The sequence below is a fragment of the Massilia sp. Root335 genome, assembly GCF_001425685.1.
GTDB classification, from domain to species: domain Bacteria; phylum Pseudomonadota; class Gammaproteobacteria; order Burkholderiales; family Burkholderiaceae_D; genus Telluria; species Telluria luteola.
The window spans coordinates 113,605-169,891 of record NZ_LMCY01000044.1 but is presented as its reverse complement, the minus strand read 5'-3'; the positions used below and the strand labels follow the sequence as shown (position 1 = coordinate 169,891).

At 65.9% G+C, this 56,287-nt stretch carries 52 protein-coding genes (2 of these 52 running past the window's edge); 32 read left to right on the top strand and 20 right to left on the bottom strand.

Translation table 11 applies throughout. The features are described from left to right. The 6 genes from ASC93_RS23200 to ASC93_RS23175 form a co-directional block, all read left to right on the top strand. Positions 1–211 carry the 3' portion of a hypothetical protein gene (locus ASC93_RS23200; protein WP_056448056.1) on the top strand. 194 nt of this gene lie to the left of the window's left edge, so only the last 211 of its 405 coding nucleotides appear in the window; its start codon lies beyond the left edge, outside the window; its stop codon occupies positions 209–211. A gap of 168 nt (positions 212–379) precedes the next feature. Next, the gene (locus ASC93_RS23195; RefSeq protein WP_036235350.1) at positions 380–637 is read left to right on the top strand and encodes a DUF3567 domain-containing protein; all 258 of its coding nucleotides are present in this window, start codon (positions 380–382) and stop codon (positions 635–637) included. 151 nt (positions 638–788) lie between these two features. Then, positions 789–1,556: a class II glutamine amidotransferase gene (locus ASC93_RS23190; protein ID WP_056448053.1), complete on the top strand. Its 768-nt coding sequence runs from the start codon at positions 789–791 to the stop codon at positions 1,554–1,556. 98 nt (positions 1,557–1,654) lie between these two features. Then, the gene (locus ASC93_RS23185) at positions 1,655–2,935 is read left to right on the top strand and encodes an EAL and HDOD domain-containing protein (RefSeq protein WP_056448048.1); all 1,281 of its coding nucleotides are present in this window, start codon (positions 1,655–1,657) and stop codon (positions 2,933–2,935) included. Positions 2,936–2,996: 61 nt separating this feature from the next. Further along, entirely contained in the window at positions 2,997–3,938 is a 942-nt protein-coding gene (locus tag ASC93_RS23180) for an ABC transporter ATP-binding protein (protein WP_056448045.1), read from the top strand. Positions 3,939–3,949: 11 nt separating this feature from the next. Beyond that, complete coding sequence (locus ASC93_RS23175; protein WP_056448042.1) at positions 3,950–5,230, top strand: ABC transporter permease; 1,281 nt, start codon at positions 3,950–3,952, stop codon at positions 5,228–5,230. 94 nt (positions 5,231–5,324) lie between these two features. On the opposite strand, the gene metH is transcribed toward ASC93_RS23175, so the two are convergent. Continuing rightward, positions 5,325–9,101 carry a methionine synthase gene (gene metH / locus ASC93_RS23170; RefSeq protein WP_056448039.1) on the bottom strand — a complete coding sequence of 1,259 codons (3,777 nt, stop codon included), beginning with the start codon at positions 9,099–9,101 and terminating at the stop codon, positions 5,325–5,327. 312 nt (positions 9,102–9,413) lie between these two features. Between metH and ASC93_RS23165 the strand changes: the two genes are divergently transcribed. Beyond that, entirely contained in the window at positions 9,414–9,662 is a 249-nt protein-coding gene (locus ASC93_RS23165) for a BrnA antitoxin family protein (RefSeq protein WP_368854545.1), read from the top strand. Positions 9,663–9,867: 205 nt separating this feature from the next. On the opposite strand, the gene fmt is transcribed toward ASC93_RS23165, so the two are convergent. Both fmt and def read right to left on the bottom strand, forming a co-directional pair. Then, positions 9,868–10,815, bottom strand: coding sequence for a methionyl-tRNA formyltransferase (fmt, locus tag ASC93_RS23160; RefSeq protein ID WP_056448268.1), 948 nt, complete (start codon positions 10,813–10,815; stop codon positions 9,868–9,870). Between the two features lie 5 nt (positions 10,816–10,820). Beyond that, positions 10,821–11,348, bottom strand: a complete 528-nt coding sequence (def, locus tag ASC93_RS23155; protein WP_056448033.1) for a peptide deformylase — start codon at positions 11,346–11,348, stop codon at positions 10,821–10,823. A 273-nt stretch (positions 11,349–11,621) separates the two neighbouring features. On the opposite strand from def, the gene ASC93_RS23150 reads away from it, so the two are divergent. The 4 genes from ASC93_RS23150 to ASC93_RS23135 all read left to right on the top strand — a co-directional run bounded on the left by ASC93_RS23150 (position 11,622) and on the right by ASC93_RS23135 (position 17,501). After that, positions 11,622–12,737 (top strand): LysM peptidoglycan-binding domain-containing protein, encoded by a 1,116-nt coding sequence (locus tag ASC93_RS23150; protein ID WP_056448031.1) that lies wholly within the window; start codon positions 11,622–11,624, stop codon positions 12,735–12,737. Between the two features lie 7 nt (positions 12,738–12,744). After that, on the top strand, positions 12,745–13,950 hold the full coding sequence (gene dprA, locus ASC93_RS23145) for a DNA-processing protein DprA (protein WP_056448029.1): 1,206 nt from the start codon (positions 12,745–12,747) through the stop codon (positions 13,948–13,950). A gap of 122 nt (positions 13,951–14,072) precedes the next feature. Further along, on the top strand, positions 14,073–14,537 hold the full coding sequence (locus ASC93_RS23140; protein WP_056448026.1) for a DUF494 family protein: 465 nt from the start codon (positions 14,073–14,075) through the stop codon (positions 14,535–14,537). A gap of 288 nt (positions 14,538–14,825) precedes the next feature. After that, positions 14,826–17,501 carry a DNA topoisomerase III gene (locus tag ASC93_RS23135; RefSeq protein WP_056448023.1) on the top strand — a complete coding sequence of 892 codons (2,676 nt, stop codon included), beginning with the start codon at positions 14,826–14,828 and terminating at the stop codon, positions 17,499–17,501. A 172-nt stretch (positions 17,502–17,673) separates the two neighbouring features. On the opposite strand, the gene ASC93_RS23130 is transcribed toward ASC93_RS23135, so the two are convergent. Genes ASC93_RS23130 through ASC93_RS23120 form a run of 3 tightly spaced genes read right to left on the bottom strand, consistent with a single transcriptional unit; the run spans position 17,674 to position 22,412 of the window. Continuing rightward, entirely contained in the window at positions 17,674–17,886 is a 213-nt protein-coding gene (locus ASC93_RS23130; protein ID WP_056448020.1) for an addiction module protein, read from the bottom strand. A 46-nt stretch (positions 17,887–17,932) separates the two neighbouring features. Beyond that, positions 17,933–21,514: a M1 family aminopeptidase gene (locus ASC93_RS23125; protein ID WP_056448017.1), complete on the bottom strand. Its 3,582-nt coding sequence runs from the start codon at positions 21,512–21,514 to the stop codon at positions 17,933–17,935. A 4-nt stretch (positions 21,515–21,518) separates the two neighbouring features. After that, positions 21,519–22,412, bottom strand: coding sequence for an ABC transporter ATP-binding protein (locus ASC93_RS23120; protein ID WP_056448014.1), 894 nt, complete (start codon positions 22,410–22,412; stop codon positions 21,519–21,521). Positions 22,413–22,630: 218 nt separating this feature from the next. Here ASC93_RS23120 and ASC93_RS23115 point away from each other — a divergent pair, with 218 nt between their 5' ends. Together ASC93_RS23115 and coq7 are read left to right on the top strand one after the other, a co-directional pair. Beyond that, on the top strand, positions 22,631–23,083 hold the full coding sequence (locus ASC93_RS23115) for a hypothetical protein (RefSeq protein WP_056448011.1): 453 nt from the start codon (positions 22,631–22,633) through the stop codon (positions 23,081–23,083). A 37-nt stretch (positions 23,084–23,120) separates the two neighbouring features. Further along, on the top strand, positions 23,121–23,768 hold the full coding sequence (gene coq7, locus ASC93_RS23110; protein ID WP_056448008.1) for a 2-polyprenyl-3-methyl-6-methoxy-1,4-benzoquinone monooxygenase: 648 nt from the start codon (positions 23,121–23,123) through the stop codon (positions 23,766–23,768). Positions 23,769–23,771: 3 nt separating this feature from the next. On the opposite strand, the gene ASC93_RS23105 is transcribed toward coq7, so the two are convergent. From ASC93_RS23105 to ASC93_RS23090, 4 genes are all read right to left on the bottom strand, one after another. Further along, positions 23,772–24,194: an OsmC family protein gene (locus ASC93_RS23105; RefSeq protein ID WP_056448005.1), complete on the bottom strand. Its 423-nt coding sequence runs from the start codon at positions 24,192–24,194 to the stop codon at positions 23,772–23,774. An 87-nt stretch (positions 24,195–24,281) separates the two neighbouring features. Beyond that, entirely contained in the window at positions 24,282–25,463 is a 1,182-nt protein-coding gene (locus tag ASC93_RS23100; RefSeq protein ID WP_056448002.1) for an ABC transporter permease, read from the bottom strand. Further along, the gene (locus ASC93_RS23095) at positions 25,460–26,194 is read right to left on the bottom strand and encodes an ATP-binding cassette domain-containing protein (protein WP_056447999.1); all 735 of its coding nucleotides are present in this window, start codon (positions 26,192–26,194) and stop codon (positions 25,460–25,462) included. The genes ASC93_RS23100 and ASC93_RS23095 overlap by 4 nt, the downstream gene beginning before the upstream one ends. A gap of 14 nt (positions 26,195–26,208) precedes the next feature. Next, on the bottom strand, positions 26,209–27,633 hold the full coding sequence (locus ASC93_RS23090; RefSeq protein ID WP_056447996.1) for an alpha/beta hydrolase: 1,425 nt from the start codon (positions 27,631–27,633) through the stop codon (positions 26,209–26,211). Positions 27,634–27,926: 293 nt separating this feature from the next. On the opposite strand from ASC93_RS23090, the gene rplM reads away from it, so the two are divergent. Both rplM and rpsI read left to right on the top strand, forming a co-directional pair. Beyond that, positions 27,927–28,355 carry a 50S ribosomal protein L13 gene (gene rplM, locus ASC93_RS23085; RefSeq protein ID WP_036235400.1) on the top strand — a complete coding sequence of 143 codons (429 nt, stop codon included), beginning with the start codon at positions 27,927–27,929 and terminating at the stop codon, positions 28,353–28,355. A gap of 13 nt (positions 28,356–28,368) precedes the next feature. Continuing rightward, positions 28,369–28,761 carry a 30S ribosomal protein S9 gene (gene rpsI / locus ASC93_RS23080; protein ID WP_028102305.1) on the top strand — a complete coding sequence of 131 codons (393 nt, stop codon included), beginning with the start codon at positions 28,369–28,371 and terminating at the stop codon, positions 28,759–28,761. A gap of 150 nt (positions 28,762–28,911) precedes the next feature. On the opposite strand, the gene ASC93_RS23075 is transcribed toward rpsI, so the two are convergent. Then, complete coding sequence (locus ASC93_RS23075) at positions 28,912–29,097, bottom strand: hypothetical protein (RefSeq protein WP_056447993.1); 186 nt, start codon at positions 29,095–29,097, stop codon at positions 28,912–28,914. Between the two features lie 165 nt (positions 29,098–29,262). Between ASC93_RS23075 and argC the strand changes: the two genes are divergently transcribed. The 5 genes from argC to ASC93_RS23050 all read left to right on the top strand — a co-directional run bounded on the left by argC (position 29,263) and on the right by ASC93_RS23050 (position 35,175). Next, positions 29,263–30,300: an N-acetyl-gamma-glutamyl-phosphate reductase gene (argC, locus tag ASC93_RS23070; RefSeq protein WP_056447990.1), complete on the top strand. Its 1,038-nt coding sequence runs from the start codon at positions 29,263–29,265 to the stop codon at positions 30,298–30,300. A 118-nt stretch (positions 30,301–30,418) separates the two neighbouring features. Continuing rightward, the gene (locus tag ASC93_RS23065) at positions 30,419–30,832 is read left to right on the top strand and encodes a polymer-forming cytoskeletal protein (RefSeq protein ID WP_056447987.1); all 414 of its coding nucleotides are present in this window, start codon (positions 30,419–30,421) and stop codon (positions 30,830–30,832) included. Between the two features lie 54 nt (positions 30,833–30,886). After that, positions 30,887–31,258, top strand: a complete 372-nt coding sequence (gene erpA / locus ASC93_RS23060; protein WP_056447984.1) for an iron-sulfur cluster insertion protein ErpA — start codon at positions 30,887–30,889, stop codon at positions 31,256–31,258. 210 nt (positions 31,259–31,468) lie between these two features. After that, complete coding sequence (locus ASC93_RS23055) at positions 31,469–32,920, top strand: glycosyl hydrolase family 8 (protein WP_056447981.1); 1,452 nt, start codon at positions 31,469–31,471, stop codon at positions 32,918–32,920. A 23-nt stretch (positions 32,921–32,943) separates the two neighbouring features. After that, the gene (locus tag ASC93_RS23050) at positions 32,944–35,175 is read left to right on the top strand and encodes a glycoside hydrolase family 3 C-terminal domain-containing protein (RefSeq protein WP_056447978.1); all 2,232 of its coding nucleotides are present in this window, start codon (positions 32,944–32,946) and stop codon (positions 35,173–35,175) included. 12 nt (positions 35,176–35,187) lie between these two features. Here the strand turns inward: ASC93_RS23050 and ASC93_RS23045 are convergent, their stop codons facing one another. The 4 genes from ASC93_RS23045 to ASC93_RS23030 all read right to left on the bottom strand — a co-directional run bounded on the left by ASC93_RS23045 (position 35,188) and on the right by ASC93_RS23030 (position 39,326). Then, positions 35,188–36,114, bottom strand: a complete 927-nt coding sequence (locus tag ASC93_RS23045) for a DUF2145 domain-containing protein (protein ID WP_056447975.1) — start codon at positions 36,112–36,114, stop codon at positions 35,188–35,190. Beyond that, entirely contained in the window at positions 36,114–36,581 is a 468-nt protein-coding gene (locus ASC93_RS23040; protein ID WP_056447972.1) for a hypothetical protein, read from the bottom strand. Before ASC93_RS23040 ends, ASC93_RS23045 begins: the two co-directional genes overlap by 1 nt. Before the next feature lie 224 nt (positions 36,582–36,805). Then, positions 36,806–37,897, bottom strand: coding sequence for an anhydro-N-acetylmuramic acid kinase (locus ASC93_RS23035; RefSeq protein WP_056447969.1), 1,092 nt, complete (start codon positions 37,895–37,897; stop codon positions 36,806–36,808). Positions 37,898–37,967: 70 nt separating this feature from the next. Then, on the bottom strand, positions 37,968–39,326 hold the full coding sequence (locus ASC93_RS23030) for a peptidoglycan DD-metalloendopeptidase family protein (RefSeq protein ID WP_056447966.1): 1,359 nt from the start codon (positions 39,324–39,326) through the stop codon (positions 37,968–37,970). Positions 39,327–39,486: 160 nt separating this feature from the next. Between ASC93_RS23030 and tyrS the strand changes: the two genes are divergently transcribed. The 10 genes from tyrS to ruvB all read left to right on the top strand — a co-directional run bounded on the left by tyrS (position 39,487) and on the right by ruvB (position 48,424). Further along, entirely contained in the window at positions 39,487–40,761 is a 1,275-nt protein-coding gene (gene tyrS / locus ASC93_RS23025; RefSeq protein ID WP_082548282.1) for a tyrosine--tRNA ligase, read from the top strand. After that, positions 40,758–41,216: a D-aminoacyl-tRNA deacylase gene (gene dtd, locus ASC93_RS23020; protein WP_056447964.1), complete on the top strand. Its 459-nt coding sequence runs from the start codon at positions 40,758–40,760 to the stop codon at positions 41,214–41,216. Before tyrS ends, dtd begins: the two co-directional genes overlap by 4 nt. A gap of 61 nt (positions 41,217–41,277) precedes the next feature. Next, the gene (locus ASC93_RS23015) at positions 41,278–41,952 is read left to right on the top strand and encodes a YbhB/YbcL family Raf kinase inhibitor-like protein (RefSeq protein WP_056447963.1); all 675 of its coding nucleotides are present in this window, start codon (positions 41,278–41,280) and stop codon (positions 41,950–41,952) included. A gap of 81 nt (positions 41,953–42,033) precedes the next feature. Next, on the top strand, positions 42,034–42,708 hold the full coding sequence (locus ASC93_RS23010) for a histidine phosphatase family protein (RefSeq protein ID WP_056447961.1): 675 nt from the start codon (positions 42,034–42,036) through the stop codon (positions 42,706–42,708). Positions 42,709–42,838: 130 nt separating this feature from the next. Further along, positions 42,839–43,861, top strand: coding sequence for a tRNA dihydrouridine synthase DusB (dusB, locus tag ASC93_RS23005; protein ID WP_082548281.1), 1,023 nt, complete (start codon positions 42,839–42,841; stop codon positions 43,859–43,861). Positions 43,862–43,936: 75 nt separating this feature from the next. Then, positions 43,937–44,170, top strand: coding sequence for a helix-turn-helix domain-containing protein (locus tag ASC93_RS23000; protein ID WP_056447956.1), 234 nt, complete (start codon positions 43,937–43,939; stop codon positions 44,168–44,170). Between the two features lie 95 nt (positions 44,171–44,265). Further along, positions 44,266–45,852 carry a bifunctional phosphoribosylaminoimidazolecarboxamide formyltransferase/IMP cyclohydrolase gene (gene purH / locus ASC93_RS22995; RefSeq protein WP_056447954.1) on the top strand — a complete coding sequence of 529 codons (1,587 nt, stop codon included), beginning with the start codon at positions 44,266–44,268 and terminating at the stop codon, positions 45,850–45,852. 226 nt (positions 45,853–46,078) lie between these two features. After that, a complete protein-coding gene (gene ruvC / locus ASC93_RS22990; protein WP_056447952.1) occupies positions 46,079–46,624 on the top strand; it encodes a crossover junction endodeoxyribonuclease RuvC in 546 nt (181 codons plus the stop codon). 16 nt (positions 46,625–46,640) lie between these two features. After that, positions 46,641–47,219 carry a Holliday junction branch migration protein RuvA gene (gene ruvA, locus ASC93_RS22985; RefSeq protein WP_056447949.1) on the top strand — a complete coding sequence of 193 codons (579 nt, stop codon included), beginning with the start codon at positions 46,641–46,643 and terminating at the stop codon, positions 47,217–47,219. A 137-nt stretch (positions 47,220–47,356) separates the two neighbouring features. After that, on the top strand, positions 47,357–48,424 hold the full coding sequence (gene ruvB, locus ASC93_RS22980; protein ID WP_056447946.1) for a Holliday junction branch migration DNA helicase RuvB: 1,068 nt from the start codon (positions 47,357–47,359) through the stop codon (positions 48,422–48,424). Between the two features lie 27 nt (positions 48,425–48,451). Here the strand turns inward: ruvB and ASC93_RS22975 are convergent, their stop codons facing one another. After that, positions 48,452–48,859 (bottom strand): hypothetical protein, encoded by a 408-nt coding sequence (locus ASC93_RS22975; RefSeq protein WP_056447943.1) that lies wholly within the window; start codon positions 48,857–48,859, stop codon positions 48,452–48,454. A gap of 141 nt (positions 48,860–49,000) precedes the next feature. Then, complete coding sequence (locus ASC93_RS22970) at positions 49,001–49,456, bottom strand: DUF2147 domain-containing protein (RefSeq protein WP_056447940.1); 456 nt, start codon at positions 49,454–49,456, stop codon at positions 49,001–49,003. A 210-nt stretch (positions 49,457–49,666) separates the two neighbouring features. Here ASC93_RS22970 and ASC93_RS31785 point away from each other — a divergent pair, with 210 nt between their 5' ends. After that, on the top strand, positions 49,667–50,326 hold the full coding sequence (locus ASC93_RS31785; RefSeq protein WP_056447936.1) for a PEP-CTERM sorting domain-containing protein: 660 nt from the start codon (positions 49,667–49,669) through the stop codon (positions 50,324–50,326). On the opposite strand, the gene ASC93_RS22960 is transcribed toward ASC93_RS31785, so the two are convergent. The 3 genes from ASC93_RS22960 to ASC93_RS22950 all read right to left on the bottom strand — a co-directional run bounded on the left by ASC93_RS22960 (position 50,236) and on the right by ASC93_RS22950 (position 55,329). Next, complete coding sequence (locus ASC93_RS22960; RefSeq protein WP_056447933.1) at positions 50,236–50,772, bottom strand: DinB family protein; 537 nt, start codon at positions 50,770–50,772, stop codon at positions 50,236–50,238. The genes ASC93_RS31785 and ASC93_RS22960 overlap by 91 nt on opposite strands. A gap of 86 nt (positions 50,773–50,858) precedes the next feature. Continuing rightward, positions 50,859–53,657 carry a valine--tRNA ligase gene (locus tag ASC93_RS22955; protein ID WP_056447930.1) on the bottom strand — a complete coding sequence of 933 codons (2,799 nt, stop codon included), beginning with the start codon at positions 53,655–53,657 and terminating at the stop codon, positions 50,859–50,861. A gap of 124 nt (positions 53,658–53,781) precedes the next feature. After that, on the bottom strand, positions 53,782–55,329 hold the full coding sequence (locus ASC93_RS22950) for a S8 family serine peptidase (protein WP_229412842.1): 1,548 nt from the start codon (positions 55,327–55,329) through the stop codon (positions 53,782–53,784). Between the two features lie 364 nt (positions 55,330–55,693). On the opposite strand from ASC93_RS22950, the gene ASC93_RS22945 reads away from it, so the two are divergent. Next, positions 55,694–56,287 carry the 5' portion of an ANTAR domain-containing response regulator gene (locus ASC93_RS22945; RefSeq protein WP_056447923.1) on the top strand. The gene runs 45 nt beyond the window's last position, so 594 of the gene's 639 nt are visible here — the first part of the coding sequence; it begins with the start codon at positions 55,694–55,696; its stop codon lies beyond the right edge, outside the window.

Genomic DNA, 56,287 nt, shown 5'->3' with positions numbered 1-56,287 from the left:
GGACCAAAGCCTTGCGCGGATCGCGCCCGGTTGCTTGTGCTGCACCGGCAATCTGGTTTTGCGTGTAACATTGAATCGCCTGCTCCGCCGGCGTCCCCGCCGTATCTTCATCGGCGTCGCCGGCAGCGAGCATCTTGATCAGTTGCGATCGTGGTTGCGGTCCGAGCCATACGATCAGCTGTTACGGCTGACTTCCGACCTGAAGGCCTGAATCGTCCGCAGCTTGACCGATACAGTGGAATTCGTAACAAGTTGTAGAGGTTCTTGAATTCGGTTCCAGTGGCCCCACCTCGTAGTTGAAGTGGAAAGAAAGCGGAAAGTAAGCCGTCCGCCGCCGGGCGGCAGCCTTGCACCCACCTGATCGAGTGAAGGAGTCATCATGAACATGATCTATAACAGCGAACAGTATAGCGTTGTCGAATTTGGCGTCGATCACAACCTCGAGGCCCTGCGCTTCGGCGGCTACGAGATCGTCGACAAATCCGGCCGGCGCGAAGCGTTCATCGGCGGCAAACTGGCGCAAGCGTTCCGGCGTGATGTCAACAACCTGATCGCGAGCGAACCGACCATGGAGGAAATCGACGATTTCCTGGGTTCCTACGACACCCTCATGAGCCAACCGGTCGTCCTGCACTGATCGTCCCGGTCGGGCGCCTTCGTCCGGCCACTGCACCTGCGTGACGCGGCGCCGTTCCGGGCTGGCGACGCAGGGCACCATCTTCTTTCCCGTTCCCGCTACCTCATCTTCCCCATACCGGCTTTGCGTCCGTACATGGTAAGCTTGACCCATGTGTCAGCTGCTCGCCATGAATTGCAATGTCCCTACCGACATTGTTTTTAGTTTCACCGGCTTCGCCCATCGGGGCGGACGCACGGACACGCACCATGACGGCTGGGGCATCGCTTTCTTCGAGGGCGCCGGCGTGCGCCATTTCGTCGACCACCAGGCGGCCATCGCCTCGCCGATCGCCGAACTGATCAAGCATTACCCGATCAAGTCGCTGAACGTCATCGCCCACATCCGCAAGGCCACGCAGGGCAAGGTCGCGCTGGAAAACTGCCATCCGTTCGTGCGCGAGATGTGGGGCCGCTACTGGGTGTTCGCCCACAACGGCGACCTCAAGGCTTTCGACCCCGTCCTCGACGGCCCGTACCGCCCGGTCGGCAATACCGACAGCGAACGCGCCTTCTGCTTCCTGCTGCAGCAATTGCGCGACCGCTTCGGCGACCAGGCGCCCGCCATGCCCGTGCTGCGCGCGGCCATCGCCGACCTCGTCGCCGTCATCGCGCGCCACGGCACGTTCAACATGATGCTGTCCGACGGCACGGCGCTGTTCGCGCACTGCTCGACCAAGCTGTGCTACGTCGTGCGCCGCTACCCGTTCGCGGCCGCCTGCCTCGCCGACGAAGACCTGTCCGTCGACTTTTCGCAAGTGACGACGCCGAACGACCGCGTGGCGATCATCGTCACGACCCCGTTGACCACCAACGAGACGTGGACGGAGTTCGCGCCGGGCGAACTCAAGGTGTTCGTGGACGGCCTGCCGCAGCCGTGATCATCCTGATACGTTTTTTACAGGAAATCATTTTCAAATAGTCACCAGGTGGCGGAATGCGTTAAAGTAGCTACGTTCCATTGCTACAAGAGTCCGTGATGACCGATACCGCCGCGAGCCTGGACCACGCGAACTACCCCTTGCGCGTGCGTGACTTTTATTTGGGGCGCCAGCCTGTGCTCGACCGCAACCAGGCCTTGTACGGTTATGAACTCCTGTTCCGCAGCGCGCGCCAGGGCGAGGCCGACGAGACCGGCCTGACCGCGACGGCCGCGGTGATCGCCCACGCGGCCCAGCTGGGGCTTGCGCGCGCGATAGGCGACGCCGCCTGCTTCCTGAACGTGGACGCCGAAGTCCTCGGCAGCGACATCTTCGCCTTCCTGCCGCGCGAGCGCACGGTGCTCGAGATCGTGCCGACCGTCGTGCCGGACGACGCCCTGCTGGCGCGCATGCGCGAGCTCGCGGGCCACGGCTTCCGCTTCGCGCTGGACGGCATCGAAGGCGACAGCCTGCGCCTGCAGCGCCTGTTGCCGCTGGCCGGCTTCGTCAAGCTGGACCTGCGCACCGTGCCGCCCACCCAGTTGCCGAACCTCGTGCGGCGCCTGCACGGCATGGAAAAGACCGTGGTCGCGGAAAAGGTCGAGACGCGCGACGCCTACCAGGCCGCGATGGACCTGGGCTTCGATTACTTCCAGGGCTTTTATTTCGCGCGCCCGTCCGTGCTGGGCGGCCGCAAGCTGTCGCCGTCGCAGCTCGCGGTGGTCGAGCTCATGAACCTGGTGATGTCGGACGCGGACAATGCGGTCATCGAAAAGACCGTCAAACGCGACGTGACGCTCGCCCTGAACCTGCTGCGCCTCGTGAACACGCCGGCCGTGGGCGCGGCCCAGCGCATCGATTCCGTCAGCCAGGCGCTGCTCGTGCTGGGCCGGCGCCAGTTGCAGCGCTGGCTGCAGATCATGCTGTACGCGGAACCGGCCACGCGCGGCCACAACCAGACGCCCCTGCTGATGCTGGCCACCACGCGCGGCCGCCTGATGGAATTGCTGGCCCAGCGCCTGCGTCCCGGCCAGCGTGCCGTCGCCGACATCGCCTTCACGGTCGGCATCATGTCGCTGATGGACGCCCTGTTCGGCATCCCGATGGCCGACATCGTCGAACAGATCCCGGTCAGCGACGAAGTCCGGCAGGCCCTCCTGGGCCGCGCCGGCTTCTTCGGCGAGCTGCTCAAGCTGTCCGAGAGCATCGAGCAGGCCGATGACGACACGGAACTCGTGCTGCCCACGCTGAAGGAGCTGCAGATCTCCGGCGACGACATGATCGAGCTCGAGATGTCGGCGTTCCAGTGGTCCGACTCCGTCGTCCGCTACGCCATCTGACGTCTTCCCGCCGCGCGCGTCCGCGCGCGGCTGTCCAGCCATGCGATCCGACGGGAGCCCCATGTCGAATGTATTGTTGCGTGTTGAAGGTCTCGTGAAATCGTACGGCGCCCGGCGCGCCGTGGACGGCGTGTCGTTCCAGGTGCTGGCCGGCCAGACCGTCGGCCTGCTCGGTCCGAACGGGGCGGGCAAGTCGACCACCGTCTCGATACTGTGCGGGCTGCTCAGGCCCGACGCCGGCCAGGTGCTGCTGGACGGCCAGGCGGTGACGACGGGGGCGGCAGGCGTCAAGCGCCGCATCGGCCTCGTGCCGCAGGACCTCGCGCTGTACGAGGACCTGTCGGCGCACGAGAACCTGCGTTTGTTCGGCGCCCTGTACGGCCTGAAGGGCAAGGCGCTGAACGAGCGCATCGAACACGTGCTGGGCCTCGTGAACCTCGTCGACCGCGCGCGCGACAAGCCGGCCACGTTCTCGGGCGGGATGAAGCGCCGCCTGAACATCGCGGCCGCGCTGCTGCACGATCCGGACTTGCTGATCCTCGACGAGCCCACGGTCGGCGTCGACCCGCAGAGCCGCAATGCCATCTTCGACACGCTGGAGGCGCTGCAGGCGCAGGGCCGGGCGCTGATCTACACGAGCCACTACATGGAAGAGGTGGAGCGCCTGGCCGACCACATCGTCATCATCGACCACGGCAAGGTGCTGGCCGACGACAGCCCGGCCGCGCTGCACCGCAAGCTCGCCGCGAAGGCCCTGCTGCGCGTGGAGCTGGCGCAACCGGCGGGCGCCGGCCTGCTGGACGCGCTGCGCTCCCAGGCCGGCGTGACGGCCCTGGCGAGCGAGGGCACGACCCTCGACATCGGCCTCACCGACAATGCCGACGCGGTGCCGCTGCTCGGCTGGCTGCAGGGGCAGGGCCAGCGCCCCGTGCACTTCGCCACCGCGCGCGCCAGCCTCGAAGACATCTTCCTCGACCTGACCGGTCGCACCCTGCGCGACTGAGACCACGCCAGATGAACACGACCGCCTTCTTCGCCCTGGTCCGCAAGGACCTCATCCTCTACATCTCCGACAAGCGCGCGCTGCTGATGCACCTCGTGCTGCCCATCGTGATCGCCGCGTTCTTCGGTTCCGTGTTCGGCGGCGGCAGCGCCAAGGGCAGCGGCATCGACGTGGCCCTCGTCCAGCAGGACACGAGCGACGCCGGCAACCGCATCGCGGCGGGCCTCAAGGCCGACCCGAACCTGCACGTAACGCCGATGGACATGACGCAGGCCCGGGATGCCGTGCGCAAGGGCAGCCAGGCCGTCGCGATCGTGCTGCCGGCCGGCTTCGCCGAAGCGGCCGGCACCGCCATGTTCTCGAACCAGGACAAGCCGGCCATCCCCTTGCTGTACGACCCGTCGCAGCCGGCCGTGCTGGCGATGGTGAAGGGCATGCTGACGCAGCAGGTGATGCAGGTCGTCAGCGCCGAGATGTTCGGCGGACCGCTGGGCAAGAAGCTGACGGCGCGCAGCCTGCAGCAGCTCGACGAGAACAAGGTGCAGGACCCCGCGCTGCGCGACATGCTCGTCGCGGTGCGCAAGTACGAGGACACGCCGCGCGAGGAGGACGCCGGCGCCGCCCGGCCGCGCGGCCTGTCGATGCCGTTCACGACGCACGACGAGAGCCTGGCGAGCGGTCCCGTCGCCCAGGGCTACAACCCGTACGCGCATTCGTTCTCGGGCATGGGCGTGCAATTCATCCTGTTCATGGGCGTGAACATGGGCATCGGCATGCTGCTGACGCGCCGCAGCGGCGTGTGGGACCGCCTGCTCGCCGCGCCCGTCACCTTGACCGAGGTCGTGCTGGCGCGCGCCGCCTCGGCCGCCATCATCGCGTCCTGCCTGCTGTGCGCCATCTTCGTGGTGGCGGTGCTGGGGTTCCACGTGCAGGTAAGCAGCGTGCCGGGCTTCCTCGGCATGGCGATCGGCTTCGGCGCGCTCACGGCCGGCTTCGGCCTGCTCATCGCCGCGTTCGGGAAGACGCCGGAAGCGGCGCGCGGCATCGCGATGTTCGCGACGCTCATCCTCGTGATGCTGGGCGGCGCCTGGGTGCCGTCGTTCATGTTTCCCGCGTGGGTGCAGCAGCTGACGCTCGTCGTGCCGACGCGCTGGGCCATCGCGGGCCTCGATGCGGTGACGTGGCGCGGCCTGGACGCGGCGGCGGCCGCGCCGGCCATCGCCGTGCTGCTCGGTTTTGCGCTGGTGTTCACCGTGGCCGCCGTGTGGCGGTTCCGGCGCGAGCAGGTTTAACGTACGCGATGTGCGAACGATGGTGGGCACAGGGTGCCCACCCTACGGCTGCGGCAATCGTAGGGTGGGCTCCCCGAGCCCACGCGCAGTTCGATCAGAGGTTCGGCGCGAGGTAGCGTTCCACCTCGTCCTTCGGCAGGCCGCGGCGCTTGGCCATGTCGTCGAGCTGGTCCTGCCCGATCTTGCCGACGACGAAATACTTCGACTCCGGGTGCGAGAAGTAGAAGCCCGACACCGCGGCGCCCGGATACATCGCGAACGACTCCGTCAATTCCATGCCGATCTCCTCGGCCTGCAGGGTCTTGAACAGGTCGGCCTTCACGGTGTGCTCCGGGCACGCCGGATAGCCCGGCGCCGGGCGGATGCCGACGTATTCTTCCTTGATCAGCGCCTCGTTCGACAGCTTCTCGTCCGCCACATAACCCCACAGGTCCGTGCGCACGCGCTCGTGCATGTACTCGGCGAAGGCTTCCGCCAGGCGGTCGGCCAGGGCCTTCACCATGATCGACGAGTAGTCGTCGCCTTGCGCCTCGAAGCGCTTCTCGATCTTCTCGGCGCCGATGCCCGCCGTCACGGCGAACATGCCGATGTAGTCGGCGATGCCGGACGATTTCGGCGCGATGAAGTCGGACAGGCACTGGTTCGGGCGCTGCACGCCGTCCACCACCGGCTTGACGCCCTGCTGGCGCAGGCCGTACCAGGTGAACGCGACCTCGCCGCGGGTGTCGTCCGTGTAGATCTCGATGTCGTCGTCGTTGACGCTGTTCGCGGGCAGCAGGGCAACGGCGCCGTTCGCCGTCAGCCAGCGGCCGTCGATGATCTTCTTCAGCAGCGCCTGGCCTTCCTCGAACACCTTTGCTGCCGCTTCGCCCACCACCTCGTCGGTCAGGATCGCGGGATACGGGCCGGCCAGGTCCCAGGTCTGGAAGAACGGGCCCCAGTCGATGTAGCGGGCGAGCGTGCCCAGGTCGACGTTCTTGAAGACGCGGCGGCCGACGAACTTCGGCTTCAGCGGCGCGAACGCCAGCTGCGCCTTGTTGGCGCGCGCCTGTTCGAGGCTCACCATCGGCAGCGCCTTTTTATTGGCGTGCTGTTCGCGGATGCGCACGTAGTCCTCGGCGATCTCGGCGACGTAGCCGTCGCGGGTCTCCGCCGTCACGAGCGACTGGCCCACCGAGACGGAGCGCGACGCGTCCGGCACGTACACGACCGGGCCTTCGTAATGCGGCGCGATCTTGACGGCCGTGTGCGCGCGGCTCGTCGTCGCGCCGCCGATCAGGAGGGGAATGCGGCGGTCGCGGAACCACGGGTCGCGCTGCATCTCGCGCGCGACGTGGGCCATCTCTTCGAGCGACGGCGTGATCAGGCCGGAGAGGCCGATGATGTCCGCGTTTTCTTCCTTGGCCTTCGCGAGGATCTCGGACGCGGGCACCATCACGCCCATGTTGACGATCTCGAAGTTGTTACACTGCAGGACCACGGACACGATGTTCTTGCCGATGTCGTGCACGTCGCCTTTCACGGTGGCGATGACCATCTTGCCCTTCGGTTTCGCGACGATGCCCGTGCGCGCTTCCTCCGCCGCCTTTTCTTCCTCGATGAACGGGATCAGGTGGGCGACGGCCTGCTTCATCACGCGCGCCGATTTCACCACCTGCGGCAGGAACATCTTGCCCTGGCCGAACAGGTCGCCGACGACGTTCATGCCGTCCATCAGCGGGCCTTCGATCACCTGGATCGGGCGGCCGCCTGCGTTCTCGATCGCGGCGCGCGCTTCCTCGGTGTCCTCGACGATCCACTGCGTGATGCCGTGCACGAGCGCGTGCGCGAGGCGCTTGCCGACGGGCGCGTCGCGCCACTCGAGATTCTGTTCCTGTTTCGCGCCGCCGGCCTTCAGGGTGCCGGCGAATTCGATCATGCGCTCGGTGGCGTCGTCGCGGCGGTTCAGCACGACGTCTTCCACGCGCTCGCGCAGCTCCGGAGAGAGATCGTCGTACACGCCCACCATGCCCGCGTTGACGATACCCATCGTCATGCCGGCCTTGATGGCGTGGTACAGGAACACGGTGTGGATCGCTTCGCGCGCGGGGTCGTTGCCGCGGAACGAGAACGACACGTTCGACACGCCGCCCGACACCTTCGCATACGGCAGGTGCTCGCGGATCCAGCGCGTGGCGTTGATGAAGTCGACGGCGTAGTTGTTGTGCTCTTCGATGCCGGTGGCGATGGCGAAGATGTTCGGGTCGAAGATGATGTCTTCCGGCGGGAAGCCGACCTTCTGCACGAGGGTGTCGTAGGCGCGCTTGCAGATCTCGATCTTGCGCTCGAACGTGTCGGCCTGGCCCTTCTCGTCGAAGGCCATCACGATCACCGCGGCGCCGTAGCGGCGGCACAGGGTGGCCTGGCGCAGGAATTCTTCCTCGCCTTCCTTCATCGAGATCGAGTTGACGATGGCCTTGCCCTGCACGCATTTCAGGCCGGCCTCGATCACGCTCCACTTGGAGGAGTCGATCATGATCGGCACGCGCGAGATGTCCGGTTCCGATGCGATCAGGTTCAGGAAGCGCGTCATCGCGGCCTGCGAATCGAGCATCGCCTCGTCCATGTTGATGTCGATGACCTGGGCGCCGTTCTCGACCTGCTGGCGCGCGACGGACAGCGCTTCGTCGAACTGCTCGTTCAGGATCATGCGCGCGAACGCCTTCGAACCCGTGACGTTGGTGCGCTCGCCGACGTTGACGAACAGCGAGGTGTCGTCGACGACGAACGGCTCCAGGCCGGACAGGCGCAGCGCGACGGGGATCTCGGGCACGGTCCGCGGCGGGCAATCGGCCAGCAGGGCGCCGATGGCCTGGATGTGCTCCGGCGTCGTGCCGCAGCAGCCGCCGGCGATGTTGACGAAGCCGGCGTCGGCGAATTCGCGCAGCAGGGCGGACGTGTCTTCCGGCAGCTCGTCGAAGCCGGTGTCGCTCATCGGGTTGGGCAGGCCGGCGTTCGGGTAGATGCAGACGAACGTGTCGGCGATCTGCGACAGCTCTTCCGCGTACGGGCGCATCAGGGCGGCGCCCAGCGCGCAGTTCAGGCCGATCGTCAGCGGCTTTGCATGGCGCACGGAGTTCCAGAACGCCGGCACGGTCTGGCCGGACAGGATGCGGCCCGACGCGTCCGTGACGGTGCCGGAGATCATCAGCGGCAGGCGCGGCGTTGCCGGGTGCTCGGTGAAATACTGGTCGATGGCGAACAGCGCGGCCTTGCAGTTCAGCGTGTCGAAGATGGTCTCGACGAGCAGCAGGTCGACGCCGCCCTCGACGAGCGCGTCGACCTGTTCGTAGTACGCCGCGACGAGCTGGTCGAACGTGACGTTGCGCGCGGCCGGGTCGTTCACGTCCGGCGAAATGGATGCCGTCTTCGGCGTCGGGCCGAGGGCGCCGGCGGCGTAGCGGGGCTTGTCCGGCGTCGAATACTTCACGCACGCGGCGCGGGCCAGCTTCGCGGCTTCCACGTTCATCTCGCGCACGAGGTGCGCCATGTGGTAGTCGTCCTGGGCGACGCCGGTCGCGCCGAACGTGTTCGTCTCGATGATGTCGGCGCCGGCGGCCAGGTAGCGCTCGTGGATTTCCTGGATGATCTGCGGCTGCGTCAGGTTCAGCAATTCGTTGTTGCCCTTGACGAACAGCTCGCGCGCCCCACTGGCGGCGGGCGCCGTGAAAGTGGCGAAGCGCCCGCCCGGACCGCCGCGGTAGGCCTGCTCGTCCAGCTTGTATTGCTGGATGATCGTGCCCATCGCGCCGTCCAGGATCATGATGCGGCGCGCGAGGATCTCGCGCAACTTGGCTTCGACGGGGGAGGGGGCGTGGACGGCGGTGATCATCGTTGGCTTTCCTGGGGTCTGCTGGAGATAAATATGAGGCGGGTCTGTGATTATACCGTTACTGGCCGAGTTTGTTCCCGGTGCGGCCGGCAGTCCACGGTTCGCTCAAAAAAAGACGGCGTTGTAAAGACGTTTGTAACGCACTGTATCAAAAGCTGCATTGTTACATTGGGATACAAATTGCCGCATATTAGCAATTTCCTGGATACATACAGGGACGACAATTAACTTCATGGAACCGCCGCAGTCGCGGTTTCACGATCAGTACGCGTCCAATCAACGGAATGTGCGGACTGTTGTTCCGCCTCCAAAATGGGAAGAATTGCAATGAACAAAGAATACGTATCCGAGTGGGACCAGCCGGCAGCGCGCAGCGAGGAAAGCGCTCCGGCCAAGACCCACACCGTCGCCGGCGTCAAACAAATCGTCACGATCCGCCTGGATGTGGACATGCTGGAATGGTTCAAGTCGGCCGGTCCTGGCTACCAGACCCGCATCAACCAGGTCCTGCGCGAATACATGGAAGCGAATCGCGTGCGTGCTCAGGGCGAGCAGCACTGATTCCTTGTCAACGTGATGGTCGGGGCACAGCGCCCCGCGGGCCTTCAGGGCCTGATGCCGGAACGGTGTGCCATGTCGGGCATGCGCCCGTAGGGTGGGCGGCCTCCGCCCACCAAACTACATAAGCTCAACAAGCGAAACGAAAAACAGAAGGGCATCATCCGGCGCGAACCGGCTGATGCCCTTCTTTATTGCCGCGTCGTTTTCAGGCGAACGCGAGGCCGTCGAACGAAAAGCCCTTCAGGAATTCGGCCGCCGCCAGGCGCTTGCCGCCCGGCTTTTGCAGTTCCGTCAAACGAAGCGCGCCCGTGCCGCAGGCGACCACGATGCCGTGGGCATCGGCCTGGAGCACCTGGCCCGGCTGGCCCTGGCCATCGACGGGTTGCGCGTTCCAGATCTTGATCGTCGTCGATCCCGCTTGGGCCTGGGCCCCGGGAAACGGATTGAAGGCGCGCACCTTGCGTGCGAGGTCGACGGCCGCCAGCGTCCAGTCGAGCTTCGCTTCTTCCTTGCCGATCTTGGCGGCATACGTCACGCCTTCCTCCGGCTGGGGCACGGCTTCCAATTGACCCTGCGCCATTTTTTGTAGCGCATCGACGATCATGCGGCCGCCGAGGGCCGCCAGCTTGTCGTGCAGGCTGCCCGTCGTGTCCGCGTCGTCGATGGCGATGCGCTCGACGAGCAGCATCGGGCCCGTGTCCAGGCCTTCTTCCATTTCCATGATGGTGACGCCCGTTTCCGCGTCGCCCGATTCGATCGCGCGGTGGATGGGCGCGGCGCCGCGCCAGCGCGGCAGGATGGAGCCGTGGATATTGATGCACGGTTTGATGTCGAGCGTGGAACGGGGCAGGATCAGGCCGTAGGCGGCCACGACCATCACGTCGTACGTCGTCGCCAGCAGGCGCGCGTGCGCGGCCTGTGCCTCGCTGGCGCGCTGCGGGTCCTTCGCATCCATGCGCAGCGACACCGGCTGCAATACCTCGATGCCGTGCGCGACGGCGACCTGTTTCACGGCGGACGCCTGCAACTGCATGCCGCGTCCGGCCGGGCGATCCGGCTGGGTCAGCACGAGCGGCACGTCGAAACCGGCGCCGAGCAGGGCGCGCAGCGCCACGGCGGCAAATTCCGGCGTGCCGGCGAAGACGACTTTCAGGCCGCTCATGCGCGGCGGGCGGACGAGCGCTGCATGTCGCGCTCTTCCTTCTGCAGCTTCGTCTTGATGCGGTTGCGCTTGAGCGGCGACAGGTATTCCACGAAGACCTTGCCCATCAAGTGGTCCAGTTCGTGCTGGATGCACACCGCCAGCAGGCCGTCGGCCTCGAGCTCGAAGGGCTTGTTATCCTGGTCGACAGCGCGTACCTTGACGCGTGCCGGACGTTCGACGCCGTCATAGATGCCGGGCACCGACAGGCAGCCTTCGTCGTAGACCTGCTTGTCCGGGCTGGACCAGACGATTTCCGGGTTGACGAAGACCAGCAGGTTGTCCTTGGTCTCGGTCACGTCGATGACGACGATGCGCTCGTGCACGTCGACCTGCGTCGCGGCCAGGCCCACGCCGGGGGCGTCGTACATGGTTTCGGCCATGTCCGCCACCAGCTTGTGGAGGCGGTCGCCGAATTCGGTGACCGGCTTGGCGACCTTGTGCAGGCGCGGGTCGGGGTAGCGGAGGATGTTCAGTAAAGCCATGGCTGTGTAGTCGAAGTCGTTCAATAATCGGTATATCGGGGTCCGTCGCGCGATTCAAAGGCTGCACAGGCATAAACGCAACACGCCGTCCCCGCTGCCGGGCACGGTTTGTCTTGCTAGTTCAGGGATTTCTCGGCAGAATTTGATTCAGTAAGGCAACTCTTGCGACCCTTTATGATCCGCTGCGCGGTCGAAGAGTCGTCTGTTTCCTGCTTTGTTGCCGGCCGAGGTGGCGTAGCACTCGTGTCGATACGGCACTTTACGGACTCTCCAATGAAAAATTTTAGCACAGGCGCTGCCCGATCGCTCGCGATCCGCACCGCTGCCACGGCCGCGTTCGCCTTCCTTGCGGCCATTCCGGCGCAGGCCGCCACGACCTGTTCGTTCCGCCCGAACGCGCCCGACCAGCACGTCGTCGTCAAGGGCGATACCTTGTGGGACATTTCCGGCGCCTTCCTCGAGCATCCGTGGTGCTGGCCCCAGGTCTGGGGCATGAACCGCGACGACATCCGCAATCCGCACTGGATCTACCCGGGCCAGGTCGTCTATTTCGACCGCGCCCACGGCCGTCTCACGTTGAACAAACCGGGCACCGCAACGGATGCCGGCGAGCCGCCCGTCGTGCGCCTGTCGCCGCAGCTGCGCACCGACGACCTGGGCGAGAACAATGCCGTGCCCGCGATTCCGGCCGGGGCGATCGAACCTTTCCTGACCCAGCCGCTCGTCGTCGAACAGCAGGCGCTGGCCGGCGCGGCGCGCATCGTCGCCGCCCAGGAAGACCGGCTCTACCTCGTAGAAGGCGACCGCATCTATGTGCGCGGCGCACTCGACGGGGCGACCAGCTTCCAGGTCTTCCGTCCGGGCAAGGAGCTGGTCGACCCGGATACCAACAAGGTCACCGCCTACGAGGCGGCCTATGTCGGCACGGCGCGTCTCGTGAAGGCGGCGGGACCGGGCACGGACGTGCACACCTTCGTCGTCACCAAGTCGGTGAAGGAAATGGGCGTCGGCGACCGCCTGCTGCCGACGCCGCCCGCGCCGCTGCGCAACTACGTGCCGCACGCGCCCGCCCGGCCGGTGGTGGCGCGCGTGATGGCCATGGCGTCCGAATCGAATTACGCGGCGCAGAATCAGGTCGTGACTGTCAATCGGGGCACGCTTGACGGACTCGATGTCGGCGCCGTGCTGCAGTTTTATCATCTCGGACAGACCGTGACGGACCCGGAAAGCAAAGGCTTCCTCGGCTTCGGCAAGGCCAGACTGAGGCTCCCGGACGAGCAATACGGCGAACTGTTCATCTTCCGGGTTTTCGACCATGTCGCGTATGGCCTGGTCATGCAGGTGACGGCGCCCGTGCAGATCGGCGACGTCGCGAAATCACCGGAGTAACCCCACCGTGCAGGACACGGACCTTCACCTGGCGCCTGCACCCTCATCCTCCCCGCCGGACCGGCTGGCCGCCTGGCTGCGCCTGGAGCGCAGCCCCGGCGTCGGTCCGCGCGCGGCGGCCACGCTGCTGGCAGCGTTCGGCACCCCTGGCGCCGTGTTTGCCGCCGACTTTGCCGCGCTGGCCGCCCACGTGAGCCCGGCGCAGGCGCACGCCCTGCTGCAACCTCCCGCCGACACGACGCGCCGCCTGATCGACGCCACGCTGGACTGGCTGGCCACGCCCGGCCACCACGTCCTCGCGCTGGGCGAACCCGGCTATCCCGAGCTGCTGGCCCGCATCCCCGACCCGCCGCTGCTCCTCTATATTAGAGGGCATGCACATATACTGGACGGACCGGCCCTCGCCATCGTCGGCAGCCGCAATGCCAGCGTGCAGGGCAGGGCGAACGCGCAGGCGTTCGCGGAAGCGTTGTCTGCAGCCGGGCTGTGCATCGTATCCGGCCTCGCGCTGGGCATCGACGCCGCCGCGCACGAGGGCGCGCTGCGCCGCTGCGGCGGGACCGTCGCCGTCGTCGGCACCGGTCCCGACATCGCCTACCCGGCCCGCAACCGTGCCCTGTGCGAACGCATTGCCCATGAAGGCTGCATCGTCAGCGAATATCCCGTCGGCACGCCGCCGTTGCCGGGCAATTTCCCTAAACGCAACCGGATCATCAGCGGCCTCGCGGCCGGCGTGCTCGTCGTCGAGGCGGCCGCGCAGTCCGGCTCGCTGATCACGGCGCACCAGGCGGCCGAGCAGGGGCGCGACGTGTTCGCGATTCCCGGCTCGATCCACGCGGCGCTGGCCAAGGGTTGCCACATGCTGATTCGCGAGGGCGCGAAACTCGTCGACACGGCGCGCGACGTGCTGGAAGCGCTCGCGCCGTCCCCGCTGCTCGCATTGCAGGCGGCCCGCCTGGCGCCCGGCTTACCCGCCGCAGATATTTCCTTAACGGATAACAAGATCGATAACAGCCCGGAAGCTGATGCCGACGGGCAAGCCGAAGCCGCGCTGCTGGCGGCCCTCGGCCACGACCCCGGCGACCCGGACGTATTGCTGGCCCGGCTCGGCTGGCACCCGGGAGAACTCAGTGCGCGCCTGCTCGTGCTGGAACTGGCGGGGCGTGTCGAACGCCTCCCGGGCGGCCTCGTTCAGAGGATAATCAAGCGATAATTGGGAGGAACACTGCTGGCAAACCCGATAAGGCCGATAAACAACGCTGATGTTTCCGGGCGTTAGTGGCGCACGTGACGCACTTGTGCCGCGAGGAGTTTAGCTGCTACAGTAGCGTCACCATGTTCGACATCCTAGTCTATCTTTACGAGACGTATTACCGTCCCGATGCCTGCCCCGAGCCGGAGGCCCTGGCACGCAAGCTGTCCGCCGTCGGTTTCGACGATATCGAAATTTCCGAAGCGCTGGACTGGTTAAATGGCCTGAGGGAAATGGCCGGGACGACCAATCCCGCGCTCGAATCGAGCGGTACGCGCTTCTATATTGCCCAGGAAGTCGATACGCTCGGCAGCGCCGCCGTCGGCTTCATCCAGTTCCTCGAACTGGCCGGCTTGCTGTCCGCGTCGCAGCGCGAAATCGTCATCGAACGCGCGCTGGCACTGGACGAATCGCCCGTCACGCTGGGCAAGCTCAAGATCATCGTCCTGATGCTCCTGTGGAGCCAGGGCAAGGAACCGGACGCGCTGATGTTCGATGACCTGTTCGGTTCGGACGAGGAAGACGCGGCGCCGCGCCTGCTGCATTGACAGCGATACGATCATGACTACGAAAACGGGGCTGCGGCCCCGTTTTTTCTTGCGACAAAGCAAGATCGAGCGTATTTTGCTCGGCAGGATAGGTGGGTTGCCACAATGCGCACGCAGGCAGAGTCTACTTGCGGATTGCGCGGCAACCCGCTTATCATTGGCCGCTACCTGCCAAAGTTACCAATAAGCTAATAATAAGACAACGAGCGGCCGGCTTATCGAGCCGCCCTGATCTATGGCTCATGTATGATGCGCGAGCCAAAGCCAAGAACAAGTACGAGAAACCATATGACCAAAGCCCTCATCATTGCCGAAAAACCCTCCGTGGCGAACGATATCGCCAAGGCGCTCGGCGGCTTTACCAAGCACGATGAGTATTTCGAATCCGACGACTACGTCCTGTCGTCCGCCGTCGGCCACCTGCTCGAGATCGCGGTGCCCGAGGAATACGACGTCAAGCGCGGCAAGTGGAGTTTTACGCACCTGCCCATGATTCCGCCGTACTTCGCGCTGAATCCGATCGCGAAGACGGAGTCGCGCCTCAAAGTGCTGAACAAGCTGATCAAGCGCAAGGATGTCGATACCCTGATCAACGCATGCGACGCGGGCCGCGAAGGTGAACTGATCTTCCGCCTGATCGCCCAGAACGCCAAGGCCAAGCAGACCGTCAAGCGCCTGTGGCTGCAATCGATGACGCCGAACGCCATCCGCGACGGCTTCGCCCACCTGCGCAGCGACCAGGACATGCTGCCGCTGGCCGACGCCGCGCGCTGCCGCTCGGAGGCGGACTGGCTGATCGGCATCAACGGGACCCGTGCGATGACGGCCTTCAACTCGAAAGAGGGCGGCTTCTACCTGACCACCGTGGGCCGCGTGCAGACGCCGACCCTGTCGATCGTCGTCGAGCGCGAAGAGAAGATCAAGAAATTCGTGGCGCGCGACTACTGGGAAGTGCGCGCGGAATTCCGCTGCGCCGCCGGCATGTACGAAGGCCGCTGGCTCGACACCGGGTTCAAGAAAGACGAGAACGACGCCGAGAAGCGTGCCGAGCGCCTGTGGTCGAAGGCGGCGGCCGACGCCATCGTTGCCGCCTGCATGGGCAAGCAGGGCAAGGTCACCGAAGAATCGAAACCGACCACGTCGATGGCGCCCGCGCTGTTCGACCTGACGTCGCTGCAGCGCGAGGCCAACGGCCGCTTCGGCTTCTCGGCCAAGAACACGCTGGGCCTGGCGCAGGCGCTGTACGAAAAGCACAAGGTGCTGACCTACCCCCGTACGGATGCGCGCGCGCTGCCGGAAGACTACCTGGACACCGTCAAGTCCACGCTGGAAGTGTTGAAGGGCAGTTCGAACTATCTGCCGTTCGCCAAGCAGATCCTGGACAAGGGCTGGGTCAAGCCGAACAAGCGCATCTTCGACAACAGCAAGATCTCGGACCACTTCGCGATCATCCCGACGGGCGTCGCGCCGAAGAACCTGTCCGAGCCGGAACAGAAGCTGTACGACCTCGTCACGCGCCGCTTCATGGCCGTGTTCTTCCCGGCCGCGGAATTCCTCGTCACGACCCGCTTCACCGAAGTCGAAGGGCACCAGTTCAAGACCGAGGGCAAGGTCATGACGAACCCGGGCTGGCTGGCCGTGTACGGCAAGGACACGACGGGCGACGACAAGGACGGCGCCAGCCTCGTGCCGGTGGCGAAGGGCGAGCTGGTGAAGGCCGAGCAGGTCAATGCCAACGGCCTCGTCACCAAGCCGCCCGCACGCTACAACGAAGCGACCCTGCTGTCGGCGATGGAAGGCGCCGGCAAGCTGGTCGATTCCGACGAATTGCGCGACGCCATGGCCGGCAAGGGCCTCGGCACGCCGGCCACGCGCGCCGCGATCATCGAAGGCCTGCTGACGGAAAAATACCTGCTGCGCGAAGGCCGGGAGATGATCCCGACCGCCAAGGCGTTCCAGCTGATGACCCTGCTGCGCGGCCTCGGCGTGAACGAATTGACGGCGCCGGAACTGACGGGCGAATGGGAATACAAGCTGTCGCAGATGGAAAAGGGGCTGATGTCGCGCGAAGAGTTCATGCGCGAAATCGCCGAGATGACCGAGATCATCGTCAAGCGCGCCAAGGAATACAACAACGACACGATCCCGGGCGAGTACGCCACCTTGAAGACGCCGTGCCCGAACTGCGGTGGCGTCGTCAAGGAAAACTACCGCCGCTTCGCCTGCACCAAGTGCGATTTCTCGATGAGCAAGGTGCCGGGCGGGCGCCAGTTCGAGATCGAGGAAGTCGAGGAACTGCTGGAGAAGCGCACCATCGGTCCGCTGCAGGGCTTCCGCTCGAAGATGGGCCGGCCGTTCGCCGCGATCCTGCGCATCGTGCGCGACGAGGACATCCACAACTACAAGCTGGAATTCGACTTCGGCCAGGACCAGGACGAGGGCGAGGACGGAGAAGGCGTCGACTTCACCGGTCAGACGCCGCTCGGCCCGTGCCCCAAGTGCGCCGGCAATGTGTACGAGATGGGCCTGGCCTATGTCTGCGAACATACGGTCGCCAAGCCCAAGACCTGCGATTTCCGCAGCAGCCGCATCATCCTGCAGCAGGAGATCCTGCCCGAGCAGATGGCCAAGCTGCTGAACGAAGGCAAGACCGACCTGCTGCCGGGCTTCGTCTCGCAACGGACCCGCCGGTCGTTCAAGGCGTTCCTCGTGCGCGGCAAGGACGGCAAGATCAGCTTCGAGTTCGAGGAGCGCAAGGCCAAGCCGGGCGCGAAGCCCAAGGAACAGGCCGAGGAAGGCGATAGCGGCGCGGAAGCCGCCGCCGCCAAGCCGGCCGCGCGCAAGACCGCGGCGACGAAGGCCGCCGCGAAACCTGCGGCGAAAGCGGCCACCAAGACGGCTGCGGCCAAAAAAGCACCGGCCAAGCGCGCCACGACGGCCAAGAAGGCGGTCGCCGGCGAATAAGCCACCGTCGTCCCCGCGAAGGCGGAGACCCAAGTTCGGCGTCGCGTTGCCGACGGCAAAACTTGGGCCCCTGCCTTCGCAGGGGCGACGTGCTTCAGGCGCTTCTCGTTATCGAACGAATAAAAAAAACCGCGATCCTTCCGGCATCGCGGTTTTTTTACGTCCGGCGGCGTTATTCGCGCCAATCCTCCTGCAGCGCCCGGATGGCCGCCTCGCCATTGCGGATCGCCTTCACGCGGCGCACGATTTCGTTGCGCCAGGCTTCGTCGGCATCCTGGTCACCGTCGTCACTGTCCACCATCAGCAGACGCAACAGCTCATGCCTGTCCTCGGGGGACAGTTGCTGGATCTGACCGGCCAGTTCGGCGACGGTGGCATTGGACATGGAGTGTCTCCTAGCAGGGTTTTGTGACCAGATCATAACGTGAAGTTCAGTGCATGTCGACTGGCTGCATATTGTCCGTTGGCTTCCTGTCGATCAGCTTGTTGTCGGGATCGATGCCGGCCCGCGCCGGGCGGCCGTCGACCACGAGCACGACGCGCTGGTCGGCCTGCGTCACGAGCCGGCGCTCGCGCGCGAGCGGGTTGCCGTCCTGGTCGTCGACGCCGAATTCGATGTAGTCGCGCAACGGCACGGCCTGTTCCTCGCCCCGGTCGCCGGCGCGTACCTTGCCGGCCGTGGCGCGGATCTCCACCTCGTACTTGCCGTCCGGCCGGCGGTGCGCAGTCGCGCCGTCGGTGTGGTTTTCGTACAGGACGATGGATTCGAACAGGTCGTCGATCAGGTAGGCCTTGTCCGGCGGCGTGATGCCGCGCAGCCGCTCGACCAGCGTCGCCACGGTCGGATACGGCGGCCCCTTGTACGCGTATTCCAGCAGCAGGCCGTGCAGCACGCCGTTGACGGCGTCCTCGCCCACCATGTCCTGCAGCAGGTACATCGCGAGGCTGCCCTTGTGGTAGTGGATGTAGCTCTGGTTCTCGTTTTGCGCGAGCGGCAGCTCCTTCTTGTTCTCGCGCGCGCGGCCCATCAGGTATTCCTCGAGGTCGTAGCGCAGGAAGCGCCGCATTTTGCTCGATCCCAGCGTGTTCTTCATCGTCATCAGCGCCGTGTATTCGGCGAGGCTTTCCGACAGCACGGTCGCGCCGCGAACGTCGGCGCCGACGATCTGGTGCGCCCACCACTGGTGGCCCACTTCGTGCGCGCTGATGTAATACGGGTAGTCGATGTCCTTGCGCGATTCCGGGTCCACCTTGGCGATGAAGCCCACGCTTTCCGAGAACGGGATCGTGCCCGGCGCCGCCTGCGCGTACGATGCATAGCGGGGAAACTCCGCGATGCGCAGCTCGCGGTTCTGGTAGGGGCTGAAGTGCTTCGAGCCGTAGGCGAGGGCCGCCTTGGCGCCGCGGATCATGCGGTCGACGTTGAACTCGTGGCCGGGTTGGTAATAGACGTCGATCGTCACGTCCTGCCAGCGGTCGTGGCGCACTTCGTAGCGGGCCGACTGGAACGTGTAGAAGTTCAGCACCGGCTTGTCGGCCTTGTAATGGAACCAGCGCCGCCCGCCGCTCATCCACTCCTGCTCCAGCGTGCCCGGCGCGACGACCGTCTGGTCCGGGCTCGTGCTGACGACGGCGTCGAAGTGGATCCAGTCGGCGTCGTTGGCGATGTAGTTGTTCGCGCGCGCGCCCTGGTCGTCGCGCGCGGCCATGCGTTCCCGGGGCGCGAGGCCGTGGCGCTTGCGGTCGCGGTCGTCCTCCAGCTCGTACGTGCGCTGGTAGCCGACGTGCGGCAGGATCTCGTTGCTGAAGAAGGTGCCGTTGCCGACGACGGCCGTGTCGCGGCCCAGTCCCAGGATGCCGCCGGGGGCGTCCAGCAGGTCGAATTCCAGCGCCGTGCGCGCGCCCGGCTGCAGGGGCGACGCCAGCAGGTAATGATAGAAGCCGTGCGCCGGATCGGCGCGCAGCAGCCGCGCCGCCTGCGCGAAGCGCGGATGGAATGCCGGGCCGGGCTTCTGGAACAGGACGACGTCGCGCACCGGCGCGCCCGTGCGGTTTTCCAGCTGGTAGAAGCCGTGCACCTTCAGCGTGCGGCTGCCGGGATGGATATCGACCTGCAGGCCGACGTCCGTGATGCGCGGCTGCGGCAGTTTCGCGTAGCGCTTGTAGCGCAGCTCGTAGTCGGCGCGCACCTGCTCCTTGTGCCAGGCCGTCTGGTACGCGCCCAGGTGCACGAGGTTGTACCACAGCAGGGCGCCGCTGGCGGCGAAGATCAGGATGCCGGCCGCGAACGCTTTCAACACGCCGGGCGTCAGGCGGCGGCGCGCCAGTTGCAGGCGCTCGGCGAAGCTGTCGCTCACGCCGCGCGGCCACAGCACGAGCGCGATGGTGAACAGGACGACGGCCGCGCCGCCCCAGTAGACTTGCAGCGCGCGCTGCAGTGCCAGGAAATGGCCGAAGCCGTTCATGGCCGAATAGGTCACGTCCGGCAGCGCGCCGTACACGAGCATCGGGTGGTCGAGGCCGAAGCCGCCGAGGAACAGCGTGGCCACGTAATACGTCACCAGCGCGAAGTAGGCGAGGTATTTGTGGTTCAGGATGGCCTGGGCGGCGATCGCCAGCACGGCCAGCAGCACGTAGCGGGGCAGCAGGATGCCGAACAGCGTCGTCAGGTACAGGCCCGGCTCCAGCGTCACGTAGCCGTGCGCCAGCTGGATGCCCATCCCGCACAGCATCGCGGCCAGCAGCAGCAGCGCCTGCAGGCCGACGAGGGCGATGGTCTTGGCGGCCAGCGGCAGCCAGCTGGGCACGGGCAGCGCGTCCAGCATCAGGCCCATGCGCGCCTCGCGCTCGCGCCACACCATCTCGCCGGCATAGAACGTCGTGACGACCAGCAGGAACAGCGCGAACACGTCGCGGATCAGTTCCAGCACCATGTAGGTGACGGGATAGGTCTTCGTGCCGTAGATCGCGCCCAGGTCGAGCGAGCTGACGATGAGGGTCAGCATGCCCGCGAGGACGATCACGGCGAAGTAGACGTTCTTGACGGATTCCCGGAACGCGAGCCAGCTCGATTTCGCCAGCAGCACGGCGAGGCTGCGCGCGGCGAAGTCCGGTGCCTCGTGCATGTCGGCGGCGAGGGGCGCGGCTTGCGGCGCGGCGTCGGCGTCAAGCCGCGCCTGGCCGCGCCGGCCCGCGGGCGTGGACACGAAGCTGAAGCGCCAGTAGCCGAGCACCAGTGCGACGAGCGAGAACAGCGACCAGAGCGCGCGGTTGATGAGGTAGACGCCTTCGAACGGGACCTGCAGCGTGTTGCGTTCCGTGAGGCTCCAGTACTCGGTCAGGCGGATCAGCGCGGTCGTGCCGAACGGGTCGATCAGCGCCGCGAGGGTCTTGTAATCGAGGTCGCGCGCCAGCGACGGGGCGACGATGTAACCGATCAGCATGACGACGCTGGCGACGTACACGGCCAGCATGCGCCGCGTGAGCGCCGCCAGCACGAAGAAGATGGCGCCGAAGATGAACAGGTTCGGCAGCAGCGTGAGGAAAAAGGGGAGCAGGTAGCCGGCCACCGAATAGGGGCCGACACGGGCGGGATCGATCCCGGGCAGCACGGTCCCCAGCAGGGTGCCGAACAGGATCGCCGAGAACACGACGGCCAGCGTGGCCAGCGCGCCGAGGAAGCGTCCGAACACGTACGCGTATTTCGGGATCGGCGCGCTGAAGAAGAAGTGGTGCATCTCGTATTCGAAGTCCTGCTGCACCGAACGCCCCATCATCGCGGCCACGACGATGACGCCGAGGCAGCCGAGGAAGGCCACGCTCAGCGCGATCTGGCGCGGGGCGTTGATCAGGACGCGGCCGCCGAACGACACGAAGGCGTCCTTGAACACGCCGCCCGCGGCGGCCATCCACAGCAGCGCAAGTGCGAAGAAGGCAAGGAAATACACCCAGGTCGACAGCAGCTTCAGGCGCTGCCTGGCCTCGAAGCCGGCGATGGCGAGGAGCGCGCCCATGGCGTCAGCAATTCCCCGCCAGGCCGTTGTGGCGGCCGGCGATGGTGGCGAAGTAGACGTCGTCCAGGGTCGGGTGGATCGGTTCGAAGTCGTCGCCGGGATAGCGGTCGGCGTACACGTGGATCAGCGTGCGTCCGGACAGCAGGCGCGTGGAGATGACGGTGTGGCGCTTCTGGAAGTCGGGCAGGTCCTGCTTGCCGACGACTCGTGCCCAGATCTTGCCCTCGATGCCTTCGATGAGACGGACCGGCTCGCCGCACAGCAGCACGTGGCCCTTGTTGATGATCGCCATGTTGGCGCACAGGTCGGCCACGTCGGACACGATGTGCGTGGACAGGATCACGGTCTTGTCCTCGCCGATGTCGGACAGCAGGTTGTGGAAGCGCACCCGTTCCTGCGGGTCGAGGCCGGCCGTGGGTTCGTCGACGATGATCAGTTGCGGGTCGCCGAGCAGCGCCTGGGCGATGCCGAAGCGCTGGCGCATGCCGCCGGAAAAGGTGCCCAATTTCTGGTTGCGCACCTCGAACAGATTGGTCTGCTGCAGCAGGGCGTCGACGACTTCGCGCCGGCGGTGGCGCTGCGCCAGGCCCTTCAACTGTGCAAAATGGTCGAGCAGTTCGTAAGCGGTCACTTTCGGGTAGACGCCGAAATCCTGCGGCAGATAGCCCAGCAGGCGGCGCACCTCGTCCTGTTCGTCGAGCACGTCGATGTCGTCCAGGAAGACGGAGCCGCTGTCGCATTCCTGCAAGGTGGCGAGGATCCGCATCAGGGTCGACTTGCCGGCCCCGTTCGGGCCCAGCAGGCCGAACATCCCCGGAGGGATGCTCAGCGTGACCTTGTCCAGCGCGACCACGCCATTGGCATAGGTCTTGGACAGGTTGCGGATTTGTAATTCCATGGAGACTCCCGTTGCACGTGACAATGCACGCATTTCATGACTGTTGCATTGTATTAAAAACGAGCTGAGGAGGCAGCAGCTGTGCGACACACGGCGTTTTCACAAGTCCAGAGTGCAGAAAAGCGGGAGCAGGATGCCGGCCAGCATACGGTACGGCATGCTTTCTGTCCACTTTGGCAACATTGCCGGTGCTATCCGGACAGGCGCATAATGGCCCCATGGATACTCTCATCAAGGACAAGGTCCTGGCCGTCACGCGCCAGGGCCGCACCCGGGCCGAATCGACGGACTGGTTCCGCGTCGCCCTCGGCCTGTACTATCTGGCCGGACTGATGACGAAGGAAGCCATCGATTTCAAGACGGTGGACCGCGACTTCAACCGGTTCATCTACCACACGATCGGCGCCGGCCACACGATCACGAGCATCCTGCAATTCATGAGCGGCCAGCGCGTCTTGCCGGTGGTGCAATCCGAGCGCTTCATGGCGGCGTTCACCAGCACGTGCAGCGACGTGCCGCGCGATTCGATCCCGTTTCTGCTGGAACTGAACCTGGGCGTGGCGAAGAACATCTCGAAGCTGGAGGTGGACGGGCCGTTGCACGACTGGCTGGAGGCGCAGAAGCTTGCGCAGAAGACAAGGGACGGAGGCGCGGCGACCGAGGGCATATAATTCGGCTTATCGAACAACCTGGCTGAAAAGGCATCTCATGGCAACCGCACCCCGCATCCTCCATCCTCTCGACCACCTGATCGTCGGCTTCGACAAGGCGTTGCGCGTCATGGGCGGCGTGGCGAAGGCCGCGCGCCCGAATCCGGGCGTGTCGGCCCCGGACTGCGAGCTGAATGCCCAGGAACAGCGCCACAGCGCGGGCCTGATGCGCGTGAACCACGTGGGGGAAGTGTGTGCGCAAGCCTTGTACGATGCGCAGGGCCGGCGCGCGTCCACGAACGCCATGCGCGCGCAGTTCGCGCAATCCGGACGCGAGGAAGAAGATCACCTGGCCTGGACGGCCGAGCGCCTGGCCGAACTGGGCTCGCAGCCGAGCCTGCTGAATCCGCTGTGGTATGCCGGCGCCTACGCGCTCGGGACGGTCGCATCGCGCCTGGGCGACGCCGTCAGCCTCGGTTTCGTCGTCGAGACGGAGCGCCAGGTCGAGGCGCACCTGAACAGCCACCTCGAGCAGCTGCCGCCGCACGACGCGAAGTCGCGCGCGATCGTCACCCAGATGCGCGACGACGAGATCGCGCACGGCGCCAAGGCCGAAGCGATGGGTGCCGCCGAGATGCCGTTGCCCGTCAAGGCGGCGATGCGCGCCATGTCCAGGGTGATGACCACGGCGGCGTATTACATTTGAGGCTTATCCTTCGACGATCTCGAAGGAATGCGTGATCTCGGCCGTCTTGGCCAGCATGATCGACGCCGAGCAGTATTTGTCGTGCGACAGGTTGACGGCCCGCTCGACGGTCGCCGGCTTGAGGTCGCGGCCCGTGACGATGAAGTGGAAGTGGATCTTCGTGAACACTTTCGGATCCGTCTCGGCGCGTTCGGCCTTCAACGTGACGTCGCAGCCGCGCACGTCCTCGCGGCTGCGCTTGAGGATCAGCACGACGTCGTAGGCGGTGCATCCACCGGTACCCAGCAGCACCATTTCCATCGGGCGCGGCGCCAGGTTGTGGCCGCCGCCTTCGGGCGCGCCATCCATGTTGACCAGGTGGCCGGAGCCGGTCTCGGCCCGGAAGCTCATCCCGGACGGTCCGTTCCAGCTGACTTTGACTTCCATCGAATTCTCCGCTTGAGTGTGTGTTGACGAGGGCGTCCATTCTAAGCCAGCGCGGCGCACCGTGCTGGCCGGGCCGCATTCCATCGTTCAGACGGCCAGCACGTAGCGCTCGCTCTTCATGCGCCAGGCGGCGAACGCGACGGCCGCCCACGCCGCCACGCCTGAACACAGGAACGTCAGCACGAACGGCAGGAAGCCGATGTCGCCGCCCTTGGCCGTCTCGCGCAGCAAGGTCTGGTTCGACAGCATCGGCACGAGGTACATCCACGACGCCGTCTTCAGCTCCAGCATCGACACCGCGAGCCCCGGCAGCATCGGCACCAGCATCACGATCGACAGCACGCTCTGCGCTTCCTTGAACGAGCGCGCGTTCATCGCCACCGCGATCTGCATGGCGGCCGCGAACAGCGACAGCGGCACGGACGCCAGGCAGACGAGCAGCAGCCGTCCCCAGCCCACGCGCCAGCTCATGCCGATTTCTTCCAGCGGCATCCACGACAGGATGCCATGCGCCAGCATCAGCTCCAGCGTGATGCCGATGACGGCCAGCGCGGCGGCGGCCAGCCATTTGCCGCCGACGAGTTCCCACGTGCGCACGGGCTGCGCCATCAGCACTTCGAGCGAGCGGCGTTCGCGCTCGCCCGCCGTGGAATCCACCGCCGCCGACAGGCCGCAGATGAACGCGGGGAAGAACAGGAAGCCGAGGACGCCGCCGATGACGCCGGCCGAGCGCGCGGCGGTGGTGCCCGTGTCGTAGCGCTGCACCTGCACGGGCGACAGCGCGGCCGGCGACACGCCGTGCGCCAGCAGGCGCGCGCTGGCGACGTTGGCGCCGTAGGCGTTCAGCACGTCCTCGACGTCGCGCCGGCCGTCCTGCTCCGTCGACGAATCGAACCACAGCTCGATGCGGGCCGGCCGCATCGCTTCGTAGTCGGTGGCGTACTTGCCCGGCAGGCGCAGCACGGCGGCCGCCTTGCGGGCGCGCAGCAGCTCGCCGATGGCCGCTTCGTCCAGCGGCGGCGTGTCGTGGATGGTGATGTTCTTCTGCTTCAGTTGGGCCATCAGGGTCGGCGCCTGGGCGCCGCCGATCACGGCCAGCACGATGCCTTCGCGCTCGGGCCGCGTGGCGCGCTCGATCCACTGGTGCAGCAGGACGCCCAGCAGCACCGGATACATCAGCGTGAACAGGGCCAGCAGGCCGAGCGAGCGCTTGTCGCGCAGCGATTCCTTGAACTCTTTGCGAAACACCACGAGGAATCTGGATTTCATGCGACGATCCCTTCGTCGGTGCCGACCAGGCGCACGAAGGCGTCTTCCAGGTTGGCGATGCCGGTGCGCCGGCACAGGTCGGCCGGCGTGCCCTGCGCCACGGTATGGCCCTTGGCGATGACGATCACGTCGTCGCACAAATGGCTGACTTCCTGCATCACGTGCGTGGCCATCACGACGCAGCAGCCCTGCGCGCGCAGGGCGGACAGTGCGTGGCGCACGGCGCGCGTGCTCATCACGTCCAGGCCGCGCGTGGGCTCGTCCAGCAGCAGGTGGCGCGGGCGGTGCAGCAGCGCGCGCGCGAGGGCCACCTTGATGCGCTGGCCCTGCGAAAAGCCCTTGCTGCGCCGTTCCAGGATGTCGTCCATCGCGAGCATCTCCGAGACTTCGTCGATGCGCTGGCGCAGGTCGCCGTCCTCCATGCCGTTCAGTTCCCCGAAATACGTGAGGTATTCGCGCGTGGACAGGCGCTCGTACAGCCCGAACTGGTCGGTCAGGAAGCCGATGTTGGCGCGTACGGCGAGCGGATCGCGTTCCGGGTCGACGCCGTCCACGAGAATGGTGCCGTGGTCGCGTTTCAGCATGCCGACGAGGGTGCGCAGCAGGGTCGTCTTGCCGGCGCCGTTGGGGCCCAGCAGGGCCGTGATGTTGCCGTCGCGCGCCGTGAAGCTGACGCCTCCCAGCGCCTGCACGGCGCCGAACTGTTTGCGGACTTCGTGTGCTTCGATCATGGGGTTGGGATTCGTCAGGGTTGCGGCCCGGCGCTGCCGAGCTGGAAGGTCGGGGCCGGGATCTCGTTCAGGCAGGCGCCGTCGATGCTGGCCTCGGGCCGGTCGAGGAAGGCGCGCAGCAGGCGCGGCGCGCAGCCCAGTTGCGACACGCCGTGGCCGACGTTGGGCGCCGTCAGCAGCTGGGCCTTGGCCATGAAGCGCGCGGCGTCCTGGGCGCGGCGCGGCGGCGTGACGGGATCGAGGGCCCCCGACAGCAGCAGCGCCGGCGCGGCGATGCGCGTGGGCGCGACGTACGGCACGGCCGGCACGTTCATCGCGCGGCACAGTCCTTTGAGGCGGTCGGCGAGGGTGCGCGTCAGTGGACTCGCATCCGCGGCCGCCAGGGCGGGCGTAAAGCGCGGCATGTCCTCGGCGCAGACGACGGCCAGGTGCAGCAGCGTGGCCGGCGCGCCTTCGGCGGCGAAGTCGGCGGCCAGGTTGCGGCGTGCGACGAACGGCTGCCAGCGGCCCGCGCTGGCGCTGTGCACGAGGAAGGGCAGGCGGCGCGCGTCGGCCGGCGAATACAGCATGTTGCGCACGGTGTCGAGCAGGCGCGCGCTCGTCATCGTGACGTCGACCTGGCGCGCCGTGCGCGGGTCGGGCAGGTTCAGCGTCAGCGGCCCGGCATCGAGCCTCGCGACGAGGGCGTCGAATTCGCCGCGCAGGTTCGGGTAGGCGTGGGCGCAGGCGGCATCGCTGGCGCACTGCGCGAACAACCGGTCGAGCGCGGCCTGGGCGTCGTGGCCGCCGGCCGGGATCACCTGGTCGGGCGCGGCCACGGCATCCAGTGTCAGCGTGCGCACGCCGGCCGGGTAGGCGCGCGCATAGGCCTGCGCGAGGCGGGTGCCGTACGAGCCGCCCCACAGGTTGATGCGCCCGAAGCCCAGTGCGCGGCGCACGGCTTCGATGTCGCGCGCGGCGGCGGCCGTCGTGTAGGCGGCAAACGGGGCTTTGCTGGCCGCGATGCAGCGGCGCAGGGCGGCGTCCGCCTCCAGATCGCTGAGCTGCGCATCCTCGTCGCTGTCGGACGGGCAGTCGAGCTTGCCGGACAGGCCAGTGCCGCGCTGGTCGATGAACACGATGTCGCGCGTGGCGCGCACGCGCCTGAAGGCGGTGGAGAGCAGGGGCAGGACGTCGCTGCCCGCTTCGCCGGGACCGCCGGCCAGCACGAACAGCGGGTCCGGCCGCGCGCCCTGGCGCAAGGCGGGCGCGATCGTCACGTGCAGGTTCAGGGTGGCGGGCTTGCCGGGTTCGAGCGGGACGGGCAAGGTGAGGCAGCGCAGGGCTTCCTCGACGCCGGGCAGGTGGCAGCTGCGCGTCTGCGCCGGTGCCGCGGGCGTCGCCGCCGCGGCCGGAAGCGTGGCCAGCAGTGCGCCCAGGAACAGGATGGATTTCAACAAATAGTCTCCTCGTCGATGCGGACCATACTAATTTGACATCGATTTCTCGGTCAATGAAAAGTTGCAAAATTGCATGACCCAGCGTGGGAGTCTAGGCCGGGTATTCCCACAGGGAATTGCGTTGCCTCCAGCCCAGTGCGCTAGGGTAGGTGGCTTGACGGTCGGGTGAGAAATCGGCTATAGTCGTGGGCTTTCCATTTGCTCGGGAAAAGACAATAAGGCAGAGTCCGCGAAGCAGTATCGCCCGCGGAACCACCATTCGAGCATTACTACCCCTATATTAGGAAGTCAACATGAAAACTTTTTCCGCTAAGGGCCATGAAGTCCAGCGCGATTGGTACGTGATTGACGCGACGGACAAAGTCCTCGGACGTGTTGCCAGCGAAGTGGCACTCCGACTGCGCGGCAAACACAAGCCGGAATTTACTCCGCACGTCGATACCGGTGATTTCATCGTCGTCGTCAACGCAGGCAAACTGCGCGTGACCGGCACCAAAGCCAACGACAAGAAGTACTACCGTCACTCGGGCTACCCGGGCGGTATCTACGAAACCAACTTCCTGAAAATGCAACAGCGCTTCCCGGGCCGTGCCCTGGAAAAGGCCGTCAAAGGCATGCTGCCGAAGGGCCCGCTGGGCTACGCAATGATCAAGAAGCTGAAAGTGTATGCGGAAGCCACCCACCCGCACGCTGCCCAGCAACCCAAAGCACTCGAAATCTAAGTAAGGAACTGACATGATCGGTAACTACAACTACGGCACCGGCCGTCGCAAGAGTGCAGTGGCCCGTGTGTTCATCAAAGCTGGCACCGGCCAGATCATCGTGAACGGCAAACCGGCCGCCGAATACTTCTCGCGCGAAACCGGCCTGATGGTCATCCGTCAACCGCTGGAACTGACCGGCAACGTCGAGCGTTTCGACATCAAAGTCAACGTGCATGGCGGCGGCGAGTCCGGCCAGGCAGGTGCAGTGCGCCACGGCATCACCCGCGCACTGATCGACTACGACGCAGGCCTCAAGGGCGACCTGGCACGTGCCGGTTTCGTCACCCGTGATGCCCGTGAAGTCGAGCGTAAGAAAGTTGGTCTGCGCAAAGCACGTCGCGCAAAGCAATTCTCGAAGCGTTAATCGGATCTGCAGCGCGTTTGCGCTGCTGCCGAAACGAAAAGCCGCCCGCTGCAAAGCCGGCGGCTTTTTTGTTGCCCAAATTCGGGGTCAGCAAATTCGGGGTCAGAGCCCTGTTTCAGGCAATTTCCAAAAAACGGGCTCTGACCCCGGTTACGGTTTGCCGTTCAGGGTGACGAAGAACTGGCGCGGCACCCCGGCCAGCAGCGTGGCGAAGGTGCCGTTCGGGTCGCTCGTGACGAAGCCGTTCGAGCCGATCGTGCTCAGGTGGTTTTTGTCGAACAGGTTGCTCACGTTTGCCTGCAGCGACAAGTCCTGCAGCATGCCGAACGACTTCATGCGCCAGTCGGCCGCCAGGTTCGTGAGCCAGAACGACGGCGCGCCCGCATCGTTCGTGTACGTGTGATCAGCGTCAGGCGAAACGTCGTGGGCAGCACGCGCCGTGGCAGCCTGCTAAAATTGCGGGCTCGAACAGAACATATTCATTTACCAAGGGGAAACAGCATGATCAAAGTTGGCATCGTTGGCGGCACCGGCTACACGGGCGTGGAATTGCTGCGCCTGCTTGCTGCCCACCCCGAGGCGCAGCTGACCGCCATCACGTCGCGCAAGGAAGACGGCCTGCCCGTCGCCGACATGTTTCCCTCGCTGCGCGGCCACGTCGACCTCGCGTTCTCGAGCCCGGACAAGGCCGACCTGAAGCAGTGCGACGTCGTGTTCTTCGCGACCCCGCACGGCGTCGCCATGGCCCAGGCGCCCGAGCTGATCGCCGCCGGCGTGAAAGTGATCGACCTGGCCGCCGACTTCCGCCTGAAGGACCAGGCCACGTTCGAGAAGTGGTACAAGATCCCGCACAGCGCGCCCGACCTGCTGGAAGAAGCCGTGTACGGCCTGCCGGAACTGAACCGCGACGACATCAAGAAGGCCCGCCTGATCGCCAACCCCGGCTGCTACCCGACCACGATGCAGCTGGGGTTCTATCCGCTGCTGAAGGCCGGCATCGTCGATGCCGGCAACCTGATCGCCGACAGCAAGTCGGGCGTGTCCGGCGCCGGTCGCAAGGCCGAGATCGGCACGCTGTTCTCGGAAGCCAGCGACAATTTCAAGGCCTACGGCGTGCACGGCCACCGCCACACGCCGGAGACGTCGGCCCAGCTGCAGCGCTACACGGACCAGAAAGTCGGCCTGATCTTCACGCCGCACCTCGTGCCCATGATCCGCGGCATGCATTCGACCCTGTACGCGCGCCTCACCCAGGACATCACGAACGACGCCCTGCAAGCGTTGTTCGAAGCGCAGTACAAGGACGCGGAATTCGTCGACGTGATGCCGTTCGGCTCGCATCCGGAAACCCGCTCGACGCGCGGTTCGAACATGCTGCGCATCGCGCTGCACCGTCCGGACAACGGCAACACGGTCGTCATCCTCGTCGTGCAGGACAACCTGGTCAAAGGCGCGGCCGGCCAGGCCGTGCAGTGCATGAACCTGATGTTCGGCGTGCCGGAAAGCACCGGCCTGAAGCAGATCGCGCTGCTGCCGTAAGACCCCGGACCGCGCACCCCCAGGCCACAAGACGCAGATCAAGGCGGCAAGTGTTGGCGACGGTACATTGACCGTTGGACTGAGTTTTGACGTCGACGCCACACGCACGGGGGACAACATGTTCGGTCGTAACGCAAAAAGCGAAATCGATAGCCTGATCGGTATTTCCGCACGCATCGAAGGGGATCTGGTGTTCACCGGCGGCCTGCGCATCGACGGCGAGGTGCACGGCAACGTGGTCGCCGCGGACGGCAACGAGAGCGTGCTGATCGTTTCCGAACACGCGCGCATCGAGGGCGAGGTCCGTTGCGCCAACCTGGTGGTCAACGGCTATATCGCGGGGACGGTGTATTCGTCCGAACTCCTTGAATTGCAGCCGAAAGGCCGCATACATGGGGATGTCCATTACCGCCTGCTGGAAATGCACGGCGGCGCCCTCGTCACCGGCAAATTGACGCACCAGACCGACCTGGCGCCGGCCCCCGAGCCCGTTTTTCATCTCGGCGTGGCGGCCGAAGGGGCTTCAGCATGACCGGCGCCAACGGTCTATAATGGACGAAATCCGAATCCAATCAGGAGTTTATCCATGAACGCAGTCGCCGAAGTACAAAACGCGCAAGACACGATTCCCTCGCCCATCAATTTCACCGACAGCGCTGCCCAGAAAGTTGCTCAGCTGATCGAGGAAGAAGGCAATCCCGACCTGAAACTGCGCGTCTTCGTGCAGGGCGGTGGTTGCTCGGGCTTCCAGTACGGCTTCACCTTCGACGAGATCGTGAACGAAGACGACACGACGATGGAAAAGAACGGCGTCATGCTGCTGATCGACTCGATGAGCTACCAGTACCTGGTCGGCGCCGAGATCGACTACAAGGACGACCTCGAAGGCGCCCAGTTCGTCATCAAGAACCCGAACGCCACGTCGACCTGCGGCTGCGGTTCGTCGTTCTCCGCGTAAGCCACGCGCGCACCGACACGAAAAACCGCTCCGGCCGTGCCGGGGCGGTTTTTTTTCGTCCCGGCACAGTGTTGGATGCTGCCGTAATGACAATCTAATCGATGGCTGATAGGCAACTAGCCGTAGTACACTGATTGCGCCGATGGGCGTCCGCTGCGCGCGGGCGTGGCGGCAAGGAGACACACAACCCAAAAAAACGAAAGAAAAACAATGTCGAGGGCATTCATTTTACTTGGCGGTGTTATCGCTATCATCGTTGCCTGGGCCGGTGCGGCCCAGGCGCAACCGGCAACCGCCGCGTCCGCAGTCGGCGCGGCACAAGCCGTCGACGACGGCGCCGGCGCCTACCGGACGCAACGCTACCGCAACCTGTTCGCCGAACGCCTGGGCCGCAGTCCGCAAGAAACGCATGCGCGGATCGAGAACACGTTCCAGCAACTGTTCCACGGCGACGGCCAGGAACAGCGCGTGTATTTCGAGACGGGGGCGAACGCGAACGGCACGCTGGCCTACATCACGGACTGGGCCAACAACGATGTCCGCACCGAGGGCATGAGCTACGGCATGATGATCGCCGTCCAACTGGACAAGAAGCGCGAATTCGACGCGCTGTGGAACTGGTCGAAGACTTATATGCTGACGACCGATCCGGCCAACCCGTCGCGCGGCTATTTCGCGTGGTCGATGAATACGGACGGCACGCCGCGCGCCACCGGGGCCGCGCCGGACGGCGAGGAATACTATGCGATGGCCCTGTATTTCGCCGCGCGCCGCTGGGGCAACGGCAAGGGCATCTACGATTACCAGCGCGAAGCCGATACCATCCTGCGCGGCATGCGCCACCACCCCGTCGTGACGGCCACGCCGCCGTTCCGCATCCACCCGGGCGACGCGCCGTTCGTCGAGCCGGACGCGCCGTGGCCCAGCCCGAACAACCGCCGCGAACAGGCCGCCGCCGGGACGGCCGGCAAACCGTGGCCCCCGCACCGCCCGCGCCGCGCACCGCGCGCGGTGACGGTCGGACCGATGGTCGACGAGGCGCACGCGATGGTCCGCTTCGTGCCCGAGACGTTCATCCCCGGCACCGATCCGTCCTACCACCTGCCCGCGTTCTACGAGCTGTGGGCACGCTGGGGGCCGCGCGAAGACCGCGCGTTCTGGGCCCGCGCGGCGGCTGCCAGCCGCGACTTCTTCGTCAGGACGGCCGACCCCGCGACCGGCCTCGGTCCCGACCGCGCCGACTTCGACGGCACGCCCTTGAAGAGCTGGGACGGCAGCCCCGGCATCTTCGCCTACGACAGCTGGCGCACGATCAGCAACTGGTCCGTCGACCGCAGCTGGTGGAACAAGGACCCGCGCCAGCAGGCGCTGTCCGACCGCCTGCAGCGCTTCCTGGCCACGCAGGGCGTCGACCGCTTCGCCGACCGCTACACGCTGGACGGCAAGCCGCTGTCGGACCGCCATTCGACCGGGATGCTGGCAGCGGCCGCCGTCGGGAGCCTGGCCGCCACGCCGGGACAGGTGTCCGACGACTTCCTGCGCGCGCTGTGGGACACGCCCGTGCCGAGCGGCGAGCAGCGCTACTTCGACGGCATGTTGCACTTGATGAGCATGATGCACCTGGCGGGCGAATTCCGCGTGCTCGACGCCGCCCGCAAATAAAGACCGACAACAAGGAGACAAGCATGATGAAACAAACGACCGTCGCCGTTCTTCTCGCCTGCACGGCGATGGGCGCCCAGGCGCAGGACCGCCCCTGGCTCGACAAGTCCAAATCCGCCGACGAGCGCGCCCGCGCGGCCGTCGCCGCCATGACGCTCGACGAAAAGCTCCTGTTGATCGTCAGCTACACGGGCAAGGAAGACTTGGCCAAGCAGCCGGACGATGTCGTGCCGGCAAGCGTGAAAGCCGACGTGGCGGCGCACGAGATCAGGGGCTCGGCCGGCTACGTGCCGGGCATCGCGCGCCTGGGCATTCCGGGACAGTGGCAGACCGACGCGTCGATCGGCGTGCGCGTGAGCGGCATGGAACGCACGGCGCTGCCGTCGTCGCTGGCGACGGCGGCCAGCTTCGATCCGGCCGTCTCCGAAGCGGGCGGGCGCATGATCGCCGACGAGGCGCGCGCGTCCGGCTTCAACACCTTCCTGGCCGGCGGCGCCAATCTGGCGCGCGAGCCGCGCAATGGCCGCAACTTCGAATACGTGGGCGAAGATCCGCTGCTGGCCGGACGCATGGCGGCGGGGCTCGTGAACGGCATCCAGTCGCGCCACATGGTGTCGACGATGAAGCACTTCGCCATCAACGACCAGGAAAGCCAGCGCACGACGGTCGACGTCACGATCTCGCCCGAGGCGATGCGCCAGTCCGACCTGCTGGCGTTCGAGATCCTCAACGACTTGGCGAAGCCGGGCTCGGTGATGTGCTCGTACAACCTCGTGAACGGGCGCTGGGCGTGCGAGAACGAATACCTGCTGAACAAGACACTGAAGCAGGACTGGAAATTCAAGGGCTATGTGATGGCCGACTGGGGCGCCGTGCACTCGACGGCGGACGCCGCGAACTATGGCCTCGACCAGTTCACGGGCTACCCGTGCTGCAACCACCACGGTCCGTTCTATTCGGCCAGGAATTTCAAGCAGGCGATGGAGCGCGGCGAAGTCTCGATGCGGCGCCTGGACGACATGGCGCAGCGCATCCTGTGGCCGCTGTTCCAGACGGGCACCTTCGACGATCCGCCGCAAGTCGGCAAGATCGATTTCGCTGCGCACGCCGCCGTGTCGCAGCGCGCCGCCGAGGAATCCCTGGTGCTGCTGAAGAACGAGAAGAACCTGCTGCCGCTCGCGAACGTGAAGTCGGTGGCCGTCATCGGCGGCCATGCGGACAAGGGCGTGCTGGCCGGCGGCGGATCGTCCGGCGTGACGCCGGTCGGCGGCAATGCCGTGCCGGACCTGGCGCCCAAGACGTGGCCGGGTCCCGTCGTGTACATGCCCTCGTCGCCGCTGGCGGCGTTGAAAACCGAGCTGCCGGCGTCGAAGATCGGCTACGCGAGCGGCACGGACATCGGGGCCGCCGTCGCGCTGGCGAAGCAGTCCGACGTCGCCGTCGTGTTCGTGACGCAGTGGATGGGCGAGGGCTTCGACGGCAAGCTGGAACTGGACGGCAGCCAGGATGCGCTGGTCGCCGCCGTCGCGCGCGCGAACCCGAGGACCGTCGTCGTCGTGGAATCGGGCGGCGCGATCCTGATGCCGTGGCTGAACCAGGTGCCGGCCGTGCTGGAAGCGTTCTATCCCGGCATCCGCGGCGGCGAGGCGATCGCGCGCATCCTGACGGGTAAAGTGAATCCGTCCGGCCACCTGCCGATCAGCTTCCCCGCTTCGGACGCGCAACTGGCGCATGCGGAGATTCCCGGCTTCGGCCACAAGGACGGCGTCCCCGTCCACATCACCTACGACGAAGGCGCCGCGATCGGCTACAAGTGGTACGACGCGAAAGGGTATAAACCGTTATTCGCATTCGGCCATGGCCTGAGCTATACGCGCTTCGCCGTCGCGGCGCCGAAGGCGAACGTCGCCAACGGCGCGCTGACGGTCGGCGCCGCGCTGCGCAACACGGGCGGCCTGGCCGGCAAGGGCGTCGTGCAGGTGTATGTCGCGCCGGCGGACGTGAAGGCGTCGGGCTGGGAAGCGCCGAAGCGCCTGGTCGCGTTCCGGAAGCTCGACCTGCGGGCCGGCGCCGCCGGCACGTTCACGCAGGCCGTCGATCCGCGCCTGCTGGCCACGTACGAAGTCGCGGACAACAGCTGGCGCATCCGTGCGGGCACCTACCGCGTGCTGTTCGGGCAGGCGGCGGACGACCTGCCGGTGTCGGTGGACGTCACGCTGCCCGATATGGTGTGGAGCGCCGTGCACAAGGAGTGATGAAGACGGGCGTCAGGGCGCGAGGGCGATGACGTCGTCGCCCGGCAGCGGTTCGCAGCCCGCGCCGAGCGCCTCCCAGCCGCGGTGCACGACGATGTGGCGCTCGTCGTGGCACAGCTCGACGCGGCGCGTCCGCGGCGCTTCGCGGTGCACGAAGTCCTCGATCGTCGTCGGCACGCTGATGTGCAGCGCGAGGGCATGGATGTCGTCGAGCGGATGGTCGCCCACGTGCACGAGCGGCACGAACTGGCCGGCGAACATCGTCCAGTGCGAGGGAATCCTGACGGGCGTGGCCGCGTAGCCTTGCGCGCGCAGCCACGTTTGCGCGCGCACGCGCGGGGCGCTCGACCCGCCCGTCCCGCTCGACCCGCCCGTCCCGGCGAGGTGTCCCCAGGCGAACGCGAGCAGCTCCGCAACCCACTGGTTGCAGTTCTGGTAGCGCGTGCCGAAGGCATAGGCGTTCGCGCTGTAGCTGTCGCCCAGCAGCGCGAGCGCGAGGGGTTTGTCGAGCGCGGCCCGTTCGAGCAGCGCGCTGTCCGCTTCGGGCGGGAACAGCAGGGCGACGTGGCCGTGCGTCGGGGCGTCGGCACCGAGCACGAAGCCGGACATGCCCTGGTCGAACAGGCGCGGGCGCGATTCGTCGCACGCGTAATACAACTGGCGCACGGCCCACGGGCCGCCGGGATTGTCCTTCAGGGCGATGCCGGCGTGCGAGTACAGCAGGCCGAAGCGGGAAAGGTCCAGGCCCGCGCGCGCCACGAGCGCGATGCTGCTGCCCGAGCGCGCCAGTTCGTCCTTGACGGCCGCGGCGAAGCGCAGCACGCGGTCCTGGTCCGCGGCCGTCACCTTGTCGGCGCGGTCGCAGAACGTCGGGATGCCGGCCCATGCGCCCGCGCTCAGGAAGAACAGGAGCGCGGCCGCAACGAGCCGCGGCAGCATCAGATCGTCACTTTGCGCGAGGCGAGTTCGCGATACCAGTCGTCCTGCAGCGCGAGGAAGAAGGGTTTGTGCGTGTCGCCGTACGCGAATTCGTAGCCGTACACGCGCTCGTTCACCTGCACGATTTGCCCCTTGTCGACGCGGCGGTCGGCCAGCGCGCGGTCGGGGACGTCGACCCAGAACTCGGTGGCCGCATCGCCCGCGGCGGCGCGCAGCGTGATGCGCGTGACGCCAGCCTTGGCCGGGGCCTGGGCGACGTCGATCACGCGGTACGGGCCGGTCTCCGCGCGCTTGTTGTCGCCGTTCGAGCTGTTGCTGGAGCCGCCGATCGAATCGGAGATGCTGCCCGACGAGGCCGAGCCCGCGCTGGAGGCGGACGAGGCGACGCTGTCGGCGTGGGCGGGGATGGAGAAGGCGGCCGCGGCCAGGGCCAGGGCGAGCGCGCGGGTGAGATTCGTGAAGGTCATGATGTCTTTCTCAAGCGTATTGGGTAGTCACAATGGTACAAGTGCCGCGTGCCGCTGAGAAGGCGCACGTGGTTTTGTCGCACCAAATATCGTAGGGTGGGCGGTCCTCCGCCCACGCGGATGCATGCGCGACGCGAACGTCGCGCGTGGGCACGTTTCATTTGGGGCCCCCGGCCCCAAATGCCCGCCCTGCGGAGGCGTCCGTGGTTTTGTCGCAAACGGCGTCAGGCCGGATACAAGGCGCCCAGGATGCGCGGCCCTGCCGCCCCCGTCACCGCCGGCAGATTGCCCGGCTGGCGGCGCAGGAAACGGTAGCCCAGCCAGGCGAAGGCGAGGGCTTCGACGCGGTTCGGCGCGACGCCCAGCGTCTCGGTCGACGCGACGGGAATCCCCCCGCCGAGCGCGGCGGCGATGTCGCGCAGCAGCACGCCGTTGTAGGCGCCGCCGCCGCAGACGTAGACGGCCTGCGCGGCGGCCTCGTCCCGGATGGCGCGGGCGATGGTCACGGCCGTCAGCCGCGTCAACGTTGCCTGCACGTCGGCCGGCGCCACGCCCGGACGCTGCGCCAGCTTCGCATCGAGCCATTGCGCGTGGAACAGGTCGCGGCCCGTGCTCTTGGGCGGCGGCTGGCGAAAGTACGGTTCGTCCAGCAGGAGGTCGAGCAGGGGCGTGTCGACCTGGCCGGTGGCCGCCCAGGCGCCATCCTGGTCGTACGGGAGGCCGCGGTGGCGCGCGATCCACAAATCCATCAGCACGTTGCCGGGGCCGGTGTCGTAGCCGTTCACGCGGCCGTCGCCGTGCAGCACGCTGATGTTGCCGATGCCGCCGATGTTGACGACGACGCGCACCTGCCCGCGCTTGCCGAAGCGGGCTTCGTGGAACGCCGGCACGAGGGGCGCGCCCTGGCCGCCGGCGGCGACGTCGCGGCTGCGGAAGTCGGCGATGACGTCGATGCCGGTGAGCTCGGCCAGCAGGGCGGGATTATTGGTCTGGCGCGTAAAACCCAGTTCGGGGCGGTGGCGGATGGTCTGGCCATGCACGGCGACGGCGCGGACCGGGCCGGGCGCCGCCGCGGCCAGCGTCCGGACGCAGTCGGCGTAGCAGCGCGCCAGCGCGTTCGCGGCCAGCGCCTCGCGCTCCAGTTCGTTGGCGCTGGCGGCCTGCAGGGCCATCAGTTCGGCGCGCAGGTCGGCCGGAAACGGCGTGAAGGCGGCGTCCAGCGTGCGGATGCCGCGCCCGGAAAAGTCGGCCAGCACGCCGTCGACGCCGTCCAGGCTCGTGCCGGACATCAGGCCGATGTAGAGGGTGGATGCCATTATCGATTCCTAAAAGCAAAACGCCTTGCCGGCATGCCGTGCAAGGCGTCTATATCGGAAAGCTGAAGGATCAGCGTGCGGCCATCGCGTTGCCGGCCGGCGAGAGCAGCGAGAAGCGGTGCGACATCTCGGCGGCGGCCATCTTGAAGCGGCTCATTTCGCCCGGCGTCAAAGGCTGCTGCTGCAGGTTCTTCAGCGCCATCGGGTCGGTGGCGTGGCCGCCGATGCGGAATTCGTAGTGCAGGTGCGGGCCCGTCGCCCAGCCCGTCGCGCCGACGTAGCCGATCACGTCGCCCTGCGCCACTTTCTGTCCGCGGTGCAGGCCGCCGGCGAAGCGGCTCATGTGGCCGTAGACCGTGCTGTAGTTCGACCAGTGCTTGAGCATGACCACGTTGCCGTAGCCGTTCTGGGTGCCGACGAAGTCGACGACGCCGTCGCCCGACGCCTTGATCGGGGTGCCCATCGGCGCCGCGAAGTCGACGCCTTCGTGCTTCTTCCAGACGCCGAACACCGGGTGCATGCGCATCGAGAAGCCCGACGAGATGCGGTTGAACGCCACCGGCGATTTCAGGAACGCTTTCTTCAGCGCCTTGCCGTCCAGGCTGTAGTAGCTGCCCTGGTGGCTGATGGGGTCTTCGTACCAGACGGACTGGTAGGCGACGCCGCGGTTGACGAATTCGCCGGCCAGGATGCGGCCCGTGCGCACCATCTCGCCGTCCAGCCAGTAGGTTTCGTAGACGACATTAAAATGGTCGCCGCGCTTCAGGTCCGAGCGGAAGTCGATGCTCGTCGAGAACATCTCGATGATCTGGTTGACGACGGAATCCGGAATCTGGCTGCCGTCGCTGGCGTCGTCGGTGGCGGCGTACAGCGAGCTGTTGATGTTGCGCGAACGCATCTCGACGCGGCGCTCGAGCTGGGCCGGGGCCGTGTTGGAGACGAATTTGTCGCCCTTGCGCGTCACGGTGACGGTCTTGAACTGATCTTTGTCGGCGATCGTCGCGTGCAGGCTCAGCAGCAGGCCGTTCTCGTCCGTCTCGGCCTGGATGCGCTTGCCGGTCTTGAGCGAGAGGATGGAGCGGGCGACCTTGTCGGCGCGGACGAAGGCCTGGGCCTGCTGGTCTTCGATGCCGAGACGGTTGAACACGGCGCCGAGCGAGTCGCCGGGACGGATGCGTTCTTCGTGGATGAATTGCTGCTGGTCTTGCTGGAGGGCCGCGATCTGGTCTGCCAGGTTCGGCAGTTGCAGGTCTTGCGCGACCGACTTGACCGGCATGTCGGATGCGTCCGGTGCGATCGGTGCGACGGCGGTGGCGCCGAAGGCGCACAGTGCCAGGGCTGCGGCACCCCCGGCGACGATGCGGGTTTTGCGGCTCGTTTCAGCCAGGCCAAACCAGCGCTTGCCGGTGATTTTCTGTATTGGGTTCATGCAATCAGTTAAAATTTACCGCTTGAACAGCCCAAGACCATTTGTCGTTGTTATTAGTGTTGTCGTTGAAACTTTTCGTGCGGCAAGATTGACGGGATCGCGAATTATATCAAACTACCGGGTCTTACAACCGTTTTAGCCCTTTTCCTACAAGATTTTTATGACTTCTCCAGAAATTTCTGGTAATGCAAAAATTGCAACGCCAGCGGCCGGCCCGGCGCTCCTGCCTCTGAGCGATGCCGTCCTGGAAGCCCTCGCCATCACCAAGCGCGGAGTGGACGAGCTGCTGATCGAGAGCGAATTTGCCCAGAAACTGGCCCGTTCGGAACAGAGCGGCACACCGCTGCGCATCAAGCTGGGCCTGGATCCGACGGCGCCCGACCTGCACCTCGGCCACACCGTCGTGCTGAACAAACTGCGCCAGCTGCAGGACCTCGGCCACCAGGTGATCTTCCTGATCGGCGACTTCACGTCGATGATCGGCGACCCGTCGGGCCGCAACGCCACCCGCCCGCCGCTGACCCGCGAACAGATCGAAACCAACGCCGCGACCTACTTCAAGCAGGCGTCGCTCGTGCTCGATGCGGCGCGCACGGAAATCCGCTACAACTCCGAGTGGTGTGACGCGCTCGGTGCGCGCGGCATGATTCAATTGTCCTCGCGCTACACCGTGGCCCGCATGATGGAGCGCGACGACTTCACCAAGCGCTACAAGAGTGGGACCCCGATCTCGGTGCATGAGTTCCTCTATCCTTTGATGCAGGGCTACGATTCCGTCGCTTTGAAAGCGGACCTTGAGCTGGGTGGAACGGACCAGAAATTTAATCTGCTTGTGGGCCGCGAGCTGCAAAAAGACTACGGCCAGGAGCCGCAGTGCATCCTGACCATGCCGTTGCTGGAAGGCCTGGACGGCGTCGAAAAGATGTCCAAGTCCAAGAACAACTATATCGGCATCACCGAACCGGCCAACACGATGTTCGGCAAGCTGATGAGCATCTCGGACGTCATGATGTGGAAGTACTACGAGCTGCTGTCGTTCCGTTCCATTCAGGATCTGGCCGCGTTGAAAGCGGAGGTGGCAGGCGGCCGCAACCCGCGCGATGCGAAGGTCGCGCTGGCCCAGGAAATCGTCGCCCGCTTCCACTCGCAGCAGGCCGCCGAGGATGCGCTGGCCGACTTCGTCAACCGCTCCAAGGGCGGCATCCCGGACGACGTGCCGGAAGTCGACGTCAAAGGCGCGCCGCTGGGCCTGCCCCAGCTGCTGCGCCAGGCCGGCCTGTGCGCGTCCAGCTCGGAAGCCATGCGCATGATCGACCAGGGCGGCGTGCGCATCGACGGCACGGTCGTGGCCGACAAGGCGTTGCAGGTCCAGGCCGGCACGTTCGTGCTGCAGGTGGGCAAGCGCAAGTTCGCCCGCGTCACGCTCTCCGCATGATCGGCCTGCTGCAGCGGGTCGGCGAGGCCAGCGTTACGGTCGACGGCGAAGTCACGGGTGCCATCGGCCGCGGGCTGATGGTGCTCGTGTGCGCGGAAAAGGGCGACACGGAACGCGAGGCCGACGCGCTGCTGGCGAAACTGCTGACGTACCGCGTGTTTTCGGACGACGCCGGCAAGATGAACCGCAGCGTGACGGACGTGGCGGGCGGCCTGCTGCTCGTGCCGCAGTTCACGCTGGCGGCCGACACCCGTTCGGGCACGCGGCCGTCGTTTTCCCCGGCCGCCGCGCCCGAGGACGGGCGGCGGCTGTTCGACCATGTCGTGCGCCAGGCGCGCGAGCGTCACGGTATCGTCGAAACGGGCCGTTTCGGCGCCGACATGAAGGTGGCGCTGATCAACGACGGGCCGGTGACGTTCTGGCTGCGTATTGATCCACCCCGGGTCGCGAGCTGAAAGGGGAAACTGCGCGCCGCGGCGGCGGTCTTACGGTGAGCGGATGGCAGGGAGACTAATCATGAAGATCTGGAGCGATTCCTTTACCGAGGGCGACATGATTCCGCCCAGATGTGCGTTCGCCGAGATGAACCCCGGCACCCATATCAAGCTGTCGAGCAACCGCAGCCCGCATATCGCCTGGGACGACGTGCCGGCCGGTACGCAGTCGCTGGCGCTGCTCGTGCACGACCTCGACGTGCCGACGGACGGCAGCAACGTGAACCAGGAGGGCCGGACCGTCCCCGATACGCTGCCGCGGACGGATTTCTATCACTGGTCGCTGGTCGACATTCCCGTCTGCCTGAAATCCTTCGCCGAAGGCCTGTTCTCGGACATGGTCACCCCGGGCGGCAAGAGCGGGCCCCTCGTGCCGTTCACGATCAAGAACGGCACGGAGCACCAGTTGCGTCACGGCATCAACGATTACACGGGCTGGTTCGCGAACGATCCCGACATGGCCGGCGAATATTTTGGCTACGACGGCCCGTGCCCGCCGTGGAACGACGAGCGCGTCCATACCTATGTGTTCACGCTGTATGCCCTCGACATTCCGCGGCTGCCGCTGGATGGGCCTTTCACCGGCAAGGAAGCGCGCCTGGCCATCACGGGGCACATCCTGGACGAGGCGAAGATCTTCGGCGTGTATTCGCTCAATCCCGACGTGGCGGGCAATCTGACCGGCCAGCCTTCCTGACCGGTTTCACTCTACCTACGGCCGCCCGGTCCGCCGGGCCGCCATGAACGATCGCTCCGCGGTGCGGGGCGGCGCATCCGCATGACGACAACGAACGCATCCGCAGCACCCACCGACATCCTCCTGATCCGCCACGGCGAAACGGCCTGGAACGCTGAACGCCGCCTGCAGGGCCACCTGGACATTCCGCTGAACGGCGAGGGCGAGCGCCAGGCCGCGCTGCTGGCGGGCGCGCTGGCGCCGGAATCCATCGACGTCCTCGTCGCGAGCGATTTGCGGCGGGCCCGCCAGACGGCCCAGGCCGTGGCCGATGCCCGCGGCCTGGCGCTGGAGATCGAACCGGCGCTGCGCGAACGCGGCTACGGCGGCTTCGAAGGCTTGCTGTACAGCGAGATCGAGCAGCGTTTCCCGCTCGAATTCGCCGCCTGGCAGGCGCGCGACGTCGATGCCCGCCTGCCGCCGGGTCGCAATGTCGGAGAGAGCTTTCGCGCCTTCTTCGATCGCGCCACCGGCGCCATCCTGGCGCTGGCGGCGGCCTGCCCGGGCAAGACCATCGCGCTCGTCGCCCACGGCGGCGTGCTGGAATGCGCCTACCGGCTCGCGCGCGGACTGTCGCTGGAAACCCCGCGCGACTTCAAGGTCTATAACGCCAGCATCAACCGTTTCCGCTTCGAGCCGGCCACGGGCAGCCTCGTATTGCACAGCTGGGGCGAGGTCGACCATCTGCGTCCCGCGGTGCTGGATGAACTGCCTTGACGGCATGCTGGCGGAATTGGCAAGTGTTTTCTGGTACGTGCGCAACAATTCAGCAAAAAAATGTGCTGATAAATTAAGCAGCACTTCGGGTAAAATAGCGAGTTCCCGTTGCTTCCCGTGATTTTCTGCCGTGCAAATTGGTCCCTATACGCTGCGCAATAATGTCTTCGTCGCCCCGATGGCCGGGGTGACCGACCGTCCGTTCCGCCAACTGTGCAAGAAGCTGGGCGCGGGCTATGCGGTGTCCGAGATGGCGGCGTCGAATCCGCGCCTGTGGGCCAGCGAGAAGAGTTCGCGCCGTACCGACCACGCGGGCGAGATGGAGCCGAAAGCCGTGCAGATCGCCGGCGCCGACCCGCACGACCTGGCCGAATGCGCCAGGTTCAACGTCGAGCGCGGCGCCCAGATCATCGACATCAACATGGGGTGCCCCGTCAAGAAGGTGTGCAACAACTGGTGCGGCTCGGCGCTGCTGCAGCATGAAGACCTCGTGCAGCGCATCCTGGACGCCGTCGTGAACGCCGTCGACGTGCCCGTCACCCTGAAATTCCGCACCGGCTGGGACCGCGAAAACAAGAACGCGCTGACCATTGCCCGAATGGCCGAGCAAGCCGGCATCGCCATGCTGACCCTGCACGGCCGCACCCGCGCCGACGGCTACAAGGGCGACGCGGAATACGACACCATCGCCGCCGTCAAGGCCGCCGTCGGGATTCCCGTCGTGGCCAACGGCGACATCACGACGCCGGACAAGGCGAAGTTCGTGCTCGACTATACGGGGGCCGATGCCGTCATGATCGGCCGCGCCGCCCAGGGGCGTCCCTGGATCTGCCGCGAAATCGATTACTTCCTGCGCACGGGCGACTACCTGCCGGCGCCGCTGGTGGACGAGGTGCGCGAACTGATGAACGAACACTTGCCGGCCCACTACGCCTTCTATGGCGAATACCTGGGCGTACGCACGGCGCGCAAGCATATCGGCTGGTATGTCGAGGACTTGCCCGGCGGCGAAGAATTCCGCCAGCGCATGAACCGGATGGAATCGACGGCCGAACAATTGGCCGCCGTCGATGAATTTTTTAAATCGCAACACCGGTATGGCGAGCGGTTACAATACCGGCCCGCGCATGCAGATGCTGCGATTGCCGCCTAAAAGATAGTCAAAATAATAAGAACTTCGGAGACAAACGCTGCCACAAGCAGCATTCAACCAGGATGAAGCAGCAACATGAGTAAAGAAAGTATCCAGGAAGTCGTTCAAAAAAGCCTCGAAGACTATTTCAACGACCTGGGCGAGCAAAAACCGTCGAACATCTACGACATGATGCTTCTGACCGTCGAAAAGCCGATCCTGCAAGTCGTCATGACGCGGGCGGAAGGCAATCAGTCGCATGCTGCCCAGATGCTGGGCATTAATCGCAATACGTTGCGCAAGAAATTGCAGGAGCACGGGCTGCTGTAAGCCGCCGGCGGAGGGGCCGGGGCGTGCAGGCGTGCGTCGGGCCCTTTGTCCGGCGTGCGCGAGCCCGTCCAGATTTTTTTCAACAGGCCACTCCCATGATCAAACAAGCACTCATCTCCGTTTCCGACAAAACCGGCGTCCTCGATTTCGCGCGCGCGCTGTCCGCCCTCGGCGTGAACATCCTGTCCACCGGCGGCACCGCCAAACTGCTGCAGGACAATGGTGTGCCGGTGACCGAAGTCGCCGACTACACGGGCTTCCCGGAAATGCTCGATGGCCGCGTGAAGACGCTGCATCCGAAGGTCCACGGCGGCATCCTGGCTCGCCGCGACTTCCCGGAACACGTTGCCAAGCTGGAAGAGCACGGCATTCCGGAGATTGACATGGTGGTGGTCAACCTGTATCCGTTCCAGGCGACCGTCGCCAAGGAACAGTGCTCGCTGGAAGACGCGATCGAGAACATCGACATCGGCGGGCCGACCATGCTGCGCTCGGCGGCCAAGAACCACCGCGACGTCGTCGTCATCGTCGATCCGGCCGACTACGGTCCGGTGCTGGCGGAGATGAAAGGCACCGGCGAGGCGGCCGGCAGTGTGGGCTACGAGACGAAATTCCGCCTGGCCAAGAAAGTCTTCGCGCACACGGCGCAATACGACGCCGCCATCACGAACTACCTGACCAGCCTCGGCCCGGACAAGGATCACACGAACCGCGCCGCCTACCCGCAGACGCTGAACCTGCACTTCGAAAAAGTCCAGGACATGCGCTACGGCGAAAACCCGCACCAGACGGCCGCGTTCTACCGCGACCTCGTGCCGGCCGCCGGCAGCCTGGCCAACTACCGCCAACTGCAGGGTAAAGAGCTGTCGTACAACAACATCGCCGACGCGGATGCCGCGTGGGAATGCGTCAAGTCGCTGGGTGGCTTCAACCTGCCGGCCGGCTGCGTGATCATCAAGCACGCCAACCCGTGCGGCGTGGCCATCGGCGCCGACGCCCTGGACGCCTACCAGCGCGCCCTCAAGACCGACCCGACGTCGGCCTTCGGCGGCATCATCGCCTTCAACGTCCCGGTCGACGGCCCGGCGGCGGAAGCGGTCGCCAAGCTGTTCGTGGAAGTCCTGATCGCCCCGGCCTTCACGGCCGAAGCGCTGCAGATCATGTCCGCCAAGCAGAACGTGCGCCTGCTGGAAATCGCCCTCGGTGACGGCCTGAACGTCTACGACGTCAAGCGCGTGGGCGGCGGCCTGCTCGTGCAATCGCCGGACGCCAAGAACGTCGGCATCGATGACTTGCGCGTCGTGACGAAGAAGCAGCCGACCCCGCAGCAGCTGCAGGACCTGATGTTCGCGTGGCGCGTCGCCAAGTTCGTGAAATCGAACGCGATCGTGTTCTGCGCCGGCGGCATGACGCTGGGCGTGGGCGCGGGCCAGATGAGCCGCATCGATTCGGCGCGCATCGCGTCGATCAAGGCCCAGAACGCCGGCCTGTCGCTGGCGGGCTCGGCCGTGGCATCGGACGCGTTCTTCCCGTTCCGCGACGGTCTCGACGTCGTCGTCGATGCGGGCGCGACCTGCGTGATCCATCCGGGCGGCTCGATGCGCGACCAGGAAGTGATCGACGCGGCGGATGAACGTGGCGTGGTCATGCTCTATACTGGGACGCGTCACTTCCGTCATTGATGTAAACGATGCGCGAACGTAGGGTGGGCGCCCCGTGCCCACGCGTGACGCCGGCACAACGCGAACGTCCCGCGTGGGCGGAGGCCGCCCACCCTACGGTATCCCGTCAATGTCGACAGTATCGGTAGGGTGGGCTCCCCGAGCCCACGATGTGTTTTTGCTGTTGACCTGTGTTTTTGCACAGTATTTTTCCCACGAAACACCCTCGCCGGTATAACATTCGATAATGATTATTCTCGGCATCGACCCCGGCCTGCGCACGACAGGATTCGGGGTCATTGAAAAGCAAGGCAACCGGCTGCGCTACATCGCGTCCGGCACCATCAAGACCGGCAGCGAAGGCGCGTTGCCGCCGCGTCTGAAAGTCATCCTGACCGGCGTCAGCGAAATCGTCGCCACCTACCAGCCGGCCTGCGCGGCCATCGAAAAAGTCTTCGTCAACGTCAATCCGCAGTCGACCCTGCTGCTCGGCCAGGCGCGCGGCGCCGCGATCACGGCCCTCGTCGGCGCCGACCTCGAGGTGGCGGAATACACGCCCACGCAGGTCAAGCAGGCCGTCGTCGGCACCGGCAAGGCCGTCAAGGCCCAGGTGCAGGAGATGGTCGCGCGCCTGCTCAAGCTGCCGGGCCTGCCGGGCTCGGACGCCGCCGATGCGCTCGGCATTGCCATCTGCCATGCCAACAGTCACGATGCGCTGGCATTGATGGGCGCGCTCGCGCCGGCCAATCCGAAAAAGCCGACGCTGCACATGAAGCGCGGCCGCCTCGTCTAACTATTGAAAGGTCACCATGATCGGTCGTCTCTCCGGAGTCCTGCTGGAAAAGAACCCGCCGCAAGTGCTCGTCGATTGCCAGGGTGTCGGCTATGAAGTCGATGTGCCGATGAGCACGTTCTACAACCTGCCGCACACGGGCGAGAAGGTGACGCTCTTCACGCACTACGTCGTGCGCGAGGATGCGCACCTGCTGTTCGGCTTCGGGTCGTCGAACGAGCGCGCCGTGTTCCGCCAGCTGATCAAGATCACCGGCGTCGGCGCGCGCACGGCATTGTCCATCCTGTCCGGGATGACGGTGGCCGACCTCGCCCAGGCCGTGACCTTGCAGGAAGCGGGCCGCCTGATCAAGGTGCCGGGCATCGGCAAGAAGACGGCCGAGCGCCTGTTGCTGGAACTGAAGGGCAAACTGGGGGCCGACATCGGCGCCGTGGCCCGCACGCCGCACGACGACGCCCAGGCAGACGTGCTCAATGCGCTGCTGGCTTTGGGGTATTCTGACAAGGAAGCCCTGATCGCGATCAAGAACATGCCGGCCGGGACCGGTGTGTCCGACGGCATCAAGCTGGCGTTGAAGGCGCTCTCGAAGGCATGAACGGGCATGGTGGGCACCGGTGTCCACCCAACGGGCGTTCCCGTATTGCGTAGGGTGGGCACCCCGTGCCCACCGGTCGAATGTGTGGGCGGAGGCCGCCCACCCTACGTAACGCCGGCACCATTTAAGATAACGTAATGAGCATCCAGACCGACAATTTCACCGAGCAGCGCATCATCGACGCGGCGCCGGCCTCGCCCAACGAGGAGGCGATCGAGCGCGCGTTGCGCCCCAAGCATCTGGACGAATACGTCGGCCAGGAAAAGATCCGCGACCAGCTCGAGATCTTCATCCACGCGGCAAGAAAGCGCCGCGAGGCGCTCGACCACACGCTGCTGTTCGGTCCGCCGGGCCTCGGCAAGACGACGCTCGCCCACATCATCGCGCGCGAGATGGGCGTCAACCTGCGCCAGACGTCCGGCCCGGTGCTGGAGCGCCCCGGCGACCTGGCCGCGCTGCTGACGAACCTGGAAGCGAACGACGTCCTGTTCATCGACGAGATCCACCGTCTGTCGCCGGTTGTCGAGGAAATCCTGTATCCGGCGCTGGAAGACTATCAGATCGACATCATGATCGGCGAAGGCCCGGCCGCGCGGTCCGTGAAGCTCGACCTGCAGCCGTTTACGCTCGTCGGCGCGACGACGCGTGCCGGCATGCTGACGAATCCGCTGCGCGACCGCTTCGGCATCGTCGCCCGGCTGGAGTTCTACAACGTCGACGAATTGACCAAGATCGTCACGCGCAGCGCCGCGCTGCTGGAAGCGCCGATCGACCAGGACGGCGCGCGCGAAGTGGCCCAGCGCGCACGGGGCACCCCGCGTATCGCCAACCGCCTGCTGCGCCGCGTGCGCGATTATGCGGAAGTGAAGGGCAATGGCGAGATCACCAAGGACATGGCCGACCGCGCGCTGCGCATGCTGGACGTGGACACGGTCGGGTTCGACGTGATGGACAGGAAGTTGCTGGAGGCGGTGCTGTTCAAGTTCTCCGGCGGGCCGGTCGGCATCGGGAACCTGGCCGCCGCCATCGGCGAAGCGGCGGACACCATCGAGGACGTGCTGGAACCCTATCTGATCCAGCAGGGTTATCTGCAGCGCACGCCGCGCGGCCGCATCGCGACGCCGCTGGCCTACCGCCATTTCGGCATCGCCGCGCCGCGCATCAGCCCGACGGGCGATCTATGGGACAACCTGCCCCCGGTCTAGTTGTAGCGAAATAAATGACGGCGCGGGTCAGGGCAGCGCCGGCTCCTGGCGGTCGCGCTTGCGCATCGGGCGCTGGCGGCGGTCCGGGGTGGCGGGGAAGACGAAACTGATGAACATCAGCACGGAGGCCGCGAGCAGCAGGCCGCCGCACCACAGCATTTCCGCTTCGCTGCGCTGCCACAGCACGCCGCCGCCGACCGCTGCCGGCAGCATCAGCAGGAGACCGCCCAGCGCGCGCAGGGCGATGGAGCGCCGCATGCGGGGCGCCAGCAGGGCGATGTACAGGAAGCTCCCGGAAATCAGGCTCAGGCCGAACAGTCCGCCAAGCACGGGCCAGCCGGGCATGCCGCGGGTGCTGTCGTCGGACAGCACCAGCGCCGGCACCACCGGGATGACGATGGCAATCAAAAAAGACAGAAGCCGCAGGAAGATCATCGTACTGTCTCCGCGCGGTCCGAAATTGCAAATCGATAAGTCATGCAGCGCCATGTGTGATGAATGAAACATCGACCAGATTAGCATAACGCCTCCGGTTATGGCGCGCACGATGCGCAAACTTCGTATTTACAATCGTCGTTATTCCTGGCGCAGCCAGACCTGCGAGCGCCCGAACATCGGCACGCCGACATAGCCCCGCACTTCGAGCTTCCTGCCGCCTTCGTGCACGCTCAGCTTGCTCTTGTACACCTTGCCGTCCTTGGGATCGAGGATCTCGCCGCCGGTATATTCGTCGCCGTCCTTCCTGAGGCCGGAAACGATCGTCATGCCGACGATCGGCTGGTCCTTGCGCGCGCCCTGGCACAGCGAGCATTTCGGATTCTGCTCTTCCTCCGGGGTGCGGAACAGTTTTTCGATCCTGCCCCGTAATTCGCCCTGGCTCTCCGTGATGCGGATCAGCGCGGTCGGCTTGCCGGAGGCGTCGTCGATGGTCTTCCACAGCCCGACCGGCGAGGCATCCTGGGCCCAGGCCAAGGGCGCGGCGAAGACGGTGGCAAAGGCCGCGAGGGCGGCGGCGTGGATCAGGGGGCGCATGGTGTCTCCTTATTGGATTGTCGGTATTTGCTCTGCCAGTGTAGCAAACTGCACGGTCGTGCGGTAAACCGTGGAGCGCCTCTGTCACGACAAAAAATGCGCCGGCGCGATCCAGCTTATGCGATATGCATCAATTGGTCGGCGCAGCCCATCCTTACACTGGTTGCGAGGACGGCCGTCGTCCGCTGCCAACGAGTCCCGGGGGATACCATGAGCATGACGCAACATGGCTGGATGAAACACTGTATCGCCGCGGCCTGCTGTGCCTGCGGCATCGCCGGTGCTGCGGCCGAGACGGTGACGCTCACCTTCGACCAGTTCGGGGACGACGGACCTTACCCGGATTCGTACACGGAATCGGGCTTCGTCATCACGTCGCTGTATCCCGGCGGCCACCTGCATAACGGTGGGAGCTCGCTGTGGCTGCACAGCCGCGAGGGCTCGTCGCCTTACCAGATCCGTCGGGTGGACGGCGGCACCTTCGACTTCCTCGGCTTCGACTATGACGGCGGCGATTCCGTCTTCGTCAGCGATGCGGGCGCCACATTCACGATCCTGGGCGACCAGCCGCTGGCGACGTTTACCTTGTCGCCGGCGTTCCAGCACGTTGGTTACGTCAACTGGTATATGAACAATCCTGGCGACTTGAGCACGCCGGACGAGCAGTGGGGGCAAATCGACAATATCGTGACGAATATTTCGCCGGCGCCCGAACCGGCGCAGGCCGCGATGCTGGGCCTGGGACTGGCCGGGCTGCTGCTGCGCGCGCGCCGTGCGCGTCAGTCCACGTTCGGCACCAGCAGCAGGAGGTCGGTCACGCCGACGTCGACGCCCATCTGCGAGAACAGCGTCGTCGCCTGGCCCCGGTGATGCGTCTGGTGATTGAACACGTGCAGGAGGACGTCGCCCAGCCGCTTCCTGCTCGTGACGCCTTTCGTGGACGTGTATTCGAACGGCCCTTCCAGCTGGGACGGCCGGACTTCGTCGCAGAACGCGATGATGGCCGCGTCCAGCCTGGTCCGCAGGCCGTCCAGCTCGGGCAGGGTGGCGCACAGGCGCTGGTCGAGGGACGCCGGTCGCGGCAAATCGTCCAGGCATCGCAGCGATGCGAAGCCGGGCAGGTTGGCGGCGATGCGCTTGAACCAGATGAGGTCCGCGATCACGAGGTGGTTGAGCGTGCCGAACACCGAACCGAAGAACGCGCCCCGGTCTTCGTGCAGCCGGTCCGCCGGCAGGGCGGCCGCCGCGTCGTACAGCTTCCGGTTCATCCACTGGTTGTAGGTGGCCAGTTGGGGAAAGTGCGACGTGTTGTTCATGGGTTGATCGAATGCGGGTGAAAAAAATGCGCCGGCGTGAACCGGCGCATTGTTTCGCGGACTGCGTCAGCGTGGGCCTTGCGGCATCAGGCCGGCGGCAGCTTGGCGAACTGCTCGTTCAGCTTGGACAGCGTGGCGCTGAAGTTTTCCAGGCGCTCGCGTTCCTGGGCGACGACGGCCGCGGGCGCGCGCGCGACGAAGCTTTCGCTGGACAGCTTGCCGTTGGCCTTGCCGATCTCGCCTTCGATGCGCGCGATTTCCTTTTTCAGGCGCTCGCGCTCGGCGCCGACGTCGATCTCGACCTTCAGCATCAGCTTGGTCGTGCCGACGATGGCGACGGCGGCAGGCGAATCCGGCAGCGCGTCGACGATCTGCACCTCGGACAACTTGGCCAGCAGGGCGACGTACGGCGCGAAGCCCTGGGCAGCCGCGCGGTCGGCATCGTTCGCCGGCTCGACGATCAGCGGCACGCGCACGGACGGCGACAGCTTCATTTCGCCGCGCAGGTTGCGGGTGGCGTCGGTGACCTTCTTGAACTGCTCCATCCAGGCTTCCGCATCCGCATCGATCAGCGCTTCGTTGGCGATCGGGTACGGTTGCAGCATGATGGTGTCGCCGGTTTTGCCTGCCAGCGGCGCCACGGCCTGCCACAAGGCCTCGGTGACGAACGGGATGATCGGGTGCGCGAGACGCAGCACGACTTCCAGCACGCGCAGCAGCGTGTGGCGGGTGGCGCGCTGTTGCGCCTCGGTGCCTTGCTGGACCTGCACCTTGGCGAGCTCCAGGTACCAGTCGCAGTACTCGTCCCACACGAAGCTGTAGATCGAATTGGCGATGTTGTCGAAGCGGTAGTCCTCGAAGCCCTTCGCCACGTCCAGCTCGACGCGGTTCAGGCGCGAGACGATCCAGCGGTCGGCCGGGGAATAGTCGGCGGCGTCCGGCTTGCCGCAGTCCTTGCCTTCCGTGTTCATCAGCACGAAGCGGGTGGCGTTCCACAGCTTGTTGCAGAAGTTGCGGTAGCCTTCGCAGCGGCCCAGGTCGAAGTTGATGTTGCGGCCGAGGGAGGCATAGCTCGCCATCGTGAAGCGCACGGCGTCGGTGCCGAACGCCGCGATCCCGTCCGGGAATTCCTTGCGCGTCGCCTTCGCGATCTTCTCGGCGGCCTTCGGATTCATCAGGCCCGTCGTGCGCTTGGTGACGAGCGACTCGACGTCGATGCCGTCGATCAGGTCGATCGGGTCGAGCGTGTTGCCCTTCGATTTCGACATCTTCTGGCCCGACGAATCGCGCACGAGACCGTGCACGTACACGGTCTTGAACGGGACGTTGCCGGTGAAGTGCGCCGTCATCATGACCATGCGCGCGACCCAGAAGAAGATGATGTCGAAGCCGGTGACCAGCACGGAGGAGGGCAGGAACAGGTCCATGTCCTTCGTCTGTTCCGGCCAGCCGACCGTCGAGAACGGGACGAGCGCGGACGAGAACCACGTGTCGAGCACGTCGTCGTCGCGTTTCAGTTCACCCTGGACGCCGCTAGCGGCCGCCTTCTGCCGTGCCTCTTCTTCGTCGCGGGCGACAACGACTTCGCCGTTCGGACCGTACCAGGCGGGGATGCGGTGGCCCCACCACAGCTGGCGCGAGATGCACCAGTCCTGGATGTTGTTCAGCCACTGGTTGTACGTGGTCGTCCAGTTCTCCGGGACGAACTTGATTTCGCCGCTCGCGACCTTGTCCAGCGCCACGTCGGTGATCGACTTGCCCGGATTGTGCGTGCCTTCCGGTGCCGGCTTGCTCATCGCGACGAACCACTGGTCGGTCAGCATCGGCTCGATGATGACACCCGTGCGGTCGCCGCGCGGCACCTGCAGCTTGTGCGGTTTGACCTGTTCCAGCAGGCCTTGCGCTTCGAGGTCGGCGACGATCTTCTTGCGCGCGTCGAAGCGGTCGAGGCCGCGGTAGGCTTCCGGTGCGTCGTCGGTGATCCTGGCGTCGAGCGTCATGATCGACAGCAGCGCCAGGTTGTGGCGCTGGCCGACGGCGTAGTCGTTGAAGTCGTGCGCGGGCGTGATCTTCACGCAGCCCGTGCCGAACGCCTTGTCGACGTAGGTGTCGGCGATGACCGGGATCTCGCGACCGACGAGCGGCAGTTTCAGCATCTTGCCGTGCAGGTGCGTGTAGCGTTCGTCGGTCGGGTCGACGGCGACGGCGACGTCCCCCAGCATCGTTTCCGGACGCGTCGTCGCGACCGTCAGGTGGCCGCTGCCGTCCGCCAGCGGATACTGGATGTACCACATCGAGCCGTCTTCTTCTTCCGACACCACTTCCAGGTCGGAGACGGCCGTGCCCAGCACCGGGTCCCAGTTGACGAGGCGCTTGCCGCGGTAGATCAGGCCCTGCTCGAACAGGCGCACGAAGACTTCGGTGACGGTCTTGCTGCGCGGCTCGTCCATCGTGAAGTATTCGCGGGCCCAGTCGGCGGACGCGCCCAGGCGGCGCATCTGGCCCGTGATGGTGCTGCCCGATTTTTCCTTCCACTCCCACACCTTCTCGACGAAGGCTTCGCGGCCGAGGTCGTGGCGCGAGACTTTCTGCGCGTCGAGCTGGCGCTCCACGACGATCTGCGTGGCGATGCCGGCGTGGTCGGTGCCCGGGATCCACGCCGTGTTAAAGCCACGCATGCGGTAGTAGCGCGTCAGGCCATCCATGACGGTCTGATTGAAGGCGTGCCCCATGTGCAGGGTGCCCGTCACGTTCGGCGGCGGCAGCTGGATGCTGAACGACGGCTTGGCGTCGTCCATGGAGGCGGCGAAATAACCGCGCTGTTCCCATTCCGTGCGCCAGAATTGTTCGATGTCGGCTGGCTCGAAAGACTTGGCTAATTCCATGATGTGGCTGAGGTGGATGTATTTGCGAAAACGACCATTATAGATGACGGCGTAAAGCGTGACGCGGCCGTAAACGAAAAAGAGGCGCTCGTGGCGCCTCTTTGTCGTGCCGCGAAACGACCGATTATTTACCGCAACCCAGCGACTTGATGCGATCGTACGCGGCCTTCGCCTGCACCAGGCCGTAGCCGTACTTGGTGTCGCGGCCGGCCGTGCCCAGGTCGAGCGCGCTGTTGTCCAGCGACGTGCGGATCTGGGAACCCGTGCAGGTCGGGAAGTAGCTCCACACCAGCGCGGCGACGGCCGATACGTGCGGCGTGGCCATCGACGTGCCGTCGAAGTAGGCGTAGTTCGACGCCTTCAGGGCCACCGTCGCGGTCTGCCCCAGCTGGGCCTTCATCGCGGCGCCGTCCGTGTCGGACGCGGTCAGCGAGGGGATCGTCGTCACGGTCGTGCCCAGCGTGCCGCCGAAGCTGCCGGCCACGTTGTTGTAGACGATGGCGCCCACGCCGCCGCTGTTCTGGCAGTTGGTGACCTTGGTCGCGAAGTCGTTCGTGCCGCGCTGGATCAGGCAGATCTTGCCGGAGACGGCCGTGTTGACCGTGTCGCCGATGCCGAAGTCGGCCAGCGGCGCGGTGGCGGTCTTGACGGGCGAGCCTTCCATCGCCGACGACGCGTAGTTGGTCGAGCCGACCGTCAGCGCCGTGTCGACGCCGGTGCCCATCGGGACGGTGGACAGCACGGAGACGCCCGGACCGGCGATCTCGACGTCCTTGTTGTACTGCGAGAACGAGGCGACGACCTTGTTCTCGTCCACGGCCGCCACCGACATCACGCTGGCATAGCCGGCCGGGTACGACGTCGTCGAGTTGCCGTCGTTGCCGGCCGCCGCGATGGAGAGCACGCCCTTGGTCTGCAGGTTGTCGAACGCGCGCTGCTCGGTGATGCTGCGCGCGCCGCCGCCCAGCGACATCGTGATGACGTTCGCGCCCGCCGCGCCGCACTTGTTGGCCGCGTTGGCCAGGGTCGACGAGTACGTCCACGCGCCGTCCGCGCCGAAGACTTTCACGATGTGCAGCTTGAGCTGCTTGTTCGGATTCACGCCGACCACGCCCAGGCCGTTGTTGACGCCCGCGATGGTGCCGAACACGTGGGTGCCGTGATGGGTCTCGTCGGTGTACCACCAGCCGGTGCCGGAATCGTATTCGCCGGTGACGTTGGCGCCGTTGTCCTTCAGGTCTTCATGGCTGAAGTCGACGCCGGAGTCGATGATGCAGATCTTGCGGTTGCTCGTGTTCGCGTCCGCGAGCTGGTCGGCCTGCACGAGCTTGATGCCGTACGGGACCAGCTGGCCGCTCGTGTACGGCACGCCGGTGGAGGGCGTCGTCAGCGAGAACGGCTTGCGGATCACGTCTTCCTCGACGTACTCGACGTTCGGGTTGTGCTGCAGGCCCTGCAGCGCGGCCGTCGGCACTTCGATGGCCATCGCGTTCATGTTGAAGATTTCCTGCTTGACCGCTCCCCTTGCGGCCGCGACGGCGGATTTGACGTTGGCAGCCGAGCCCGGCTTGAAGGCGACGATCACGCGGGTGGTGTCGGGCGCGGCCGATGCACTGCCTGCGAACGCGACGGCAAGGGCCGCCACGCACAGCCCGAGGGCGGGAACCATCATTGATGCGCGAGTTTGCTTCTGATTCATCGGTGTTTTCTCCGTTGATTAGGGTATCGTTATCGCCGCTAGCCTTGTGGGCCGCGAGCTTGTGGTAGTACTCCTCTAACAGCCGATACATCGCGCTACCCGTATCGGGCAGCGCGAATCAGTTTATTTTGAGAACTTATACATATGCAATTAGTTTTCAATCGTGCGCGCCCGCTGTTGCGCTCGTGTCGCACGCATGTTGCGCTGGCGCAGAACGATTGAATTCGATTGACGAGCCGGCTTGTCAACGTGCTATATTTTTGCCGCGCCTCGGCGCCGTGCGACCGTTTGCGCCGCAGCGGGCGCGTTCACCCACATCGCTGCGAGAACCATGACAATGAGCGCGCCTGTGCCTCCCCGCCGTCTGATCCTGGTCGTCGACGACGATCCGATCCTGCTCGACTACCTGGCGACCGTGCTGGACCATGCCGGCTACGACACCGTGAAAGCCGCTTCGGCCGCGGAGGCGCTGCAGCGCGTCGCCGAACGCGAAGCCGACATCGCGCTGGCGCTGCTGGACATCAGCATGCCCGGCATGTCCGGCCTCGAGCTGGCGCTGCGTCTCAAGGAACACACATCGGTCGCCTTCATGTTCCTGTCGTCGGTGGACGATGCCGAGACGGCCCGCCAGGCCGCCAGCCACGGCGCCGTCGGCTTTGTCGTCAAGCCGGTCGACGCCGCGCGCCTGTTGCCGTCCTTCGAATCCGCGCTCGCGCGCGCCGACGAGATCCGCCAGCTGCGCCGCACCGAAGCGAACCTGAACGCCGCGCTGGCGGCGGGCCGGGAGACGAGCCTGGCCGTGGGCCTCCTGATGACGCGCTTCCAGACCGACCGCAACACGGCCTTCGAAGTGCTGCGCGACCACGCCCGTTCGACCCGGCGCAAGGTCAACGAAGTCGCGGAACAGCTCGTCGCTGCCGAGGAATTGCTC

Excerpts from the sequence above, each read along its gene's own strand:
- ASC93_RS23095 (WP_056447999.1), bottom strand. The coding sequence starts at position 26,194 with ATGATCGAAGCACACGAAGTCCGCAAACAGTTCGGCGCCGTGCAGGCG.
- dtd (WP_056447964.1), top strand. The coding sequence starts at position 40,758 with ATGATCGGCCTGCTGCAGCGGGTCGGCGAGGCCAGCGTTACGGTCGAC.
- tyrS (WP_082548282.1), top strand. The coding sequence starts at position 39,487 with ATGACTTCTCCAGAAATTTCTGGTAATGCAAAAATTGCAACGCCAGCG.
- ASC93_RS23185 (WP_056448048.1), top strand. The coding sequence starts at position 1,655 with ATGACCGATACCGCCGCGAGCCTGGACCACGCGAACTACCCCTTGCGC.
- ASC93_RS23035 (WP_056447969.1), bottom strand. The coding sequence starts at position 37,897 with ATGGCATCCACCCTCTACATCGGCCTGATGTCCGGCACGAGCCTGGAC.
- metH (WP_056448039.1), bottom strand. The coding sequence starts at position 9,101 with ATGATCACCGCCGTCCACGCCCCCTCCCCCGTCGAAGCCAAGTTGCGC.
- ASC93_RS23165 (WP_368854545.1), top strand. The coding sequence starts at position 9,414 with ATGGGAAGAATTGCAATGAACAAAGAATACGTATCCGAGTGGGACCAG.
- ASC93_RS23180 (WP_056448045.1), top strand. The coding sequence starts at position 2,997 with ATGTCGAATGTATTGTTGCGTGTTGAAGGTCTCGTGAAATCGTACGGC.
- ASC93_RS23195 (WP_036235350.1), top strand. The coding sequence starts at position 380 with ATGAACATGATCTATAACAGCGAACAGTATAGCGTTGTCGAATTTGGC.
- ASC93_RS23175 (WP_056448042.1), top strand. The coding sequence starts at position 3,950 with ATGAACACGACCGCCTTCTTCGCCCTGGTCCGCAAGGACCTCATCCTC.
- erpA (WP_056447984.1), top strand. The coding sequence starts at position 30,887 with ATGAACGCAGTCGCCGAAGTACAAAACGCGCAAGACACGATTCCCTCG.
- ASC93_RS23135 (WP_056448023.1), top strand. The coding sequence starts at position 14,826 with ATGACCAAAGCCCTCATCATTGCCGAAAAACCCTCCGTGGCGAACGAT.
- ASC93_RS23000 (WP_056447956.1), top strand. The coding sequence starts at position 43,937 with ATGAGTAAAGAAAGTATCCAGGAAGTCGTTCAAAAAAGCCTCGAAGAC.
- ASC93_RS23065 (WP_056447987.1), top strand. The coding sequence starts at position 30,419 with ATGTTCGGTCGTAACGCAAAAAGCGAAATCGATAGCCTGATCGGTATT.
- rplM (WP_036235400.1), top strand. The coding sequence starts at position 27,927 with ATGAAAACTTTTTCCGCTAAGGGCCATGAAGTCCAGCGCGATTGGTAC.
- ruvA (WP_056447949.1), top strand. The coding sequence starts at position 46,641 with ATGATCGGTCGTCTCTCCGGAGTCCTGCTGGAAAAGAACCCGCCGCAA.
- ASC93_RS23130 (WP_056448020.1), bottom strand. The coding sequence starts at position 17,886 with ATGTCCAATGCCACCGTCGCCGAACTGGCCGGTCAGATCCAGCAACTG.
- ASC93_RS23150 (WP_056448031.1), top strand. The coding sequence starts at position 11,622 with ATGAAAAATTTTAGCACAGGCGCTGCCCGATCGCTCGCGATCCGCACC.
- ASC93_RS22950 (WP_229412842.1), bottom strand. The coding sequence starts at position 55,329 with ATGATGGTTCCCGCCCTCGGGCTGTGCGTGGCGGCCCTTGCCGTCGCG.
- ASC93_RS22975 (WP_056447943.1), bottom strand. The coding sequence starts at position 48,859 with ATGATCTTCCTGCGGCTTCTGTCTTTTTTGATTGCCATCGTCATCCCG.
- ruvC (WP_056447952.1), top strand. The coding sequence starts at position 46,079 with ATGATTATTCTCGGCATCGACCCCGGCCTGCGCACGACAGGATTCGGG.
- ASC93_RS23105 (WP_056448005.1), bottom strand. The coding sequence starts at position 24,194 with ATGGAAGTCAAAGTCAGCTGGAACGGACCGTCCGGGATGAGCTTCCGG.
- ASC93_RS23075 (WP_056447993.1), bottom strand. The coding sequence starts at position 29,097 with ATGAAGTCGTTCGGCATGCTGCAGGACTTGTCGCTGCAGGCAAACGTG.
- ASC93_RS23140 (WP_056448026.1), top strand. The coding sequence starts at position 14,073 with ATGTTCGACATCCTAGTCTATCTTTACGAGACGTATTACCGTCCCGAT.
- ASC93_RS23040 (WP_056447972.1), bottom strand. The coding sequence starts at position 36,581 with ATGACCTTCACGAATCTCACCCGCGCGCTCGCCCTGGCCCTGGCCGCG.
- ASC93_RS22955 (WP_056447930.1), bottom strand. The coding sequence starts at position 53,657 with ATGGAATTAGCCAAGTCTTTCGAGCCAGCCGACATCGAACAATTCTGG.
- ruvB (WP_056447946.1), top strand. The coding sequence starts at position 47,357 with ATGAGCATCCAGACCGACAATTTCACCGAGCAGCGCATCATCGACGCG.
- ASC93_RS22960 (WP_056447933.1), bottom strand. The coding sequence starts at position 50,772 with ATGAACAACACGTCGCACTTTCCCCAACTGGCCACCTACAACCAGTGG.
- rpsI (WP_028102305.1), top strand. The coding sequence starts at position 28,369 with ATGATCGGTAACTACAACTACGGCACCGGCCGTCGCAAGAGTGCAGTG.
- coq7 (WP_056448008.1), top strand. The coding sequence starts at position 23,121 with ATGGCAACCGCACCCCGCATCCTCCATCCTCTCGACCACCTGATCGTC.
- ASC93_RS23015 (WP_056447963.1), top strand. The coding sequence starts at position 41,278 with ATGAAGATCTGGAGCGATTCCTTTACCGAGGGCGACATGATTCCGCCC.
- ASC93_RS23115 (WP_056448011.1), top strand. The coding sequence starts at position 22,631 with ATGGATACTCTCATCAAGGACAAGGTCCTGGCCGTCACGCGCCAGGGC.
- ASC93_RS23190 (WP_056448053.1), top strand. The coding sequence starts at position 789 with ATGTGTCAGCTGCTCGCCATGAATTGCAATGTCCCTACCGACATTGTT.
- ASC93_RS23100 (WP_056448002.1), bottom strand. The coding sequence starts at position 25,463 with ATGAAATCCAGATTCCTCGTGGTGTTTCGCAAAGAGTTCAAGGAATCG.
- ASC93_RS23030 (WP_056447966.1), bottom strand. The coding sequence starts at position 39,326 with ATGAACCCAATACAGAAAATCACCGGCAAGCGCTGGTTTGGCCTGGCT.
- ASC93_RS23010 (WP_056447961.1), top strand. The coding sequence starts at position 42,034 with ATGACGACAACGAACGCATCCGCAGCACCCACCGACATCCTCCTGATC.
- ASC93_RS23050 (WP_056447978.1), top strand. The coding sequence starts at position 32,944 with ATGATGAAACAAACGACCGTCGCCGTTCTTCTCGCCTGCACGGCGATG.
- ASC93_RS23055 (WP_056447981.1), top strand. The coding sequence starts at position 31,469 with ATGTCGAGGGCATTCATTTTACTTGGCGGTGTTATCGCTATCATCGTT.
- argC (WP_056447990.1), top strand. The coding sequence starts at position 29,263 with ATGATCAAAGTTGGCATCGTTGGCGGCACCGGCTACACGGGCGTGGAA.
- purH (WP_056447954.1), top strand. The coding sequence starts at position 44,266 with ATGATCAAACAAGCACTCATCTCCGTTTCCGACAAAACCGGCGTCCTC.
- ASC93_RS23045 (WP_056447975.1), bottom strand. The coding sequence starts at position 36,114 with ATGCTGCCGCGGCTCGTTGCGGCCGCGCTCCTGTTCTTCCTGAGCGCG.
- ASC93_RS22970 (WP_056447940.1), bottom strand. The coding sequence starts at position 49,456 with ATGCGCCCCCTGATCCACGCCGCCGCCCTCGCGGCCTTTGCCACCGTC.
- ASC93_RS23125 (WP_056448017.1), bottom strand. The coding sequence starts at position 21,514 with ATGGGCGCGCTCCTCGCCATCGCCGGCTTCGAGGCCAGGCAGCGCCTG.
- ASC93_RS31785 (WP_056447936.1), top strand. The coding sequence starts at position 49,667 with ATGAGCATGACGCAACATGGCTGGATGAAACACTGTATCGCCGCGGCC.
- def (WP_056448033.1), bottom strand. The coding sequence starts at position 11,348 with ATGGCTTTACTGAACATCCTCCGCTACCCCGACCCGCGCCTGCACAAG.
- ASC93_RS23120 (WP_056448014.1), bottom strand. The coding sequence starts at position 22,412 with ATGGAATTACAAATCCGCAACCTGTCCAAGACCTATGCCAATGGCGTG.